This window comes from Sphingobium sp. B10D7B, from assembly GCF_025961955.1.
GTDB lineage: Bacteria > Pseudomonadota > Alphaproteobacteria > Sphingomonadales > Sphingomonadaceae > Sphingobium.
On record NZ_JAOQOQ010000001.1, the window covers coordinates 1,924,900 to 1,982,202 of the forward strand.

At 60.8% G+C, this 57,303-nt stretch carries 55 protein-coding genes, 1 tRNA gene and 1 pseudogene; 35 read left to right on the forward strand and 22 right to left on the reverse strand.

The genetic code is table 11. From position 1 onward, the window contains the following. Nucleotides 1-90: 90 nt before the first annotated feature. From M2331_RS09130 to M2331_RS09150, 5 genes are all read left to right on the forward strand, one after another. Complete coding sequence (locus tag M2331_RS09130; RefSeq protein WP_181559988.1) at nt 91-1,125, forward strand: rod shape-determining protein; 1,035 nt, start codon at nt 91-93, stop codon at nt 1,123-1,125. A gap of 99 nt (nt 1,126-1,224) precedes the next feature. After that, nucleotides 1,225-1,620: a nuclear transport factor 2 family protein gene (locus M2331_RS09135; protein WP_181559989.1), complete on the forward strand. Its 396-nt coding sequence runs from the start codon at nt 1,225-1,227 to the stop codon at nt 1,618-1,620. 387 nt (nt 1,621-2,007) lie between these two features. Further along, on the forward strand, nt 2,008-3,003 hold the full coding sequence (locus M2331_RS09140; RefSeq protein ID WP_181559990.1) for a PhoH family protein: 996 nt from the start codon (nt 2,008-2,010) through the stop codon (nt 3,001-3,003). Further along, entirely contained in the window at nt 2,996-3,538 is a 543-nt protein-coding gene (gene ybeY, locus M2331_RS09145) for an rRNA maturation RNase YbeY (RefSeq protein WP_181559991.1), read from the forward strand. The genes M2331_RS09140 and ybeY overlap by 8 nt, the downstream gene beginning before the upstream one ends. A gap of 8 nt (nt 3,539-3,546) precedes the next feature. Beyond that, on the forward strand, nt 3,547-4,482 hold the full coding sequence (locus M2331_RS09150; RefSeq protein WP_181559992.1) for a hemolysin family protein: 936 nt from the start codon (nt 3,547-3,549) through the stop codon (nt 4,480-4,482). A gap of 45 nt (nt 4,483-4,527) precedes the next feature. Here M2331_RS09150 and M2331_RS09155 read toward each other — a convergent pair whose 3' ends face one another. The 5 genes from M2331_RS09155 to yajC form a co-directional block, all read right to left on the reverse strand. Next, nucleotides 4,528-5,055 carry a hypothetical protein gene (locus M2331_RS09155; protein WP_181559993.1) on the reverse strand — a complete coding sequence of 176 codons (528 nt, stop codon included), beginning with the start codon at nt 5,053-5,055 and terminating at the stop codon, nt 4,528-4,530. Nucleotides 5,056-5,223: 168 nt separating this feature from the next. Continuing rightward, the gene (locus M2331_RS09160) at nt 5,224-5,604 is read right to left on the reverse strand and encodes an Mth938-like domain-containing protein (protein ID WP_181559994.1); all 381 of its coding nucleotides are present in this window, start codon (nt 5,602-5,604) and stop codon (nt 5,224-5,226) included. Between the two features lie 34 nt (nt 5,605-5,638). Next, nucleotides 5,639-6,613 carry a protein translocase subunit SecF gene (secF, locus tag M2331_RS09165; RefSeq protein ID WP_181559995.1) on the reverse strand — a complete coding sequence of 325 codons (975 nt, stop codon included), beginning with the start codon at nt 6,611-6,613 and terminating at the stop codon, nt 5,639-5,641. A 12-nt stretch (nt 6,614-6,625) separates the two neighbouring features. Further along, the gene (gene secD / locus M2331_RS09170) at nt 6,626-8,224 is read right to left on the reverse strand and encodes a protein translocase subunit SecD (RefSeq protein WP_181559996.1); all 1,599 of its coding nucleotides are present in this window, start codon (nt 8,222-8,224) and stop codon (nt 6,626-6,628) included. A 6-nt stretch (nt 8,225-8,230) separates the two neighbouring features. Continuing rightward, on the reverse strand, nt 8,231-8,563 hold the full coding sequence (gene yajC, locus M2331_RS09175; RefSeq protein ID WP_181559997.1) for a preprotein translocase subunit YajC: 333 nt from the start codon (nt 8,561-8,563) through the stop codon (nt 8,231-8,233). Between the two features lie 303 nt (nt 8,564-8,866). Between yajC and M2331_RS09180 the strand changes: the two genes are divergently transcribed. Next, nucleotides 8,867-8,943, forward strand: a tRNA-Pro gene (locus M2331_RS09180). Nucleotides 8,944-9,072: 129 nt separating this feature from the next. On the opposite strand, the gene M2331_RS09185 is transcribed toward M2331_RS09180, so the two are convergent. Continuing rightward, on the reverse strand, nt 9,073-9,972 hold the full coding sequence (locus M2331_RS09185) for an isopenicillin N synthase family dioxygenase (protein WP_181559998.1): 900 nt from the start codon (nt 9,970-9,972) through the stop codon (nt 9,073-9,075). A gap of 147 nt (nt 9,973-10,119) precedes the next feature. Between M2331_RS09185 and pcaD the strand changes: the two genes are divergently transcribed. Both pcaD and M2331_RS09195 read left to right on the forward strand, forming a co-directional pair. Then, nucleotides 10,120-10,929, forward strand: coding sequence for a 3-oxoadipate enol-lactonase (gene pcaD / locus M2331_RS09190; protein WP_181559999.1), 810 nt, complete (start codon nt 10,120-10,122; stop codon nt 10,927-10,929). Between the two features lie 138 nt (nt 10,930-11,067). After that, nucleotides 11,068-12,078 carry an isopenicillin N synthase family dioxygenase gene (locus M2331_RS09195; protein ID WP_181560000.1) on the forward strand — a complete coding sequence of 337 codons (1,011 nt, stop codon included), beginning with the start codon at nt 11,068-11,070 and terminating at the stop codon, nt 12,076-12,078. 142 nt (nt 12,079-12,220) lie between these two features. On the opposite strand, the gene M2331_RS09200 is transcribed toward M2331_RS09195, so the two are convergent. The 3 genes from M2331_RS09200 to M2331_RS09210 all read right to left on the reverse strand — a co-directional run bounded on the left by M2331_RS09200 (nt 12,221) and on the right by M2331_RS09210 (nt 16,291). Further along, the gene (locus tag M2331_RS09200; RefSeq protein ID WP_181560001.1) at nt 12,221-14,635 is read right to left on the reverse strand and encodes a TonB-dependent receptor; all 2,415 of its coding nucleotides are present in this window, start codon (nt 14,633-14,635) and stop codon (nt 12,221-12,223) included. 371 nt (nt 14,636-15,006) lie between these two features. Further along, a complete protein-coding gene (locus M2331_RS09205; RefSeq protein WP_181560002.1) occupies nt 15,007-15,306 on the reverse strand; it encodes a hypothetical protein in 300 nt (99 codons plus the stop codon). Between the two features lie 34 nt (nt 15,307-15,340). After that, entirely contained in the window at nt 15,341-16,291 is a 951-nt protein-coding gene (locus M2331_RS09210; RefSeq protein WP_181560003.1) for a mechanosensitive ion channel family protein, read from the reverse strand. Nucleotides 16,292-16,459: 168 nt separating this feature from the next. Here M2331_RS09210 and M2331_RS09215 point away from each other — a divergent pair, with 168 nt between their 5' ends. Further along, complete coding sequence (locus M2331_RS09215; RefSeq protein ID WP_181560004.1) at nt 16,460-16,636, forward strand: hypothetical protein; 177 nt, start codon at nt 16,460-16,462, stop codon at nt 16,634-16,636. Nucleotides 16,637-16,716: 80 nt separating this feature from the next. Continuing rightward, complete coding sequence (locus tag M2331_RS09220) at nt 16,717-19,524, forward strand: DUF3857 domain-containing protein (RefSeq protein ID WP_264592348.1); 2,808 nt, start codon at nt 16,717-16,719, stop codon at nt 19,522-19,524. 190 nt (nt 19,525-19,714) lie between these two features. Here M2331_RS09220 and purQ read toward each other — a convergent pair whose 3' ends face one another. From purQ to M2331_RS09240, 4 genes are all read right to left on the reverse strand, one after another. Beyond that, on the reverse strand, nt 19,715-20,389 hold the full coding sequence (gene purQ / locus M2331_RS09225; protein WP_181560005.1) for a phosphoribosylformylglycinamidine synthase subunit PurQ: 675 nt from the start codon (nt 20,387-20,389) through the stop codon (nt 19,715-19,717). A 25-nt stretch (nt 20,390-20,414) separates the two neighbouring features. After that, complete coding sequence (purS, locus tag M2331_RS09230) at nt 20,415-20,648, reverse strand: phosphoribosylformylglycinamidine synthase subunit PurS (RefSeq protein ID WP_181560006.1); 234 nt, start codon at nt 20,646-20,648, stop codon at nt 20,415-20,417. Between the two features lie 51 nt (nt 20,649-20,699). After that, nucleotides 20,700-21,473 carry a nucleotidyltransferase domain-containing protein gene (locus tag M2331_RS09235; protein ID WP_181560007.1) on the reverse strand — a complete coding sequence of 258 codons (774 nt, stop codon included), beginning with the start codon at nt 21,471-21,473 and terminating at the stop codon, nt 20,700-20,702. Nucleotides 21,474-21,760: 287 nt separating this feature from the next. Then, a complete protein-coding gene (locus tag M2331_RS09240; RefSeq protein ID WP_181560008.1) occupies nt 21,761-22,231 on the reverse strand; it encodes a DUF6456 domain-containing protein in 471 nt (156 codons plus the stop codon). 97 nt (nt 22,232-22,328) lie between these two features. Between M2331_RS09240 and M2331_RS09245 the strand changes: the two genes are divergently transcribed. After that, on the forward strand, nt 22,329-22,892 hold the full coding sequence (locus M2331_RS09245; RefSeq protein WP_181560009.1) for a helix-turn-helix domain-containing protein: 564 nt from the start codon (nt 22,329-22,331) through the stop codon (nt 22,890-22,892). 95 nt (nt 22,893-22,987) lie between these two features. Continuing rightward, complete coding sequence (locus M2331_RS09250; RefSeq protein WP_181560010.1) at nt 22,988-23,674, forward strand: phytanoyl-CoA dioxygenase family protein; 687 nt, start codon at nt 22,988-22,990, stop codon at nt 23,672-23,674. A gap of 45 nt (nt 23,675-23,719) precedes the next feature. Here the strand turns inward: M2331_RS09250 and M2331_RS09255 are convergent, their stop codons facing one another. Further along, a complete protein-coding gene (locus M2331_RS09255; protein WP_181560011.1) occupies nt 23,720-23,923 on the reverse strand; it encodes a hypothetical protein in 204 nt (67 codons plus the stop codon). A gap of 124 nt (nt 23,924-24,047) precedes the next feature. Here M2331_RS09255 and rpiB point away from each other — a divergent pair, with 124 nt between their 5' ends. The 14 genes from rpiB to M2331_RS09325 all read left to right on the forward strand — a co-directional run bounded on the left by rpiB (nt 24,048) and on the right by M2331_RS09325 (nt 38,638). Further along, on the forward strand, nt 24,048-24,500 hold the full coding sequence (rpiB, locus tag M2331_RS09260; protein WP_181560012.1) for a ribose 5-phosphate isomerase B: 453 nt from the start codon (nt 24,048-24,050) through the stop codon (nt 24,498-24,500). A gap of 53 nt (nt 24,501-24,553) precedes the next feature. Beyond that, nucleotides 24,554-25,873, forward strand: a complete 1,320-nt coding sequence (gene glyA, locus M2331_RS09265; RefSeq protein WP_220128540.1) for a serine hydroxymethyltransferase — start codon at nt 24,554-24,556, stop codon at nt 25,871-25,873. A 16-nt stretch (nt 25,874-25,889) separates the two neighbouring features. Beyond that, nucleotides 25,890-26,096 (forward strand): hypothetical protein, encoded by a 207-nt coding sequence (locus tag M2331_RS09270; RefSeq protein ID WP_181560013.1) that lies wholly within the window; start codon nt 25,890-25,892, stop codon nt 26,094-26,096. Further along, a complete protein-coding gene (nrdR, locus tag M2331_RS09275; protein WP_181560014.1) occupies nt 26,097-26,558 on the forward strand; it encodes a transcriptional regulator NrdR in 462 nt (153 codons plus the stop codon). Nucleotides 26,559-26,635: 77 nt separating this feature from the next. Next, entirely contained in the window at nt 26,636-27,787 is a 1,152-nt protein-coding gene (locus M2331_RS09280; RefSeq protein ID WP_181560015.1) for a TrmJ/YjtD family RNA methyltransferase, read from the forward strand. Between the two features lie 151 nt (nt 27,788-27,938). Continuing rightward, nucleotides 27,939-29,117: an acyltransferase family protein gene (locus tag M2331_RS09285; protein WP_181560016.1), complete on the forward strand. Its 1,179-nt coding sequence runs from the start codon at nt 27,939-27,941 to the stop codon at nt 29,115-29,117. Between the two features lie 164 nt (nt 29,118-29,281). Beyond that, nucleotides 29,282-29,896 carry a 30S ribosomal protein S4 gene (gene rpsD / locus M2331_RS09290; RefSeq protein ID WP_181560017.1) on the forward strand — a complete coding sequence of 205 codons (615 nt, stop codon included), beginning with the start codon at nt 29,282-29,284 and terminating at the stop codon, nt 29,894-29,896. Nucleotides 29,897-30,026: 130 nt separating this feature from the next. Further along, nucleotides 30,027-30,773: a class I SAM-dependent methyltransferase gene (locus M2331_RS09295; protein ID WP_181560018.1), complete on the forward strand. Its 747-nt coding sequence runs from the start codon at nt 30,027-30,029 to the stop codon at nt 30,771-30,773. A gap of 394 nt (nt 30,774-31,167) precedes the next feature. Next, on the forward strand, nt 31,168-32,889 hold the full coding sequence (locus M2331_RS09300) for a M28 family metallopeptidase (protein WP_181560019.1): 1,722 nt from the start codon (nt 31,168-31,170) through the stop codon (nt 32,887-32,889). Nucleotides 32,890-33,207: 318 nt separating this feature from the next. Continuing rightward, nucleotides 33,208-34,044, forward strand: coding sequence for a KpsF/GutQ family sugar-phosphate isomerase (locus M2331_RS09305; protein ID WP_319801501.1), 837 nt, complete (start codon nt 33,208-33,210; stop codon nt 34,042-34,044). A 102-nt stretch (nt 34,045-34,146) separates the two neighbouring features. Then, complete coding sequence (locus M2331_RS09310) at nt 34,147-34,971, forward strand: 3-deoxy-manno-octulosonate cytidylyltransferase (protein ID WP_181560021.1); 825 nt, start codon at nt 34,147-34,149, stop codon at nt 34,969-34,971. Nucleotides 34,972-35,022: 51 nt separating this feature from the next. Continuing rightward, nucleotides 35,023-35,871: an alpha/beta hydrolase gene (locus M2331_RS09315; RefSeq protein WP_264592349.1), complete on the forward strand. Its 849-nt coding sequence runs from the start codon at nt 35,023-35,025 to the stop codon at nt 35,869-35,871. Next, nucleotides 35,868-37,391 (forward strand): hypothetical protein, encoded by a 1,524-nt coding sequence (locus tag M2331_RS09320; protein WP_181560023.1) that lies wholly within the window; start codon nt 35,868-35,870, stop codon nt 37,389-37,391. The genes M2331_RS09315 and M2331_RS09320 overlap by 4 nt, the downstream gene beginning before the upstream one ends. Further along, entirely contained in the window at nt 37,388-38,638 is a 1,251-nt protein-coding gene (locus M2331_RS09325) for a capsule biosynthesis protein (protein ID WP_181560024.1), read from the forward strand. Before M2331_RS09320 ends, M2331_RS09325 begins: the two co-directional genes overlap by 4 nt. Here the strand turns inward: M2331_RS09325 and M2331_RS09330 are convergent. The 5 genes from M2331_RS09330 to M2331_RS09350 all read right to left on the reverse strand — a co-directional run bounded on the left by M2331_RS09330 (nt 38,629) and on the right by M2331_RS09350 (nt 43,929). Next, the gene (locus M2331_RS09330; RefSeq protein ID WP_181560025.1) at nt 38,629-39,840 is read right to left on the reverse strand and encodes a glycosyltransferase family 4 protein; all 1,212 of its coding nucleotides are present in this window, start codon (nt 39,838-39,840) and stop codon (nt 38,629-38,631) included. The two genes, M2331_RS09325 and M2331_RS09330, sit on opposite strands and share 10 nt — an antisense overlap. 16 nt (nt 39,841-39,856) lie before the next feature. Then, complete coding sequence (locus M2331_RS09335) at nt 39,857-40,924, reverse strand: polysaccharide biosynthesis/export family protein (protein ID WP_264592350.1); 1,068 nt, start codon at nt 40,922-40,924, stop codon at nt 39,857-39,859. A gap of 151 nt (nt 40,925-41,075) precedes the next feature. Further along, a complete protein-coding gene (locus tag M2331_RS09340; RefSeq protein ID WP_181560027.1) occupies nt 41,076-42,179 on the reverse strand; it encodes a glycosyltransferase family 4 protein in 1,104 nt (367 codons plus the stop codon). 47 nt (nt 42,180-42,226) lie between these two features. Beyond that, complete coding sequence (locus M2331_RS09345; RefSeq protein WP_181560028.1) at nt 42,227-42,928, reverse strand: methyltransferase; 702 nt, start codon at nt 42,926-42,928, stop codon at nt 42,227-42,229. A gap of 35 nt (nt 42,929-42,963) precedes the next feature. Then, the gene (locus M2331_RS09350) at nt 42,964-43,929 is read right to left on the reverse strand and encodes an FkbM family methyltransferase (protein WP_181560029.1); all 966 of its coding nucleotides are present in this window, start codon (nt 43,927-43,929) and stop codon (nt 42,964-42,966) included. Nucleotides 43,930-44,108: 179 nt separating this feature from the next. Here M2331_RS09350 and M2331_RS09355 point away from each other — a divergent pair, with 179 nt between their 5' ends. The 9 genes and pseudogenes from M2331_RS09355 to M2331_RS09395 all read left to right on the forward strand — a co-directional run bounded on the left by M2331_RS09355 (nt 44,109) and on the right by M2331_RS09395 (nt 53,084). Further along, nucleotides 44,109-44,507 carry a DUF4214 domain-containing protein gene (locus M2331_RS09355; RefSeq protein WP_181560030.1) on the forward strand — a complete coding sequence of 133 codons (399 nt, stop codon included), beginning with the start codon at nt 44,109-44,111 and terminating at the stop codon, nt 44,505-44,507. Between the two features lie 23 nt (nt 44,508-44,530). Continuing rightward, nucleotides 44,531-45,727: a glycosyltransferase gene (locus M2331_RS09360; protein WP_181560031.1), complete on the forward strand. Its 1,197-nt coding sequence runs from the start codon at nt 44,531-44,533 to the stop codon at nt 45,725-45,727. 35 nt (nt 45,728-45,762) lie between these two features. Next, the gene (locus M2331_RS09365) at nt 45,763-47,424 is read left to right on the forward strand and encodes a glycosyltransferase family 4 protein (RefSeq protein WP_184117254.1); all 1,662 of its coding nucleotides are present in this window, start codon (nt 45,763-45,765) and stop codon (nt 47,422-47,424) included. A 35-nt stretch (nt 47,425-47,459) separates the two neighbouring features. After that, nucleotides 47,460-49,154 (forward strand): glycosyltransferase family 4 protein, encoded by a 1,695-nt coding sequence (locus M2331_RS09370; RefSeq protein WP_181560033.1) that lies wholly within the window; start codon nt 47,460-47,462, stop codon nt 49,152-49,154. Between the two features lie 19 nt (nt 49,155-49,173). After that, nucleotides 49,174-50,205, forward strand: coding sequence for a GDP-mannose 4,6-dehydratase (gene gmd / locus M2331_RS09375; RefSeq protein ID WP_181560034.1), 1,032 nt, complete (start codon nt 49,174-49,176; stop codon nt 50,203-50,205). Between the two features lie 38 nt (nt 50,206-50,243). Next, nucleotides 50,244-51,158, forward strand: a complete 915-nt coding sequence (locus M2331_RS09380; protein WP_181560035.1) for a GDP-mannose 4,6-dehydratase — start codon at nt 50,244-50,246, stop codon at nt 51,156-51,158. A gap of 85 nt (nt 51,159-51,243) precedes the next feature. Further along, nucleotides 51,244-51,612 carry a hypothetical protein gene (locus tag M2331_RS09385; RefSeq protein ID WP_184117256.1) on the forward strand — a complete coding sequence of 123 codons (369 nt, stop codon included), beginning with the start codon at nt 51,244-51,246 and terminating at the stop codon, nt 51,610-51,612. A 15-nt stretch (nt 51,613-51,627) separates the two neighbouring features. Next, a pseudogene (locus tag M2331_RS09390) lies at nt 51,628-51,909 on the forward strand (class I SAM-dependent methyltransferase); the annotation flags it as partial. Between the two features lie 134 nt (nt 51,910-52,043). Continuing rightward, nucleotides 52,044-53,084 carry a class I SAM-dependent methyltransferase gene (locus M2331_RS09395; protein WP_181560038.1) on the forward strand — a complete coding sequence of 347 codons (1,041 nt, stop codon included), beginning with the start codon at nt 52,044-52,046 and terminating at the stop codon, nt 53,082-53,084. A 103-nt stretch (nt 53,085-53,187) separates the two neighbouring features. Here the strand turns inward: M2331_RS09395 and M2331_RS09400 are convergent, their stop codons facing one another. Genes M2331_RS09400 through M2331_RS09410 form a run of 3 tightly spaced genes read right to left on the reverse strand, consistent with a single transcriptional unit; the run spans nt 53,188 to nt 56,983 of the window. Continuing rightward, nucleotides 53,188-55,446, reverse strand: coding sequence for a glycosyltransferase (locus tag M2331_RS09400; RefSeq protein ID WP_181560039.1), 2,259 nt, complete (start codon nt 55,444-55,446; stop codon nt 53,188-53,190). Next, nucleotides 55,403-56,551, reverse strand: a complete 1,149-nt coding sequence (locus M2331_RS09405; RefSeq protein ID WP_181560040.1) for a class I SAM-dependent methyltransferase — start codon at nt 56,549-56,551, stop codon at nt 55,403-55,405. Before M2331_RS09405 ends, M2331_RS09400 begins: the two co-directional genes overlap by 44 nt. Before the next feature lie 21 nt (nt 56,552-56,572). Continuing rightward, nucleotides 56,573-56,983 (reverse strand): hypothetical protein, encoded by a 411-nt coding sequence (locus M2331_RS09410; protein ID WP_181560041.1) that lies wholly within the window; start codon nt 56,981-56,983, stop codon nt 56,573-56,575. Between the last annotated feature and the right edge of the window lie 320 nt (nt 56,984-57,303).

Consider the following 57,303-nt stretch of genomic DNA (forward strand, 5'->3'; position numbering starts at 1 on the left):
CCCTGAAAACACCGCTTCACCTCTTTGCAGAATACGCCACCGTGCCCGCGCGGCATGTGAACGGCTTCACTCAGTGACGATCTCGAGGGTATGAAGTTTTCCCGCTTTTTCAGCTTTTCCGGCCATGATCTCGCCATCGATCTGGGCACCGTCAACACCTTGGTTCACGTCGCCGGCAAGGGCGTCGTCTTGAACGAGCCGTCCGTCATCGCGATCGAGACGATCGCGGGCGTCGGCCATATCAAGGCCGTCGGCAATGAGGCCAAACTGATGCTGGGCAAGACGCCGGAAGGCGTGCGCGCCCTGCGTCCGCTGCGTGATGGCGTGATCGCCGACATCGAAATCGCCGAGCAGATGATCAAGCATTTCATCGACAAGGCGCTGGGCAGTGCCCGCATGGGCCGCAACCGCGTGGTAGTCGCGGTGCCCTCGGGCGCGACGATGGTGGAGCGCCGCGCAATCCGCGACGCCACCTCGCGCGCAGGCGCTGCCGACGTGCAGCTCATCGAGGAGCCCATGGCAGCGGCGATCGGCGCGGGCTTGCCAGTCGTGGACCCGATTGGCGCCATGGTCGTCGACATTGGCGGCGGCACCACCGAGGTGGCCGTACTGTCGCTGAGCGGCATCGCCTATAGCGGCTCGGTGCGTGTCGGCGGCGACAAGATGGACGAAGCCATCTCCTCCTACGTCCGGCGCCATCATAATCTGATGATCGGCGAGATAACGGCCGAGCGCGTCAAGCAGCAGATCGGCAACGCGATGACGCCCGACGGCGCCGGCATAACCCTGGGTGTGCGCGGGCGCGATCTGGTCAATGGCCGTCCGGTCGAGATCGAGATCAGCGAAGCCCAGATCGCCGAGGCCCTGCGCGAATCGATCAACCAGATCGTCGGCTCGGTGATGACCGCGCTGGAGGAAACCCCGCCAGAGCTGTCCGCCGACATTATCGACGAGGGCATCACTCTCACAGGCGGCGGTGCGCTGCTGCGGGGCATGGACGAGGCCATTGCGGTCGCGACGGGCTTGCCCGTCAAGATCGCCGAAAACCCGCTGATGTGCGTGGCGATGGGCGCCGGCCGGGCACTGGAAGATTCGATCTACGACGGCGTGCTGGCCCCGGCCTGAGGTTCTCCGTCCGAGCAGGTGGCCGGGCGCGCCTTCCAATCGCCATTTTACCTGTCGGTGGAACCCGCTAGTCATGCGCGACACTGCTGGGGAGAGGATATGGCGCAGTCGCCGGAAGCCGCCGCGCTCGCGGCCAACAAGCAACTTGTGCTGGCGATGTGGCACGACGTCATCGACGGCCGCAACATCGAGGCTGCGGGCAAATATATCGCGCCCGATTACATCCAGCATTCGCCCGGCATCGGCCAGGGCCTGGCAGCGCTCATCGCCTTCCTGCGCACCGAATTTCCAGACATGCAACCGCTGGAGCCGGGCACCTATCCGCTGACCCGGTTCGAATTCGTCCTCGCCGAGGGCGACCTCGTCCAGCTCATGTTCCAGCGGCATTTGCCGGACCCGCACGATCCCAAGCGGCTCACGCCGGTCTGGTGGTACGACACCTATCGCATTCGCGATGGCCTGATCGTGGAGCATTGGGATTCGGCGCAAAGTTAGCGGATCGGACGACGAATTGCGCTCCGCCATGCGCCCTTCTCCCCTTGCGGGAGAAGGATACGCAGCCTTGCCGCCGTCAGGCGGGTAGGCGCAGTTGGATGAGGGGTGGCGGATTTCCGATCAGCGCGATCCGGCGGATCGCATACCCCTCTCCCAGCTTCGGCTAGGTAGCCCGCTGCCAAGCCTGCGCGTCCCTCTCCCTCAAGGGGAGAGGGACGCGCCAACGACATCGCCACCATTTGTGCGGCGCAAATCCGCCGCCCCTCTTTTCACCTCAAGGGCGAGACTTCCCGCTTGTCGCTCCCCCCGCCCTTCTGGCATGAAGCTTGGCAATGACAGACACTCTCATCGCGCCCCGCGCCCTGAGTCGACCGCTTGGTCGCCCGCTTGCCTAAGCGCCCCGTGCCCGCCCAGGCCGGAGAACGGGCCCGCCTCGAACTGGTCTTCGACAAGCCGTTTCTGCTCGGCGCCTTGTTCGGGGAATATGACCAGAACCTCGTGGCCATCGAGAACCGCCTCGGCGTGTACATCTCCGCACGGGGGAACAAGCTGCAAATCGAAGGGAATGCGGAAGGCGCCGCTCGCGCCCGCGATGTCCTTCAGGGGCTCTACAATCGCCTCGCCGCTGGCCAGACGGTCGACAGCGGCGCGGTGGAGGCGGTGATCGCCATGTCCGCCGAGCCGACGCTCGATGGCATCATCCGGCATGATGTGTCGGAGCCGCCCAAGGTGATGATCCGCACCCGCAAGAAGACCATCGTGCCGCGTTCGGCCAATCAGGGCGTCTATATGGACGCGCTGGCCCGCCACGAGCTGATCTTCGCCCTCGGCCCGGCCGGCACCGGCAAGACCTATCTCGCCGTCGCGCAGGCAGTGAGCCAGCTCATCACCGGCTCTGTGGACCGCCTGATTCTCTCGCGCCCTGCCGTCGAGGCCGGCGAGCGCCTGGGTTTCCTCCCCGGCGACATGAAGGAGAAGGTCGATCCCTATCTCCGCCCGCTTTACGATGCCCTCTACGACACGCTCCCCGCCGAGCAGGTAGAGCGGCGCATCGCCTCAGGCGAGATCGAGGTCGCGCCGCTCGCCTTCATGCGTGGCCGCACGCTCGCCAATGCCTTCATCATCCTCGATGAAGCGCAGAACACGACCATCGCGCAGATGAAGATGTTCCTCACCCGCTTTGGCGAAGGCAGTCGCATGGTCATCTGCGGCGACCCCAAGCAGGTCGATCTACCGCAGCCCGGCGCATCTGGCCTCGCCGATGCGGTCGAGCGGCTGGAGGGCATTGAAGGCATCGCCGTCACCCGCTTCACCACCGCCGATGTGGTGCGCCACCCCATCGTCGGACGGATCGTCGCGGCTTATGAGGGCCCGAATGCTTGAAGTGCTGACCGAGGCCAGCCCCGAATGGGCCGAGAAAACCGACTGGAACGCGCTCGCTGATCGAGCCGTGCGCGCCGCACTCGCGCAAACTTCGCAATCGGTGATCATCGACAGCGATGCCTGCGTCGAACTCTCCATCCGGCTCGCTGACGATGCAGAAGTCCAGCAGCTCAACGCCTCCTTCCGGGGCAAGGACAAGCCGACCAACGTCCTCTCCTTTCCGATGATCCAGAGCGACCTCATCGAATCCATCGAAAATAGCGACGATGGTGAAGTGCTGCTCGGCGACATCATCCTCGCCTACCAAACCTGCGCCCGCGAGGCGCTGGAACGCGCGGTTTCGCTGGAAAATCACGCGACACATCTCATCGTTCACGGCACGCTCCACCTGCTCGGCCACGATCATGAAAATGATGCCGAGGCCGAGGCGATGGAGCGCCTTGAAATACGAGCCCTTGAAACGCTGGGCATTGATGATCCATATGGGGATCGCGAGCCCGGCATGAACGGGCCGATTGACGAAACAGGGAATTGATCCAGAAGATGTCGGAGACATCCGCACCGTCCCCCTCCAAAGAGGGCGACAGTAGTAGTAGCAGCGAAGGCGGACGAATATGGCAGGGCCTCAAAGCCCTGCTTTTCGGCGATAATGGATCGACCAGCCTCAGGCACGAGCTTGAGAGCGTCATCGAGCAATATGACGATCAGGAAGATGAGACGTCCCGTAAGGGCGACCTCACCCCGATCGAGCGTCAGATGCTCCGCAACATGCTGCATTTCAGCGAGCATACTGTGGACGATGTCGCCGTGCCGCGCGCGGACATCATCGCCATTTCGCAGGATGCCAGCTTTACGGAGCTGATGGCGCTTTTCGCTCAGGCCGGCCACAGCCGCATCCCCGTCTACAAGGACACGCTCGATCATGTCACCGGCATGATCCACATTCGCGATGCCTTCGCCATTCTGGCACGCGGAGAAGCGCACCCGGAGTCGCTGGAGACGTTGATCCGTCAGCCACTCTATGTGCCGCAGAGCATGGGCGTGCTGGATCTGCTCGCCGAGATGCGCGCCAAGCGCACCCATCTCGCGATCGTGCTCGATGAATATTCAGGCACGGACGGGCTGCTGACCATCGAGGATCTCGTCGAGGAAATCGTCGGCGATATCGAGGACGAGCATGACGAGGAACCCGAGGCGCTGCTGGTGCCGCTGGAAGACGGCATGTGGGATGCGGACGCGCGCGCCGAATTGGAAGACATCGCGCGGACCATCGATCCGCGCCTTGCCGAGGTCGATTCGGACGTCGACACCATCGGCGGCCTCGCGTTCGTGATTGCGGGCCGCGTGCCGGAGACCGGCGAGTTCATCGAGCATGAACCAAGCGGATGGCGCATCGAAATCGTCGAAGCCAATCCGCGCCATGTCGCGCGGGTGCGCCTGCATCCGCCCGAGGCACTGGCCGACGATCTGGAGCAGTAGGCCAAGGCCGCCGCGAGGTTCGCCGGCGGCCGGTCTAACGCGATCCTAAGCGGCGCGCGCCGCTGGCCTGGCCATGTCACTCTCTGCGATCAGCCCTGCCATGACCTGTGCCAGCCAGCGCGCATCATCCTCGGCGCGGTGGCGCCGCGCCCGCTGACGATCCGCCGCGTCGAGCAGCCGCGTCAGAACGGTGCGATCCGTATCATGAAACAGGCGAAGCTCGGCGAGGCAGCGGATCGGCAGATGCGTCGCTTCGCCCGCTGCAGCAAAGAGCGTGCGCGACCACGCATCATCGAAATAGCTGTCGGCAATCACCTCATGCCCAGCCACGGCCGCGCGCAATTGCCGTGCGACGCAGCGGGCGTCCAGCCCATCGCGCTCAAGCTGCGCGCGCGAAATGCCGTGCAGGCTCTCGGCTTCCTCGCTCCACTGCCAGTCGGCCCAGTCCGCATGAGGACGGATCAGCCAGGAGCGGCTCCAGCCTTCGGTGCTGGCAATGCCGACTTCAATGGGGAAAGACCGGCCATATTGCGGCAGGCAGGACGCTTCAAAATCAACGGCGATGACGGCCATGCGACATACTCACATAAGGAGCTGCCCCATCACGCTCCATCCTCACCCGTACAGGACGCCCGTTGCCGGATTTTGTTCCTGCCTTTTCTGACCCTGGAAACAGGTCTAGCGGACTGAGGTTAAGATTTCGCGTCATGCCCGGCGCTTCGGGCGCGGGCTGTCAGTTGCTCATCGATGCGGGAGCAGCGCGCCGACGATCTGCCGGTCTTCCTGCCGCAGCACACCCCAGGCGCGCGCCGCCGCGCGGCTGTCCATGGCCTCCACGCCGATCCCCATGGCTTCGACGGCGCGGACGAACGCTGCTGAGGGCCTGACCAGCCTGGATCCAGTGCCGAGCAGGAGAAATTCCGCCGGCGGGTCGAGATCGAGGATCGGGCGCAGCATCTCAATTGTCAGTTGGTCGATCGTCGTCGGCGCGTCCCACGGGACAACGCCAGCCGGATCGATCAGGATGCCGCTGTCGAACACATGATCGCGCACGCGAAAGCCGCGCCCGGCAAAGCCGGTGATAACCGGGCCTGCTGGCTTCTCGTCGCGGAGCAGTTCCACGCTCTTTCCTCCCCGCTCGACGGATGCCGCGAGATCAGCGCGGCATCGTCTCGTTCTTGAGGGTCCGCTCGGCGCCGGCCACCTGACCGCCCGCCTTAGCAACGAAGCTGTCCGAGCCGACCTTGGTCCACACCAGCAGCGGTGCCGACATGTACATCGACGAATAGGTGCCGACGAAAATGCCGAACAACATCGCTGCGGTGAAGCCGAAGATCACTTCCGGCCCGAGGAGCAGCAGCACGACCAGCGTGATGATGATCGTCAGCGAGGTCATCACCGTGCGCGCCAGCGTCTCGTTGATCGAGAGATCAAGCAGCGGAACCAGCTCCATCTTGCGATATTTGCGCAAATTTTCGCGGATACGGTCATAGATGACGATGGTGTCGTTCAGCGAATAACCGATGATCGTCAGCAAGGCCGCGACGATGTTCAGGTTGAACTCCATCTGGGTGAGCGCGAACAACCCGAAGGTGAGCGCCACGTCATGGAACAGCGCGAACAGCGCGCCGAGGCCAAACTGCCATTCGAAGCGGAACCAGATGTAGATGGAGATCGCCAGCATCGCGAAGAACATCGACCAGGCACCGGTCTGGAACAACTCGCCCGAGACCTTGCCCGACACGGTGTCGACGCTGCCGAACTTGGCGTCCGGGTGACTCTTGAGGATTGCCGCCTTGAGCCGCTCGGCGGCTTGGTTCGCGGCATCCTCGCCGCCCTCGGGCAGCGACGTGCGGATGGAGACATCCTGGGCCGAACCGAACTGCTGGATATTCACCTCGCCGGCCACCGCTGCGTCGACCGTGCCGCGCAGCGCATCGAGATTGACGGGTTGCGAGAAGGTAACCCGCATCATCTGACCGCCGACGAAATCGACGCCCAGATTGAGGCCGCGCGTGGCGACCAGAGCAATCGACGCGATGATCGAGATCATGCTGATCGCCATGGCGACATGGCGCCACTTGAGGAAGCCGATGTTGGTGTTGTCCGGGACAAGCTTGAGCAAGCGCATTGGTCTTGTGCCTCAGATCGTCAGTGTCGTCGGCCGCTTGCGCAGCCAGAAGGAAGCGAACAGGCGCGTCACCGTCACGGCCGTGAAGACCGAGGTGAAGATGCCGATGGTGAGCACGACCGCGAAGCCCTTGATCGGCCCGGAGCCGAAGTAGAACATCAAAGCGGCAGCGATCACGTTGGTCGTGTTGGCGTCAAAGATCGCGCGCTGCGCTTCCTTATAGCCTGTCTCGACGGTCTGCATGATGCTACGCCCCCGTCGCTGCTCCTCGCGGATGCGCTCGTTGATCAGCACGTTGGCGTCCACCGCCGCGCCGACCGTGAGCACGAACCCGGCTATGCCCGGCAGGGTTAGCGTCGCATTGAACAGCGCCATGATGCCGACGATCATCAGCACGTTGAAGATCAGTGCCAGGTTCGCGTAGATGCCGAAGCGGCCATAAGCCATGACCATGATCAGCAGCACCGCAGCCGTTGCCACGCCGCCGGCGATGATACCCTTGCGGATGGAATCAGCGCCAAGATCCGGCCCGACCGTACGTTCTTCCACCACCGTCAGTTTCACCGGAAGCTGGCCGGAGCGCAGCGCGATCGCCAGCTGGTTGGCGCTTTCCACGGTGAAGTTGCCGCTGATCTGCGCCGATCCGCCGAGGATGGGCTCGTTGATGTTGGGCGCCGAAAGCACCGTGCCATCGAGGATCATTGCGAACGGCTTGTTCACGTTCTGCTGCGTGGTGCGCGCGAACTTGTTGGCACCCGAGCTATTGAAGCGGATGCTCACCACCGGCGCATTGGTCTTGGGATCATAGGATTGCTGGGCGTCGATCAGCTCATCGCCCGCCACCATGGTCTGCCGCTTCACCGCGATGACCGGCTGGCCGAGTGGATTGTCTGGATACGGCACAAGCACGCTGCCCACCGGCGCGATGCCACGCGCCAAGTCGGCCGGATTGGCCGTCGTGTCGACCAGCTTGAACTCAAGCTGCGCGGTCTGGCCGAGCAGATCCTTGAGCTGAGCGGGGTCCTGAAGGCCCGGCACCTGCACGACGATGCGATTGCTGCCCTGGCGGATGATGGTCGGCTCGCGCGTGCCCATCTCGTCGATGCGCTTGCGGATGACTTCCGTCGCCACTTCCATGGCGCTCTCGACGGCTGCGTTGATGCCGGCCTCGGTCGGCGTCACGACGATGGTGCTGCCATCGCGCACCTGCACGTCGAAATCGCGCTGGCCGGTAAGCCCCGCACCGCGCGTCAGCGGACGGATGCGCTCGACAGCGGCGTCAACCTGCGTGACATCGCGCACCATGAAGCGCAGCGCATCGCCCTGCGTGGACATCTCGCCAATGGCGATGCGGCTGTCAGCCCGCCGCAGATCGACGCGGATCGCTTCCTCGATATTCTGGATGCGCTGGCGCGCCACGTCCTTCGTGTCCGCCTCGAGCAGAATGTGACTGCCGCCGGAGAGGTCGAGGCCCAGATTGACGCGCGCCTGCATGAAGCTCGGCAATTGCGAATAGGTCCGGTCGGGCAGGAAGCTGGGCACGGCATACAGGCTGCCGACGACCAGCGCCACAAGGACGAGCCAGATCTTCCAGCGGGGAAAGTCGAGCATGGCCCGTCAGTCGTTCGCGGGCTTGGCGGTCATCGGATCGACGACATCGCTCAGGGTCGCCTTGACCGCCTTCACCTTAATGCCCTGGCCGAGCTCGACATCCACATAGGTGTCGTCCACCCGGGTCACCTTGCCGACAAGGCCGCCGCCGGTGACGACCTGATCGCCCTTCTTGACCGCCCCGATCTTGGCGCGATGCTTCTTCATCTGCTGCTGCTGCGGGCGAATGAGCAGGAAGTAGAACACCGCAAAGATCAGGATCAGCGGAACGAAGCTCATGAAGCTGGCCATTCCGGAAGAGCCCGGTGCAGCGGCGGCGAGTGCAAAAGTTGTGAACATTGCGATCCTTGAGCAGGGCAATCAGCAGATGGATGAACAGCGCGCCCCGCAGATGCGGCCTCACACACACTGTTTCAAGGGCGCGCGGCTAGCATATCGCCCCGGTGCAGGCAACCGAGATCGCCGGGCGCCCTTCCCCCGCGCTGCCGCCGCGCCGCGCGCCGGCCGAGCAAAGCGCCCCGAGCAATCGCCCCGTCACCCCGCCCCGCCTGCCGGTCCCCAGCAAAATGAAAAATCATGCGCAAGGAGGCGCCAACGGACCTTGCAACTTCCGTGCGATACGCCTAGGAGCGCACCTCCGGTCGGGACGTAGCGCAGCCTGGTAGCGCATCACACTGGGGGTGTGGGGGTCGGAGGTTCGAATCCTCTCGTCCCGACCAAATAATCAAGAAATTGCTCAGAGCCCTCCATCGCTCGGCCCGTTGCGCCGTTGAAGGTGGGGCCAGCGCTGATGCGCAGCGCCCCTTCAGCGCAACACATCCAGAATTGCCACATCAAGCTAGTACGGGTCAGAAGCCCTGCGCGTCGAAGCTGCGCCGAATATGTTCGGCCACCGTGGTGGCAGGATGATGCGGCACCTCCCCTTCAGCTAAGCAGGAAGGCAAACAGGCGATTTCCTGCTGTGGCGCGCCTGTCAGGAAGAATGGCGCGGAATAACGGTCCACACCGGTGATGTTCACGACCCTGTGAACCGACGATTTGTACCGACCATTGGTCCAGCGCTGGAACAAATCACCCACATTGACCACCAGGCTTCCGGGCATCGGGGGCGCTTCGATCCAGCTGCCGTCATCCTGATCGAGCACCTGCAGGCCGCCCACCTCATCCTGCAAAAGCAGGGTCAAACTCCCAAAGTCGCAATGCGCTCCGGCCCCCTTGGCGCCAGCGGAATAATGGACCAGCCGCAGCGCGGCGACCGGATCGGTGCAGAAGGCGGAAAAATAGTCTTCCGGCAAATCGAGCGAAAGAGCGAAACCGGCCATCAGCCGCCGCGATATATCATGCATGTCTGCCACGTAATCGAGCATGAATGCCTTAAAGCCAGGCACCCCGTCCGGCCAGAGATTGGCCTCTTCGTCCACGGCCTCGCTCCCGAGATAATATTCTTCCTTCAGGGCATACTGCGGTAAACCTTCACTGGTACGTCCGCCCATGCGCGCATAGCCGCGTCCTCCACGGGCAGATCCATTTGTGATGGCGCGTTTTTCGCCCTCATCCAGGGCGAACAGGGCCTTTGCATAGTTCAACACCAGCGCAAGCCGCTCGCTGCTAAGGCCGTGGCCGACAAGATAGAAGAACCCATGCCGCACACTTGCGGCCTTCAACCCGAGAACAGTCTCCTGCCTCGTGTCAGGGTGATCGCTCTCCATTGCAGAAAGATCGATCACCGGAAGCGCAAAGCCACTCATTCGGGAACTCCGTCGGACGGATTTCAAAGACAACGAACTTAAGGCCTGTTTTAAGGCCCGGTTGTGCCAATTGAGCATGCTCGCCGAACGTCCTTCGAAACACCCAGTCACGCCGCGATGTGCCATGAGGAAGAGAAGGAGTTCTCGATGCCACTCATCCCTTCCTTCGATGACACCTGGCTCAACGTCCGGGTGGAGGGTCCGCGCGATGCCCCGGCTATACTCTTCGCGCATTCCATTGGCTGCGACCTGACCCTCTGGGACCGGCAAGCAGCGGCCCTCAACGACCGATACCGCATCATTCGCTATGACGTTCGCGGCCATGGTGCCAGCGATGCTCCCGAAGGGCCTTACACCGTCGAGCAACTTGCGGGGGACGCGCTTGCGATCCTCGATGCCCTCGAGGTCGAGCGCGCGCACCTTTGTGGACTGTCACTCGGCGGTACGATGGGGCAGTGGCTGGCACTCAACAGGCCGGACAGGCTTGCCAGCTTGACCCTGTGCGACACAGCGGCCCGACTGGGCACCATTGAAGGCTGGCAACAAAGGATCGAGACCGCTCTCTCGCGCGGCATGGCGGCCCTGGTGGATATGTCACTCCTGCGCTTTTTCTCGGAAGCGTTTCGCGATCAAGACCCGGCAACAATCGCCCAGTTCCGCGAGATATTCCTTGTCACGCCAGCGCAGGGCTTCGCGGGCTGCTGCGCGGTTTTGCGCGAATGCGATTTCACGGACCATCTTTCCGCCATAACGGTACCGACCCTGGTCATGACGGGTCGCAACGATGTGCCCACGCCACCCACCGACAGCGAGTTGCTGGCATCCCGCATTCCCGGCGCGAAACTCATATTGCTCGATGCAGGCCATATCTCTGCACGGGAGGATCCGCAGTCCTTTACCAGAGCCCTTCTCAACCACATCCAGCGCAATGAGCCGCGCGATCCGGCTCAGCGATAACGCGCCGCCCATCGCCTGCGCCCGCAAGGCGTTGCAATTCGCGCAAGAAAACCGGACGAGAATAGCATTACCGGTTCGCCGGGCGAGCTGCCACCTTGAGCATCGGTCAGCCAAGTTGCAACGATGAGTGAGCAGAGCATGGACGATATGATTCAGGATGAAGACCGCCTGATAGCGCAGGCTGTCGAGCTTTCCGAAATTCCACTGATCGACTTTGCCCCCTTCCTCTTCGGGGATGCCGAGGCGCGGCGCGAAGTCTCTCGACAGATCGCTGAAGCCTGCGCCACCATAGGCTTCTTCTATCTCACCGGACACGGCGTGCCGACCGAGACGCGTCAGGCCGTTTTCGACAGGGCCGCCGATTTCTTCCACTTACCGATGGAAGACAAGGAGGAAGTCCGCGTCAACGACCAACTCAATCGTGGGTGGATTTATTCAGGCGATAAAGAGAATCTGAACGCGAACAGCCGTGTCTTCGAGCAGTATCGCATTCAGCGGGATTTCGCCCCTGATGACCCGCTGCTTAAAACCGGCAATCCCTTTTACCAACCGAACCGATGGTCATCCAAGGTCGACAATTTCGACAAGGATTGCATGACCTATTACGATACGATGTCGCATCTCGCAGAGGAATTGGTCCGTGCCTTCGCCTTAGGGCTGGATCTGCCGGAAGACCGCTTCAACCGCTACTTCCAGAAGTCCACTTCGCAAATCAGCTTGATGTACTACCCTTCCCTTCCCGAAGGGGCCGGCAACGAAATAAAGAATTTGAGCGCCCATGTCGACGAAGGTCCGCTCGTGATCCTCGCCCAGGGTGAGATTGGCGGGCTTGAACTCAAGACGCTGGACGGGCGCTGGATTTCCGCCCCGCCGGTCCCCGGAGCCTTTACGGTCAATATCGGCAACATGATGATGTGGTGGTCGAACGGGCGCTATCGCTCGACGCTCCACCGCGTGCGCAACACCTCCCATGTCGAACGCTTTTCAATCCCCTTCTTCTGGAATGCAGATCACGACGTGGTCGTCGAACCGCTGGAGGAATTGGTGGCGCGTGACGGCGAAGCGAAGTTTGCGCCGGTGCATGTCGGCGCCTTGCTTGGGCGGTTCTACAAATCTTCGGTCTACATACCGTTCGATGACAAGAAATAGGCTCCGCGAGCCACGCGACGCACGGACGGTCGCGGTGTGGCTGATGCCAGAACGCAATCGCGCCCGGCAAGCCTGAGCCTGCCGGGCGCGATGTTGATCGGTTCAACCGGTCACGCGGCGGGGTTAGCCGCCGCGTGAATCCTCAGAACTTGTAACCGACCGTCACGCCGTAGGTGCGCGGCGGGAGCCAGGTCACGCCGAGAAGGCGGCCTGTCGCCAGAGCGAAGGTGCTGCTCGGGCGGAATACGTCGAACAGGTTCTTGGCCCAGAGCTGCGCGCGGATGCGGCCGTCGTTAGTCTCGTAGGCCAGCGAGGCATCGACCATGGTGTAGGCCGCGCTGCTCTCGATCTCGCGCATATACTCGCTGAAGTAGGTGCGGCTCTTATAGGAGACGTCCACGCTCGGCGTGAAGGTGCCGATGGGCGCGATCACATCATATTCGCCGTGCAGGTTCCACGACCAGCGCGGGCTGTTGCGCGTGTCGTTGCCGGCGAGCTGGATGTTGCCGCCGCTCGGGGCGCCGAAGGCCGTCGGATCGGGGTTGGTCACGGCATTGTAGGGCGTGCCGCCAGCGATATTGGCCGGGTTGAGCGGATCGAGCGTGAGATAGTCGACGAAATGCGCATCCGTGTAGGAGAGCGCACCGCTCAGGCGCAGGCCGGGCATCGGGCGCAGCATCGCGTCGAGCTCGATGCCCTTTGCGCGTGTCTTGGCCGCGTTCTGGAAGATCGTGGTGTAGCCCGTCGGTCCACCGGCGATCGTCTTGTTCAGCTGCAGGCCGTTCAACGTATAGGCATAGCCAGCGAGGTTCACGGTCAGCATGCGGCCGAAGCTCGCCTTGATGCCGGCCTCATGGTTGAACATCTTCTCGGGGTTGACGATCGTGGTGCTGCCTGCGGCATTCTCACCCGATCCGGCCTTGAAGCCTTCCGAATAGGTGTAATAGAGCAGGATGTCCTGATTGGCCTTCCAGACCAGCCCGGCTTCCGGCGTGAAGTCGCGGAAGGTCTTCTCCACATGCGTGCCCGCGGCGGTGTAGCGCAGCACCGGCCCCACCCCGTTGCGGGTGATGATGATGGAGGGGTTTTCCGACTCCACATGCTCGCTGCTCCAGCGACCGCCAAGCTTCACGCTGAGGCCCGAGAGCGCCTCGCTGAACATGCCAAGGCCGATCTCATACTGGCCGAAGATCGAGAAAGCCTCGGTCAGCAGGTTCGAGCGCGTGCAGACGCGCTTGGGAGCAATGATGTTGCTGCCGCCGGTCACGCCGTTGGGCGAGTAACCGCACAGGCCATAGGCCTCGTTCAGATCGATGCCCGCAGCCTGCAGTACGCCGATATTCTGCGCCATGCCGGTGCGATTGGCGAGACCGACATTGTCGATCGGCCGCTGGCGCTCATGGAAGAAGAACACGCCGATGGTGCCGTTCACCCATTCGGACTGCAGGCCAAGGCGCAGCTCGTTGCTCCACTGCTTGCTGTCGATCCGGCGCTCCTGCACCGTGGTCGCCTGACCGTTGGTGGGCAGGCTGTCGATCACCGCCGAAAGATCGAGATCCTGGAACAGCGAGCTCTTGAAGGAGCGATAGTTGGCGATGTTGGTGACCGTCAGCGCATCGTTGAGCGGCACATTGAGCGTGCCGGTGAAGGCATAGGTCTCGGTCTCGGTGCCCGGGCTGGATTCCGTCGCGAGATCACGCGGGTTGGTCGCATAGCCGCCCACGCCGAGCGGCGCCAGACGCGCCACGCCGGGGAAGGATGCGCGCAGATAGTGGATCGCGCCGGAGGCATCGCTCTGGCGGAAATATTCGCCAGAGACTAGCAGCGTCGCCTCACGGCCAAGGTCGAACTCGAGCGAGGCGCGGCCCATGCGGCGGTTGAGATCGTCAACATCCTTGCCGGACACCGGGTTGACGCCATAGCCGTCGCGGTTTTCGGTCTTGATCGCCAGACGGGCGCGAATGCCCTCGGTGATCCGGCCGCTGATCGCGGCTTCGGTCGTCAACGCATTGTAGCTGCCATAGCCGATGCGGCCATAGCCCGAGAAGATGTCCGTCGGGCGGGCGGTGATGACGTTGATCGACCCACCCACCGCGTTGCGGCCATAAAGCGTGCCTTGCGGGCCGCGCAGCACCTCGATGCGCTCCAGATCGAAGAGCGAGGTGAGCTGGGCCTCGGCGCGGGCCACGTAAGCACCGTCGACGTGGAAGGCCACGCCGGTGGAGCTGCCCGTGGTCGAGGTGTTGGCACCCACACCGCGAATGAAGATCTTCGCCTGATTGAAATCGCTGCCGAAGTTCACCGACGGCACGATCGTCTGCAGGTCAGAGATGCTGTTGACGCCAGCGCTGGCGATCCGGTCGGCGCCCAAGGCACTGACGGCGGCGCCCACATCTTGCAGCGATTGCTCGCGCTTCTGGGCGGTGACGATGATCTCCATGCCGTCATCGGCGGCGGTCGCTGTCTGGGCGGCCTGCGGGGTTTGGGCGAGGGCGCTCGTCGAGGCGAGGAGCAGCGCGGGGATGGACGCTTGGATGGACAGGGAAATCCGTTTCATTCTCTCTCTTCCGTTTCTGTTATGCTGGCCCTGCGGGATGGGCATGCATGTTCAATGCGCCCGCACTCACTGAATGCAAGACCCGACTGCCCCAAAGGGCAGCCATATCATTCATTCGAGACACAGGTGTAACCTTTGCGCCACGGCTCGCTTTGACCCACGTCAAACCGCCCCGCGCCTTGTCGACACGCGTTGCAAATGCGCATCTGTGCTCGCGAAGGAGGGGCGCCATGCTGGCATGAAGAGCAGCCATGCGCAGTCCGGACGCTACGGAAACGGGAAGCGCCCGAGCCGGCGGTGGCCGGCTCGGGCGCTTGATGATCGGGCGGATCGTCCGCGACGATCCTCAAGAGAGGGAAACGGTGTCGGCGCTATTCCGGGATGGAGCCGTCCTCGTCGTCCATATTCTCCTCGCCTTCATAGGCGCCCATGTCGATGAGGCCGCTGCGATCCATCTGGTTCATCGTGTCCACCAGGTCCGGCGCATCGATGGGCATCACCTGAGCGGGATTCGGCTTGCCGCCATGCTCGGTTTCGGGCTCGCCGCGATAGGGATTGGCCTGCGCATCGGCGGCGACATCCTGCGCCTGCGTGCCGCTCTCATCCTGCTCGGCATTGTCCTTGTCGGGATCGTTGAAGTCCAGCGGCGGGGTTTTCTGACTCTGCGTCATGGATAGGCCTCCTATAATGCCGGGGACCAAGCCCTCAGCCTTCGGAGGAAGAACGCGCCCCTGCCCCATCGGTTGCCGCGCCCTGCCCCGGCCGCAAGGCGTCCAGTCCAGCCTCGCCCTCCTGGCCGAATAGGCCGCGCACCCGGATTTCCTGCTGCGGCAGCGGGATTTCGATGGCATTCTGGCGCAGGGCATCGTCGATCGCCCAGCAATAGGTCGCCAGCGTGCGCCCCGGTCGTTTGACGGCGGACAGGGTGGGCCAGACGACCAGCTCGAACTTGAGCGCGTTCTCGCCATAGCCGACGAGCCAGACCTGCGTGCGCTTGCGCCCGGCATCCGGCAAGGTCAGCGGCACGGCCTTGGCCGCCTCGATCACGGCGTCGCGCACCTTCTCCTTGTCCGCGTTAAGGGCCGTGCGAAACGGGATATGGACGCGGCGGGTCATGCGGTTGCGCGTCCAGTTGGTCACCTTGCCGTCGATGAGATTGGCATTGGGCACGAGCATGTCGACATCGTCATTGGTCAGTACCGCCGTCGCGCGCGGCCCGATGGAGCGCACCTCGCCCATGGTGCCGTCTTCCAGTTCGACGAAATCGCCCACTTCGATGCTCCGGTCGAACAGTAGCACCAGCCCGCCCACGAAGTTGCGCACGATATCGCGCAGCCCCAAGCCGATGCCGACACCCAGCGCACCGGCGAACAGGGAGAGCGCGGACAGATCCACTCCCAGCGCCGACACCGCCGCTGCAAGCCCGAACGCGACGATGACATAGCGCGCAATCTGCCCGCCGATATGAATGGCGTGGGAGCGCTCCTCCCCCATGGTCTGCTGCGCGCGGCGCACGAACTTCTTGAGCAGCCACACCGCCAGCAGCGCCGTCGAGAAGACGACGATGGCCGAGATGATCGCGCCGATGGTGAGCCCGGACGCCCCGATATAAGCGATGGGTTGGGTCAGCAGTGCATCGGCGCCGTTCAAAGCCACATGGCCTCCTGTGGAGTGACCGCACCGTGAGGGCCGGCTATCGGGATGTCAAATCGGTGGCTTAGTCGAAAAGTTCCGGGCCTCCTCAACTGCCCTCCTTGTCCCGTTGCAAGACAAGCTGTCGCAAAACGGCTTCGCGCGGGGCCATGTCGTGCTATTCCGCAGGACATGGAAACCCGGCGTGATGCCATTTACTATCAGCAACTCGCCCGGGTGGCGCGCTTGAAGGCCGACAACTGTGGCGATGCAGACGTCGCCCGCCGCTTGCGCGAGGCCGCCATATTGCATGAGCGCACGGCCCGCCGCCTGCAGCGGGAAGGATCGCCGAGCCAGCCCGAAGAATAATGCGCAGCATCGACAGGGTCGATTGAGCCATTCGTCGCGATCAGCTAACGCCTCATGGCCTGCGCGATGAGGAGAGACGATTGAAACGGCGTATTTTTGCTTCGGCCCTGCTCTGTGGCCTCGCCCTCTCTGCGGTGGCGCGTGCGGGGGAGACGCCGTTATATCAGCCCTCGCCCGACTGGGTCATTCCCGCGCAGCTTCCCGCGCCGTCCGCACTCGCGGCGAGCGGCCCCGCCATCCTGATCTTCGACCGCCAGCAGCGCATCGCAGACGGCAGCCTGTGGACCTATTCGGACACCGCGCAGCGCATCACCTCGGCCGAACAGCTCAACCAGCTCGCCAACCTCACCCTGCCCTGGCTGCCGGACAAGGGCGATCTCATCATCCACGAGCTGGCAATCGTGCGCGATGGTCAGAGCATCGATCTGCTGGCCGGTGGCCGCACGTTCACGGTCATCCGGCGCGAGCAGGCGCTGGAGCGGCGCGAACTCACCGGGCTGCTGACCGCGACCATGGCCGTCGAAGGCCTGCGCGTGGGCGACATCCTGCGCCTGCGCGCCTCCACCACCGGCAAGGACGCCGCGCTTGCGGGCCACGTCCAGGCGCTGACGCCGTTGATTACCGCGCCCGTGACGCTCGGTCAGGGTCGCCTCCGCACCCTGTGGGACAATGACAGCCCGGTCAAATGGAAGGTCGGCATCACCGGCATCGAGGCCAAGCCGGTGCGCGGGGCGCGCTTCACCGAGCTGAGCTTTGCTCTGCCCGGCCCGCGCCAGACGGAGATTCCCTCCGATGCGCCCATCCGTTTTCAGCCGCTGCCTTTGCTCGAGATCTCCACGTTCAAGGACTGGGCCGACGTCTCCAAGACAATGTCCCCGCTGTTCGCGACGCAGGGCCTACTCAAGCCAGGCAGCGCCCTGCTGCAGGAGGTTCAGGCGATCATGGCTGCCGAGCGTACGCCGCTCGGCCGCGCCCAGCGCGCCCTGCGGCTCGTTCAGGACCAGATCCGCTATCTGGCGGTCTCCATGGATGGCGGCAATTATGTCCCGCAAACGCCGGAGCAGAGCTGGGCTTTGCGTTATGGCGACTGCAAGGCCAAGACACTGATGCTGCTCGCCATGCTGCGCGAAATGGGCATCACGGCAGAGCCCGTGCTCGCCCATGCCCAGCTCGGCGACGCCGTCGTAAAGCGCCTCGCCAGCCCGGCCGCCTTCAACCACATTCTCGTGCGCGCGCAGATCGATGGCGAATCCCTGTGGCTGGACGGCACCGGCATTGGCTCGCGGATCGAGGATATCCACGATACGCCTCCCTTCCGCTATGTGCTGCCGCTACGCCCGGACGGCGCCGATCTCCTGCTGATCGAGCCGCGCAATGCCGGCCGCCCCGCCTTCGACCTGACGATGACCATGGATGAGACCGCCAGCATCGATCTGCCAAGCGTGTTCGATCTCACGCTGGTGTTGCGCGGCCTCGCCGCCATGCAGCTCAACGTCGTGCGCACCCAGCTGGACAGCGAGAAGCAGCAGGAGGTGCTTGGCGAGTTCCTCTCCAGCGTGGTCGGCGAATCCCAGTTTGCGGACATCAGCCTCACCGGAGACGATCAGGCCGGGATCGTGACGATCAAGGCACGCGGCGTCACCGATTCAGAGTGGACGTGGACGGACAAGACCATGCGCCGCGCGGTCGACAAGAGCATCTCGTCGATCAGCTTCGCGCCGGATCGCGCACGTGCGGCCTGGTCCACAATCCCGGTCGCGACGCCGGCGCCCGAGGGCCGCCATGTTCGCACGACCATCCGCCTGCCCCAGCAGGGCGCGGGCTTCAGCGTTGAGGGCGAGCCTGCGCTGGCCGCCCGCATCGCCGGCTATGATTTCAAGCGCGCGCTCAGCCTTGAGAAAGACGTGCTGACCATCGATGAAAATGTCGATTCCACCGGCATCGAGATCCCGGCCAGCGAGATCGGCGCCGAGAAGGACCGTCTCGCCACCGCGCAATCGCAGGCACCGCGCCTGATCGCCCCGGCCAATGCCCTGCGCTCGTGGGACATCACCGGCAAGGACCCCGCCGGCGCGACGCAGATTGCCGCTGCGCAAGCCGTCTACGCCAAGGCCATTGCCGCCAACGCCGACAAGGCCGCGCCCTATCGCGACCGGGCGACATTCCTCCGCGCCATCAATGATCGCAAGGGCGCCCTAGCCGATCTCGGCAAGGCCATCACGATCGAGCCGGACATCGACCTCTATCTGATGCGCAGCCAGATCCACAAGGAAATGGGCGACCTGAAGGCAGCGCTGGCGGATGCCGAAGCGGGCCGCGCACTCGACCCCGCATCCGTGGGTGCGGTGTTCAGGGTCGCCAACCTGCGCGCCGAAAGCGGCGATCTGGACGGGGCCGTCGCCCTGCTGGATCAACGCATTGCGCTGGGCGGCGAATCCCGCCGGACCTTCCAGGAGGGCAAGGCCGACATCATCGGCACTTATGGCGACCCGGCCACGGCGCTCGCGCTTGTCGACACGCTGCTGGAAGACCGGCCGGGCACGCCGTCACTCCTCAACATGCGCTGCTGGATCAAGGGGACGCGGCAGGTTGAGATCGAAACCGCCGCGAAAGATTGCACATCGGCGCTGGAGCTGAGCAACAGCCCCTATGGCATTCTGGATAGCCGCGCGGTCGTCTCCTACCGTCTCGGCCGGTATGAGGATGCGCTCCGCGATCTCAATGCCGTGCTGAATTCCGTCCCCAATCTCGCCGAAAGCCGCTTCATGCGCGGCGTCGTCCTCGCCCGCTTGGATCGCGGCGCGGAGGGCCAGACCGATCTCGCCATCGCCCGCCGCATCAAGCCGCGCATCGACGCGGACTATGCACGCTTCGGTATTGCCCCGTAAGGCAGAGCGGCGAGCATCGAGCACCAGCCTATCCCACCTTCGTCACCCCGGACCTGATCCGGGGTCCAGCTTTCTCGGTGGGATGCCTGAACCTTGGGCTGCATTGAAGCAGCGGGACCCCGGATCAAGGCCAGAGTGACGAGGAAGGGAGGTAAGCCCGCCTGTCCTTCAAACCGGCGCCCGCAAACCCTCAGGCGCGCGCGAGCAGGCCTTCGGTCAATCCCTCAAACATCCGGCGCCCGTCCGTACTGCCATGGGTCTTCTCGATCGCGCGTTCGGGGTGCGGCATCATGCCCAGCACATTGCCGCCCTCGTTGAGGATCCCCGCGATGTTCCGCGCCGATCCATTGACGGCCTCAGCATAGCGGAACGCGACGCGGCCCTCGCCTTCCAGCCGATCCAGCGTCTGCGCATCGGCAAAATAATTGCCGTCATGATGCGCAACCGGGATATTGATCGTCTGGCCGGCCTCATAGCCGCTGGTGAACGCGCTCTGGCTGTTCTCCACGGTCAGCGCCACGCTGCGGCAAACGAAGTGGATGCCGGCATTGCGCATCAGCGCGCCCGGCAGCAGCCCCGCTTCGGTCAGCACCTGAAAACCGTTGCAGATGCCGAGCACATAGGTGCCACGCGATGCCGCCTGAGCGACGGCCTGCATGATCGGCGAGCGCGCCGCCATGGCGCCGGAGCGCAGATAGTCGCCATAGGAAAAGCCGCCCGGCACGCCGATGAGGTCCAGCCCCTCCGGCAATTCCGTCTCGCGATGCCAGACCATCTCGGGCTTGGCGCCGCTCACGGCCTCGAAGGCCACGGCCAGATCGCGGTCGCAATTGGAGCCCGGGAAGACGATGACAGCGCTTTTCATCGGAAACGTCCTTCCTGTCGCCGGCTCAGCCGATCGCCTCGATGCGGTAATTCTCGATCACCGTATTGGCGAGCAACTTGCGGCACATAGCGTCGATCTCGTCTTCGCTGGAGCCGTCGGCCAGATCGAGCTCGATGAGCTTGCCGGCGCGGACATCATTGACGCCGCCAAAGCCCAGCCCTTCCAGCGCGTGCTGGATCGCCTTGCCCTGCGGATCGAGCACGCCGGATTTCAAGGTGACGAACACGCGGGCTTTCATCGGGACTGTCCTTGTCATGTTGATCGGTGATGGTGATCGGATGCGCCGGCCCTAGACCCGGTCTTTCGTCGCCGCAAGAGGTGAGCGCGTGTCGATGCGTTGCGCGGGCAGCGCGTCGCGCCGAAACCCGTCGAAGCAGCGCCCGCCGACGCGCGCCAGTTCCGCCTCGCCCAGATGCAGCACGGCGTCGACGCGCCCAGCGCCGAACAGATCGGCAAAGGCGGTCTCGTAGCGGCTTGAGAGGCCGGGTTGCGCAGCCTCCAACTGGCGGGGCAGCCATTTGCCGGCGCCGTTCCAGCAGTCGCGGGTGCGCAGGCTCAATTCCGCCAGCAACGGGTGGAGTCGCGCGCCGATGGCCAGCTTCTCGGAGCGGCTGCGCTCGCCGCGCAGATCGTCCAGGGCGTCCGTGATCTGGTAACGGAGGTCTTCGAGCGCCTCGGCACTCAGCGGCCTCGGCCCCGCCGCGAGCCGCGCCGCGACCTTTGCCTGCAGCACCTTGCCTAGCGCGATCCGCCGCCCGATCACTTCGCCCTCGGCCACCATAGAGAGCAAGGAGGGGCGCCCCTTGGCAATATCCTGCTCCATGAACCAGGCGAGCGTGGAGGGATCGTGCACGAACATTTCGACCGGCACGCCGTCGACCGTCTCCGATTCCCGATGCGCCAGCGGCAGCGCGCGATAGACCACCACCAGATCGATATCCGACCAAGCGCGCCCTTCACCGCGCGTGATGGAACCGGCCACAAAGGCGTAATCGGCTCCGGGAAAGCGTTCGAGGAAAATGGACTTGGCAATGGCCAGCGCGCGCGCGGGATCGGTCATCATGATGGCGGCGCCTTATCAGCCCCACGCGCGGAAGAAAATGCGCCTGAGCCAGAGCGGATCGAGTTTGAGGTGGTGGCGGGCTGGGGCGGATCGGAAGGACCCGGGCGCGGACAAGGTGGGCACCCCACCGAAGTAACGCGTCCCTCTCCCTTCCTCCGTCATTCCCGCGAACGCGGGAATCCAGGTCAGCGGCCGCGCATCGAGGCGACCTCGAAGCTGGATTCCCGCGTTCGCGGGAATGACGAGGATGAGGGCCGCTATGCAAAAACCGTGAAGCGGCGGCTGGACTACCGAATCCGGTAAAAATCCCCCACCCGATCCAGCGCGAAGCCCAGCACCAGCTTGCCCGCCCGCGCCGGCCAGCCGAGCGCGCGTTCGGCGGCGACGAGGCTTTCGCACGCGCAGACGACCCGCCACAGGATATCCACCAGACCGGGGCCAGCCGCCGCCAGCGCGCCATTCAGCCGATCGCGCGCGCTCATTCCGGCGAGCGTCGGCGCTTGGCCGGGCGCCCCGCCCCGCCCGGCGCGAACGGGTACAGCCGCCAGATCCCAGTTCATCGTCACGCGCGCACCCATGCCGGCCTGTTCCCAATCGCGGCGCAGCGCCTCGGCGGCATCGAACTGCCGCTGGCTCAGCATCCCACGGGCATGGAGCCAGCTCGTCGGCGATTCTGCCATGTTGACCATCACGCGCTCGCGCCGCCCATCGGGTCCTTCGATCACTCGTTCCACTGTCTTACCGCGCCGTTCAGCCATGCCCTGCGTCTCCCGTTTCGAGTCGCAAAGACCATTGCCATGTGGCGACAAATGTAGGACATAGCGAACCGATGAGGTTAACAAATCAGGTGAGCCGATGATTACGAGGATCAGGGAAGTCCGCAAGGCGCGGGGCCTCACGCTGGAGGGAGTGGCGGCCCGCTGCGAACCCCCAACCACGGCCCAGACCATCGGTCGCCTCGAAACAGGCACGCGAACCGTATCGGTGAAATGGCTCAACCGTATCGCCGCCGCGCTGGATGTGCAGGCCAGCGATCTGGTCGATCTGCCCGCCAGCGAGAAAGTTCCCGTCGCCGCGCTGGTCGGCCCAGACGGCGCCGGCGCGCCCAGCCGCCCGCTCACGCTGGTGCCGCCCGCCGTGCCCAAAGGCGCGCTTGGCATCCGCATGACCGCCGCGCTTGGCGATTACCGCGCCGGAGACGAATTGTGGTGCGAACCCCTGCCGCCGGAGCGGTTCGCCGACGCGCTCAACCGCGACGTGCTGGTGCCCCGCCCCGCCGGCCGCTTCCTCTTTGGCCGCCTCATCGGCCGCGACGGCGCCATGCTCCACCTCCTCCCGCTCGGCATCGGCATGCGCCAGCAAGTGGTGAACGACCCCGCCTGGATCGGCTTGCCGGTGCGGCTGATCAGGGATTTGTGATCCTAATCGCGGCACCCCACAATGCGCTCGTCTGGGACTAAAGTTGATGCCGCATCTGCCTCGGCTGCCTGATGCTTTAGCGATGATCTGAACTTATGACGCAACCTGCGGAGCCCTTTTCCCTCACACTCGCAAGAGACGGCGCCGAGCATTTTCATGGCGCCGCTTCAAATTGCCTTGGAGAAATTTGCGAAATATTGAGCACGCTTCCCGGAGGGCAAGCCGGCTTGCGTCTTCGTAACGTAGCGGGCCTCCGGCCTCTTTTGGCATCCACAGGACCAGTAGGATCTTTGGCCGCTTCGGTTCTCGGAGAGCGCTGCCAACCGGTTCGAGCGATCCTGTTCGACAAAACCAACGAGACGAATTGGTCGCTCGCGTGGCATCAAGATCGGACAATATGCGTGCAACGCCGATTGGAGGTCGAAGGCTATGGCCCTTGGAGCAAGAAAAGCGGGATGCAACATGTTGAGCCGCCCTTCGCCCTCCTTGAACGGATGCTGACCCTACGCTGCCACATCGATGATGTTCCAGAAGACAATGCGCCACTTCTGGTTGCGCCAGGCTCACATCGCGCCGGCCGGCTTCCCATAACCCAGTATGATAACGTCGTTCAGAAATGTGGGGTGCGGGCCTGCCTAGCTCAAGCTGGCGATGTCTGGGCTTACGCCACGCCCATTCTACACGCTTCCGCCGCCAAAAAGTCCGCGGGACATCGGCGCGTGTTACAGATCGATTACTCGGCAGACGAACTCAAAGGCGGACTGGAATGGCTAGGCATATAATGCCGGCCGACCTGCAACCAGTCAGCTTTGGACTTCAGGCAACGCTTACTCCGCGGCGTTCGCTACGCCCGCCGCACCCGGCTCCGCCACCGGGATCGTCCAGATCGTCACATTCATGAACATTACCATCGCCGCGACGATCATCAGCCAGCCGCGCTTGGCATCGTGCCGCCAGCCGATCATGTAAATGCCGCCCACGCCCAGCGCGATGCCGGCGAGCATGAGGATGGAGAGAATGGTCCCGCTCATGGCTGCGCGATAGCCCGAGCGGGCAAGTCACGCAATCCACGGTGGCATTCTGGGCCGGTGGATACTAGATAGCGGCGCGAAGCCGACTCGTTCAAATTCAGAGTTGGGCCGGGGACCTTCTGCCATGCGTATCGCTATAGCTTCCGACCATGCCGCAACCGACCTCAAGGCCGCGTTGGCCAATTGGTTGCGCGAGCAGGGTCATGATGTGAATGACCTTGGCCCGGCCGCGGGCGAGAGCGTCGACTATCCCGATTATGGCTACAAGCTGGCCGCCGAGATCGCGGCCGGTCGCGCCGAGCGCGGCGTGGCGCTGTGTGGCTCGGGCATCGGCATTTCCATTGCCGTCAATCGCGATCCGGCCTGCCGCTGCGCGCTGGTGAGCGAGCCGCTCTCCGCCCAGCTCTCGCGCGAGCATAATGATGCGAATGTGATCGCGATGGGCGCCCGCCTGATTGGCCCGGAAATGGCCAAGGCCTGCCTCACCGCTTTCCTCACCACCGAATTCGGCGGCGATCGCCACGCTCGTCGCGTCGGCAAGCTCGGCAATCCGCCGGCGCTCGCCACGACGGCGTGATGCCGCGCCCGATCCGTTGAACACAGACGTCTGATAACAAGGAACATCCGCTCATGAATGCCTCGCCAGCCGCTGCCGATCTCGACAACCAGCCCGCCATCCGCGCTCAGGGCTTTTTCTCGACCGGCCTTGCGGACGCCGATCCGGAGGTGTTCGCCGCCATTCAGGGCGAGCTCAAGCGCCAGCAGGACAAGATCGAGCTGATCGCGTCCGAGAACATCGTCAGCAAGGCGGTGCTGGAAGCGACCGGCAGCGTGTTCACCAACAAATATGCCGAGGGCTATCCCGGCAAGCGCTATTATGGTGGCTGCGAGTGGGCCGACGTGGTGGAGAACCTCGCCATCGAGCGCGCCAAGAAGCTCTTCGGTTGCGACTTCGCCAATGTGCAGCCCAATAGCGGCAGCCAGATGAACCAGGCAGTGTTCCTCGCACTGCTGCAGCCGGGCGATACCTTCATGGGCCTCGACCTTTCGGCGGGTGGCCACCTCACCCACGGCTCGCCGGTCAACATGTCCGGCAAGTGGTTCAACTGCGTGTCCTACGGCGTGCGCAAGGAAGATCAGCTGCTCGACATGGACGAGGTGATCGCCAAGGCCCGCGAGCACAAGCCCAAGCTGATCATCGCGGGTGCCACCGCCTATCCGCGGGTGTGGGACTTTGCAGCCTTCCGCGCGATTGCCGATGAAGTGGGCGCCTATCTGTTGGTCGACATGTCGCACTTTTCCGGCCTCGTCGCCGGTGGCGCGCATCCCTCGCCCTTCCCGCACGCCCATGTGGTGACGACGACCACGCACAAGTCGCTGCGTGGCCCCCGCTCGGGCATCATCCTCACCAATGACGAGGCGCTGGCCAAGAAGTTCAACTCGGCCGTCTTCCCCGGCCTGCAGGGCGGTCCGCTGGTGCATGTGATCGCCGCCAAGGCCGTCGCCTTCGCCGAGGCCCTGCAGCCTGAGTTCAAGGCCTATGCCCATCAGATCGTCGCCAATGCCAAGGCGCTGGCCGCCAGTCTCGCCGACGCTGGCGTAGCGGTGGTATCGGGCGGCACAGACAATCACCTGATGCTGATCGACCTGCGCTCGCGCAACACGACCGGCAAGGCGGCCGAGAAGGCGCTGGATCGCGCCTACATCACCTGCAACAAGAACAGCGTACCGTTCGATACGGCGAGCCCGTTCGTCACCTCCGGCCTGCGCCTCGGCACCCCGGCGGGCACGACGCGCGGCTTCCGCGAGGCCGAGTTCCGCCAGATCGGCGGCTGGATCGCCGAAGTGGTCGAGGGGCTGCGTCGCAATGGCGATGAAGGCGATGGCCAGATCGAGGCGCATGTGCGTGAGAAGGTGAAGGCCCTCACCGCCGCCTTCCCGATCTACTGAGCAAGGACCGCGACCGATGAGCAAGCCCGACGATCTCGCCCAGCGCGCCAAGGCGGAAGCCACCGGCATGGCCAAGCAGGGGCTTGCCCATCCCTCCACCAAGCCAGTGCTGACCGGTGCGGCCATTGGCGCCGTGGCCGGGCTGGTCCTGCCGGTGGTCTCACTGCCGCTCGGTCTTGTGACCGGCGCCGGTATCGCCTTCTGGCAGAGGATTCGCCGCTAAATGCGCTGCCCTTATTGCGCCCATGAAGACAGCCAGGTGAAGGACAGCCGCCCCACAGAGGACGGCGCCGCGATCCGCCGCCGCCGCCAGTGCGAAGGCTGCGGCGCGCGCTTCACTACGTTCGAGCGCATCCAACTGCGCGACATCGCCGTCGCGAAATCGAACGGCACCAGCGAGCCCTTCGACCGGGACAAGCTCGCGCGCTCCATCGAAATCGCCTGCCGCAAGCGGGCGATCGACACGGTGCGCATCGAGCGGCTGGTCTCCGGCATCCAGCGCCAGCTCGAAACCAGCGGCGAGACGGAAGTCCCGGCCGCCCGCATCGGCGAACTGGCGATGGAAGGCCTCAAGGGCCTGGACAGCGTCGCGTATATCCGCTTCGCCAGCGTCTATCGCGATTTTACCGAGGCGAAGGATTTTGAGTCCTTTGCAGGGTCGATCCGTGAGGTTGGCCGGGAGTGAGGCACCACGTCTGCCTCACCCCGTTCGCCCTGAGTAGTCACTGAGCCTGTCGAAGTGGCGTATCGAAGGGCCTTGCCATGAGCTTCTACACCTATCTGCTGAAGTGCGCCGATGGCAGCTATTATGCCGGCCATACCGACAATCTGGACCTGCGCATTGCCCAGCATGAGTCTGGATCAATTCCCGGCTACACAGCAACGCGCTTGCCGGTCGCTCTTTCGTGGTCGGAATCGTTCGGAACGCGCGAGGAAGCATTGAGTGCGGCGCAACAGATCAAGGGCTGGTCACGCAATAAGAAGGAAGCGCTGATCGCGGGAGATTTTGCGGCCCTCAAGGAAGCGGCGCGGAAGTCCTTCGATACGCCGCTTCGACAGGCTCAGCAGCAACTCAGGACGAACGGGGAAGAAACAGCCGCATTTCCTTCCGTCAGCGCTCCTGCCTCGCCTGCGCTCAGCTCGGCCCTTCGACTTCGCTCAGGGCGAACGGAGGAAAGTGAGCAAGTGCAAGGGCATGACACCCCACGCCCCGTCATCGTCCTCGTCCGCCCTCAACTCGGTGAGAACATCGGCAAGGCGGCGCGGGCGATGCTCAATTTTGGGCTGACCGAGATGCGGCTGGTCACGCCGCGCGATGGTTGGCCCAATCCGGCGGCCGGCCCCGCAGCCGCGGGCGCGGACGGGGTTCTGGCCAACGCGCAGGTGTTCGAGACGCTGGCCGATGCCGTGGCGGACTGTCCGCATGTCTATGCCACCACCGTGCGCAAGCGCGGCGTGACCAAGCCTGTCGTGACGCCGGAAGAAGCCGCGCGGGATATCCACCTTGCGCAGGGGCGCAGTGCCATCGTCTTTGGCCCGGAGCGTTCCGGGCTGGAAACCGACGATGTGGCGCTTGCCCGGGCTATCCTCACGGTTCCGATCAACCCGGAGTTCGGCTCGCTCAACCTCGCGCAGGCCGTCATCCTGTGCGCTTATGAATGGTCCAAGCAGGCGGCGCTCAGCCAGCCGACCCACACCGACCTGCTGCCCCCCGCCCCGCAGGAAGAGCTGGAGGGCATGATCGCCCAGCTCGATGGCATGCTCGAGCAAGCCGGCTATTTCTACCCGCCCGATCGCGCCCCGGCGACACGGCGCACCCTGCGCGGCGTGCTCACCAAGCCCGGCTGGAACAGCCTCGAAGTGCGCACCCTGCGCGGCGTTCTCTCCGCGCTGGCCAATCCGCGTCCCCGCTGACAATCAGGGAAGCCGACACCGAGCGACCGGCCCATTGCCGCCATCTTGCGGGTCAAAACCGACGAACCTCCCTGCCATCGCGGCCAGCCGTGCCACCGCTCTGGTGCCCGAGCGCTTTCTTGTTCAAGGCTGGTGCGCGTCAGGAAGAAGAATGAGAACAGACGTTTCGGGTCGTGAACATCATTGGGACGCCATGCGCGCCCTGCTCATGCTGCTCGGCATTCCCTATCATGTCGCCATGGCCTATCGCGCCAATGACGTGTGGATCGTCAATGCGGGCGAAGGTGATCTCATCTTCACATGGATCGCCGGCATCATCCACCTGTTCAGAATGCCCGCTTTCTTCGTGATCGCTGGCTATTTCGCCGCGCTGCTGCTGATGCGCCGCGCGCCCGGCGCGTGGATGAAGAACCGCCTGATCCGCCTCGGCCTGCCCTTCGTTGCCGCTTTGCTCACCCTCAATCCGCTGCTCAATCTATTCTGCGAACTCTCCAATTTCAGCCTCTGGGGCGCCTTGGGCTCGCTGGAGAAGAACAGCCTGCAATCCGGCGGATATTGGGTGCGGCATTTGTGGTTCATCATCGTGCTGCTTTATCTGTGCGGCGCGGCCGCTCTGCTCTGCCATCTCGCGCCGCGCGCGGCGCAGGCTATGCTTCCCGCCCGTATCGATGACTGGCTTGGCCGGCATATGGCAGCGGCCGTGATCGGCCTTGGCGTGGTGATCGGTCTCTGGCAGGCCGGGGCCATCGAGCTCTTCTATGCTTGGGGTTTCGCCACCAACCTGCCCCAGCAAATCCTGCGGATCGACCAGTTGATCCAGTTCGCGCCCTGGTTCGCGCTCGGCTGGCTGGTCTGTCGCGCCCCTCAGTTTCGCGCAGCACTGCACAAGCCCTCCGCCATGCTTGCGTTCATCACCCTCGCCGCTACCTTGCTCTACCTCCAGAGCGGGCGAGACGTGCATCCGATGACCGAGCGGTTCATCGGCAACATTGCGGCGATCACCATGACGCAGGCCCTCATTGCTGCCATGAAGCGGCTGGCGGACAGGCCAAGCCCGGCGGTGCAGGCGCTGGTGAGTGGCGCCTTCGTGATCTATCTCGTCCATTTGCCGATTACGGCCGGCCTCGTCGTCCTCGGCCAGCACATCGCCATGCCGGTGGTGGTGAAGGCGGGCGTGATCACGGCGCTCACTATGGCACTCAGTTGGGGCTGCTGGCGCATCGTCCAGACCTCCCCTACCCTGCGCCTGTTGTATGACGGCGTGGGGCCGGAGCTTCCGCGCCTGTCCACAGCCCCCGCGCGAAAGACCGCCGCCGCGACGGCACCTTGACTTTCCGCCCCTCGCCCGCCATAGGCGCGCCTTCGCAATCGGCCCCGCACCCCGGTGCAGCGGCGGCCCTGCCTCTGAAAATGAGTGTCAGGCGAAAGACCGGGATCGACGCCAAACCCTTTCAGGGCGCGGCAGACGTTGTTCGCAATTGAAGGAAAGTCATCATGACGAAGCGCACAAGCGCCAAGTACAAGCTCGACCGTCGCATGGGCGAGAACATCTGGGGTCGCCCCAAGAGCCCGGTCAACAAGCGTGAATATGGCCCCGGTCAGCACGGCCAGCGCCGCAAGGGCAAGATGTCCGACTATGGCATCCAGCTCCGCGCCAAGCAGAAGCTCAAGGGCTATTATGGCGACGTGACCGAGAAGCAGTTCAAGAAGAGCTACATCGAAGCCAGCCGCATGAAGGGCGACACCAGCCAGAACCTCATCGGTCTGCTCGAGCGTCGTCTGGACGCGGTTGTCTACCGCGCCAAGTTCGCGCCGACGATCTTCTCGGCTCGCCAGATCGTCTCGCACGGCCACATCTATGTGAACGGCGTGAAGTGCAACATCGCCTCGCGTCTGGTGAAGCCGGGCGACGAGATCACGCTCGGCAAGAAGGCGCAGGAAATGGCGCTCGTTCTCGAGGCGCAGAGCCTGCCCGAGCGCGACATCCCCGACTATCTCGCCCCCGATGGCGCCACCAAGATCACCTACACCCGCGTCCCCACGCTGGACGAGGTGCCCTATCCGGTGAAGATGGAGCCGAACCTGGTCGTCGAGTTCTACTCGCGCTGATCGATCGGCCTCTCAGGCAGATTTCAAAAAAGGCGGTCCGGCAACGGGCCGCCTTTTTTTGTTTGCGGCAGCCCCATTGGCATGACCAATCAAAGGTTGCCGACGAAATCAAAGTTGTTAAGTCGCTTCCATGACTAAGCAAGGCGAGCTCGATTATCTCCGCAACATTGGCGAGGCTGGGCGCGATCATTCTCTAAACAAACCCTTCTCAAACGGCGATTGCGGCCTGACCTTAATGTCGATCGGCGCGGTGATGAGCCTCATGCCCGCGCCGCCAGCGCAGGTTTTAGATCTCGGATGCGGCGGGGGTTGGACCAGCATATTTTTTGCAAAGCGTGGTTACGATGTCGTTGGACAGGATTTGGCTCCCGACATGATTGAACTGGCAGAGGAAGCGAAAGCAAACCAACGGGTGGGTGAGCACCTGCAGTTCGTTGTTAGCGATTACGAAAGTCTCACCTTTCAGGACAAGTTTGATTGCGCGGTCTTCTTCGATTGCTTGCATCATGCTGAAGATGAAGCCGCAGCTATTGCCAAGGTCTTCCAGGCTTTGAAGCCGGGCGGAGTCATGATCACTCATGAACCTGGACTAGGGCACTCCACAACGCCACACTCGATTCAGGCGATGCAAACTTATGGCGTCAACGAACGCGATATGCCGCCAAGCCTAATCATCGCACAAGCGGAAAAGATAGGTTTCAGAAACGCTCGCATTTATCCGATGCTACACGATCTGCAATCTATATATTATGAGGGCAAACAGCCCCGCCTCTTCTCCCGGTCCGGTTGGCGAAAACTTCGTCGGCTTATCGGCATGACGTTCTCGCCGTCACTGGATCATTCGGCGATCGTGGTGTTGCATAAGCCCGAACAGTAAATCGGAATATTGATAGTGAGGTAACGTGCAGATGGTCATTCTGCGCATCTCATATTAGGCCGTGAGCCGATAGAATGTGCTGGCCGCGCCCGTCATCAAATAAAGCTCAATAATTGGCAATGGCATAGTATTGCAAAGTTGCTTAATGATCCAAGTATGTGTGAGCTCACAAGAAGACCGTTCACGTGATCGAGCTTTCGAGTACAAATTCAACCGCGCTTCTTTCCAACGCGTCGGCCACGACACCCCTGATCGCTCAAGGCGGACAGCCATATAACCACTTAAATTACGAGGCCCCGCATGAGCCTCACCTTTCCCATCTAGTCGATGACCACAGCTTGAACCCGTCAGGCAGCAATGGCATTGATGTATACGACATTCTGAAAGCTTCGTCATGCGCCAAGTCTTTGCCTTCATTCCACTGCCACTCATTTTCTTAGCGGGATGTAGCTCCAAGAGCGCTGTGGAGAGTAGCTCGGCGCCAGTGCCGATCGCGCACGCGTTCGCCTTCACCTTGCCCGCCCAGCAACCCAGCCGGCCCATCGACATCAATCTGCTCAAAAGCGTGACCCGCACGCTATCCTCGGACGCATTCGAGGGCCGTGCGCCGGGCACAGATGGCGAGGCAAAGACCGTCCCCTATATCATCTCGCAGATGCGCAAGGCCGGTCTCAAGCCCGGCAACAAAGGGAGCTGGACGCAGGATGTGCCGCTGGTCCAACTGACGCCCTCGCCAGACATAATCCTGCGAATCGCGGGAGCCAAAACCGCCATCAACCTCGCCTACAAGACGGATATGGTTGCGGGCACCTATCGGGTGGTGCCGACCAGCACGGTGGCGGCCAGCGACATGGTGTTCGTCGGCTACGGCATCAACGCGCCCGAACGGGGCTGGAACGACTATGCCGGCGTAGATGTGAGCGGCAAGACGGTGGTTATCCTCGTCAACGATCCCGATTACGAGATGGAAGGTCTCGACGGCCCCTTCGAGGGTCGCGCCATGACCTATTATGGCCGCTGGACCTACAAATATGAGGAAGCCGCGCGGCAAGGCGCCGCTGCCGCGCTGATCGTTCACGAGACATTCCCGGCCGCTTATCCATGGGACGTGGTCGTCTCCTCCTGGACCGGACCGCAGCTCAACATCGATGTGCCGGGCGATCATATGGACCAGTCCGCCGCGGCAGGCTGGCTGACGCTCGATGCTGCCAAGCGGGTCTTCGCGGCGGCCGGCAAGGATTTCGCGGCGCTCAGCGCCGAGGCCAAGCGCTCGGGCTTCCGGGCGGTGCCCCTGGGTGACCTCAAGGCCAGCATCACCATCAACAACACGGTCCGCCGCCAACGCTCCCGCAACGTGATCGGCATTCTCCCCGGCACCAGCCGGCCTGACGATTATGTGCTCTACACCGCGCACTGGGATCATCTGGGCCGGTGCGAACCGATCGATGGCGACGACATCTGCAATGGCGCGGTCGATAACGCGACGGGCACGGCCGCGCTGATTGCGCTGGCCAAGGCTCACCGTGACGCCGGACCCACTGCGCGCACCCTGGTCTTCCTCGCCGTGACGGCGGAGGAAGCCGGCCTGCTCGGCTCGGCTTATTATGCCGAGAACCCCGTCTTCCCGCTCGCGCGGACGGTAGGTGGCATCAACATGGATGCGCTGAACATGGCGGGGCCGACCCGCGATGTGGTGGTCATCGGCGGCGGCAAATCCGAGCTGGAGCTGTTCCTCGAACGCGCCGTCAAGGATGCCGGCCGCGTCATCAAGCCCGAGCCGGCGCCGGAAAAAGGCAGCTTCTACCGCTCGGACCATTTCAGCTTCGCCAAGCAGGGCGTGCCCATGCTGTATGCCGAGAGCGGCGAAGACCTGGTGGATGGTGGTGTGACGGCCGGCCAGGCGGCGGCCGAAGATTACACGGTCCACCGCTATCACAAGCCACAGGACGAATATGATCCCCGCTGGAACTGGGCCGGCGCGGCAAGCGATCTCCAGCTTCACTACCGCATCGGCCGCGAACTGGCGCAGAGCGACGTGTGGCCCAACTGGTTCTCAACCGCAGAATTCCGGACGATTCGCGACGGGAGCCGCAGGGGAGCGAATGCGCCAAAGTAGACGGAGCGGGTTATTAAGAACCTTGGTGTTAAAACTTTAAATCATCGTTTTGTTAAGGCCAGTTGTTCTGAGATAGCGATGAGTTGTTGCGGTGCAAAAATGAGTTGCGCGAAAGCGCAGCCAGAGCTAGCCCAAAGCGCAAATGAGGGAAATTCCGTCGACATGGCTACTGTTCACCCGCGTTCCTTTCACCCTTCCCGGGTAGACCATGAAAGAACGCTCGAGGCGGGCCTGTCCGTTATCACGCAAGAGGCCGCTGGCCTCGCAGCCTTGGCCGCGTCGCTCGATCAGTCTTTTTCGGATGCCGTCAACGTCATCTTGAACACGCCCGGCCGTGTCGTCGTCGCCGGCGTCGGAAAGTCCGGCCATATTGCCCGCAAGATCGCAGCAACCTTTGCTGCGACCGGCACGTCCTCCTTCTTTCTTCACGCTGGAGAAGCAGCCCATGGCGACTTGGGGATGCTGAGCCAGGGCGATGTGCTGATCATTCTCTCCAACAGCGGCTTTTCGCCCGAATTGCGCCCGCTGCTCACTTATGCCGGGCGGCGGGGCGTGCAAGTTATCGGCATCGTCTCGCGGCGTCATTCGCCGCTGGGCGTCGCAGCCGATATCGTTCTGCAACTGCCCAACGCGCCAGAGGCCTGTCCAGTGCGGATTGCGCCAACGACCTCGACCACGATGATGCTGGCGCTTGGCGACGCGCTGGCCATGGCTGCCATGGAACGTCGCGGCCTCACGCGGACCGATATTGCCCAATGGCATCCCGGCGGAGACATCGGCTCGCGCCTCGCGCCGATCGAAGAAGTGATCAACGTCAACGACCCGCTTCCCCTGGTCCGCTGGGACGCGCCGATGCGCGACGTGGTTTTCGAGATGACAAGCGGCGGCAAGGGCGTGGCGGGCGTCGTGTCCGATGATGGCTCCCTGGTCGGCATCATCACCGATGGCGATTTGCGCCGCGCCTTCGACCATGTGCTTACCGCCCGTGCGGCCGATATCATGACCAGCGCCCCCATCACTGTGCCCGTGGGCACGCTGGTGGAAGAAGTTCTCACCCTCATGAACGATGCCAAGATCACGGTGCTGTTCGTCACGGCGCAGGATGACCGCGCAAAGCCCGTGGGCATCGCGCATATTCACGATCTCGCGCCCTGAGCGGGTGCGCCATGATCGCCGGTCAACGTCACGCCCAGATTGACCGCGAAGCCGATGGAACCCGGCTTGCATTCCGCCCAACATTAGACGACGGGAAGCCGCATGAGTGAGCGCCCTGCCCTGGCTGACGCCGGGACCGTCATCATTATCCCGACACGCTATGGATCCAGCCGTTATCCCGGCAAACCGCTGGCGCCCATCATGGGCCCTGATGGCATCACGAAGACGCTCATCGGGTGGAGCCATGACGGCGCGCTTGCCGTCTCGCGAGACGCAGCTGTCGTCGTCGCTACGGACGACAGGCGGATCACCGACGAAGTCGATGGCTTTGGCGGCCAGTGGCTGATGACGCCGGAAAGCTGCGGAAATGGCACCGAGCGGGTGGCGGCCTGCCTCGACGCGCTGCCCAATGCGCAGCTGCTCGTCAATTTCCAGGGCGATGCGCTGCTCACCCCGCCCACTTTCGTCGCTGCCCTGATCGATCATATGCGCGCTAATCCGGAGGTGCAGGTCGCGACCGTGGCGGTGCGGTGTTCAGACGAAACCTATCGCCACCTTGCCGAGGATGCCGCGCAGGGCCGCGTGGGTGGCACCACCGTCGTGGTCAACGGTCGTTCAGAAGCGCTGTATTTCTCTAAGCGCATCCTCCCCTATCTCCCAGAAGGCCGCATGCCGAACGAGGACATGCCTGTGCTGCTCCATCTTGGCCTCTATGCCTATCGCCGCGCCGCGCTAGAGCGCTATGTCGCGCTGGGGCCGACGATGCTGGAGGCAGTCGAGGGCCTCGAACAGTTGCGCTTCCTCGTCGCGGGCATACCGGTCTCGGTCGTCACGCTTGAGGAACAAGGCTATCCCATCGTAGAGGTGAACAACCCCAGCGACGTTCCGCTGGTCGAAGGGATTCTCAGCGCGCGCGCCTTGCCCTAGGTGAGTATCGTGCGCCAGACAGAGGATCGTCCCGGTAAGCTGCGCCATAGCATGGGCCGGCACGCACGGCAGACCATGGTGCTGTTGGCGTTGCTGGGGATGACGCCGGGCTGTGCGTCTCTATCACGTGACGTCCTCTATTCTCCCCATAACAAAGCCGCCGTGACCCAATGGGTCGGCGCGCCACCCCAGACCATCAGCGTCACCACGAAGGATCATCTCGCACTCACCGGCTATTACTGGCCGGGCGCGCCGGGGGATCCGGACATCTTCGTCATGTTCCACGGGCGCAACTGGAATGCGGAGATGAACGCCAATGCAGCCCAGCATCTGGCCGGGGCAGGCAATGCGATTCTGGCTGCGTCTTACCGCGGCTTCGGCGCCAATTCGGGCCGACCGAGCGAAGACGGCCTGCTGAGGGATGCGAGCGCGTTCATCGCAAAGGCGAGGGATCTGGCCGGGCCCGGCGCGCGTGTCTGGTTGATCGGCCATTCGCTCGGCTCTTCGGTGGCGCTCCATGCCGCCGCCCGTGACCCGGATGTCGCTGGCGTGATCGCCATGAGCGTTTTCGTTCGCATTGCCGCCGCCGCGCCGAAGATCAGCCGCGCCTTCATCCCGGATCGATGGGATAATCGGGAGACCTTGAGGGCGATCAAGGTCCCGATCTTGTTCGTGCAGGGCGATCTCGACCGGCTCGTTCCGAAGACCAGCGCCGATACGCTGTTTGCGACCTATTCTGGCCCCTCCAGTCTGGTCACCGGTGTAGCCTCCCGTCATAATCCCGACATGACCCTCCTGTCGCCCTGGCTGAACCGCGTGATCGAAGCGATGCGTGCCGATCCCCACGCCGCCGTGCCCAAGCCGCCGACGGGCTGGCTGGAGAAAGTGCATCGCCCATGACGCTCGCCGCACAGACGATCTTCGCCGTTCCTCCTTTCCCGGGCGGCAAACCCTATCCGGTCGTCCTCAGCGCCGGGGGGGGTGGGAGCCATGTCCGCTCGGCAACCGCGGAGCAAATCCTCGCGGCCCTGCGACAACATCGCGTCGGTGGTCCGTTCTGGGCGCCGGACGATCCTTGGACAATCGCACAAGAAATCGTGACAGGGTCCGCCGACGATCCGCTGATGCTGCTCAGCGCTATCGCAGGCAAGCGCGTTTGCCTTAACGGTGAAGGCGCATTCGCTGCGCTGTCCGACCGCGCGCCCGGCGCCCCCGAGACTGAGGCTATCATCGCCGCTTTGGTCGAGGAGCATTTGGTGCAGAACGCCACCTACGCAGACCCGTTCACCGGTGAGCCAACCAGCGCGCTCGATTTGATCGAAACGCTGGCGAACTGGCGGCGCTTGATCGACGCCAACCGCCCGATCGCCGCGGCATTCGGTTTCGCGCATTGGAAGCGCGATACGGTGGACCCCTTGCTCTGGGCCGGCGGCGCCGTCCCGTTCCGTCCTGCCCATCCCGCTGCCTTGCGCGATCTCAAGCCCGGCGATGCCATTGCGGTGTGGAAGGCGCGCATTCCCCCTGCCCTGCTGGCGGAGATCGAGGCGGGTCCCTGGCCGGTGATGGAAGTGGAGGATGGCTTCATCCGCTCGGCCGGACTCGGCGCCGACTGCGTGCCACCGCTTTCCATCATCGTCGATGATCTGGGCGTCCACTACGACCCCACCCGCCCCAACCGGCTGGAGGAGATGCTGGCGCAAGGCACACCCTCCCCCGACATGCTTGCCCGCGCGCGCCGTCTGCGCGAATGGCTGGTGCGCGAAGGCGTCAGCAAATATGGCATTGGCCGCGCAGCCACTCTGCCGCGCCGGAGCGGGCAGAAGCGTCATCTTCTCGTGGTCGGCCAGGTCGAGGACGACCGGTCCGTCCAGTTCGGCGGCGGGGCTGTCCAGTCCAACCTTGAACTGCTCCGCCGCGTTCGCGCAGGCGCGCCGGATGCGTGGATCGTCTATCGACCGCATCCCGATGTTGAAGCGGGCCATCGGCGCGGCGCCATCCCGACGAATATCGCTCTGGATCTGGCAAACGAGATCGACCCCGGCAGCCCGATCAGCGCATTGATCGCCATGGCGGACGAGGTGCATGTCATCACCTCCCTCGCCGGGTTCGAAGCGCTGTTGCACGGGACACCGGTGACGACGCACGGCATGCCCTTCTTTGCGGGCTGGGGGCTCACCAATGATCTCGGCCCATCCCTGCCGCGTCGAAACAAGGCCTTAACGCTAGATGCGTTAACAGCCCATGTGCTTATTCAATATCCGCGTTATCTGGACCCCGTAACCAATTTGCCATGCACGGCAGAAATACTTGTCATGCGTCTCATTTCTGGTGTTCAGCGTCAAAATGTTGCGCTAGTGCCGATCAGAAAGTTGGTTGGTTTGGCGAGACGGGCCATCGCGCACATGTTGGGAAACAGATGAAATTCCAGCCCATAGCGCATCGGAACTTCCTGTTCCTGCAGGGGCCGCCGGGGCCCTTCTTCTGGCAATTGGCCGAACGACTTCGCACTCTCGAATGCGGTATTTTCCGCATCAATCTGAATGGCGGCGATCTCGCCGATTGGCCCGGCGAGGCCACCAATTATCGCGGAAGCCGCAAGCGGTGGACCTTGTTCATTGATCGCTTCCTGAGCGACAATGCCATCACCGACATCATTCTGTTCGGCGATTGCCGCCCTCTGCACATGGCGGCCCATCGCATGGCACAGCTTCGCAAGATCGACGTGCATGTCTTTGAAGAAGGTTACATTCGTCCGGACTGGCTGACCCTGGAGCCGAGCGGAGTGAACGGCAACAGCTCGCTGCCGCGAGACCCGGAATGGTATCTGCAAGCGGCTCGCAACCTGCCCCCATTGCCGCAGCGCCCGGTCATCACCGCCAGCTTCAACCGCCGCGCGCGCGATGCCTGGCGCTATTACTCACGCACCTGGTTCGGGCGGCCGCTCTATCCTTTCTACCAGTCGCACCGGACCGGGTCCCTGATGATGGAGGGCTTTGGCTGGCTCTATAAATTCGGGCGGGAAAAGGCAGATGCTCGCCGCGCCGAGGAGACCCTCGCGCGGCTGCCTGAGGCCCCCTACTTCCTTTTCCCGCTGCAACTCTCGACTGACTTCCAGATTCGCGAGCATTCGCCGTTCGCGGACATGAAGGAAGCGCTGGATTACGTGCTTTACAGCTTCGCTCGCCGCGCGCCTAAGCATGTCCGCTTGCTCATCAAGGAACATCCGCTCGATTGCAGCTTCATGAGCTGGCGCAATCACATCATGGGCCAGGCGCGCAAGGCCGGCATCGAAGATCGAATCCTCCACATCGCAGGCGGCGTGCTTGATGAGCTGACGGCGGACACCCTCGGCATGGTGACGATCAACAGCACCTCAGCCACGCTGGCCCTCGCCGCTGGCGTCCCCACCATGGCGCTGGGCAAGGCAATCTACAACATACCGCAAATCACCCACCAGGGTCGGCTCGACGACTTCTGGATGCGCCCGCAAGCGCCTGATGCGAACGTCTACGAGTCCTTCCGCCGCGTGTTGCACGATCGCTGCCTTGTCTATGGCGGCCTGGCGAGCGAGACGGCGACGAGTATATTGGTGGAGTCGTCCGTGGAGCGCCTCGCCCGCGAGCGCATCGCGCAATGGGAGCCGACGCTCGTCTCCGCCTATGGCTGACTGTTGAACTGCTCCAGCCAACGATCGACCTTCGCAAAATGCTCTTCCCAACTCGGCGGCTGCCAGCCGGCGAGACGCTTCAGTTGCGCGTCACGCCGTACGCTGTCTGGCTGCGCGAATTCCTCGATCAGCCGCGACCAGCCAAGGCCGTCGATCGGACTAAGATAGTCCGGAATTTCTCCCGCCAGTTCACGAAACACACCGAGATCACTGGCGATAACCGGCGTCCCGCTTGCCAGCGCCTCGATAAGTGGCAGCCCATATCCTTCGACAAACGACGGAAAGAGCAGTGCTCGCGCGCCACGCATGTAGACGCCCAATGTGATGTCGTCGCAACGCGACAGCTCGATGAAATGCCCCCGGATCGCCACACAGCGCTCCAGCATATCGACCGCCTGCTCACTTTCCCAGCCGCGCTGGCCGATGACCACGAGCTGCGGACAAGCCTTCCCCAGCCGCCGAGCCAGCTCGGCCCAGAGTGTGAGAATAAGAAGATGGTTCTTCCGCCCCTCAATCGTGCCGACCATCACGAAATAGGGGCGTGGCGGAACGACCGAGTGTACCCCCTCGAGCGACGGCGGCGGTAGAACACAATCAGCGCCCAGAGGCGCGACAACAGCTGGGGGCATTTGTAGCGATTGCTGACGACCGGCGAAGAGTGCCGCCTCGTCCAGTGTGTCGCGACTATTCCCAATAATTCCGACCCCATTGCGCAGCAATGCAGTGATGCGAAGAAAATGCTTCTCAGGCTCTTTAGGCCGGCAATATTCCGGATGTGTGATCGGGATCAGGTCATGCACGAAATAAACTGGCTTCACGCCGGATTGTCTGATCCACGCTTCATGGCCGAGTTTGTCAAGACCGGTATGACCGACGTTGAGATAAATACGGCCCGCTATATCCTGCTGCCGGATGCGCCCAACCAATGCTCGACCAACCCCGTGCCAAGCAAGCGATGTCAGTTGCTGGCGCGCATGCCCGAGTTCGCTGGAAAGCAGAATGTCAAACAGCTTCTGCGAAAAATCGTGCGGTAAGACCTGTGTCAGCCGCCCTCGCTGAACGACCGCACAGGATCGATCGCGATAATGGCCGACATAAGCCAAGCAGGTACGGTCGATGCCGGTCGGCAGCCCGCCCTCTCGCGCCCGCCATATCAGACGACTGACGTCGAGAAGAAGGGCATTGTGGGGTACTTCACCCATCTGTCGCCCCGATCGTTCAGAAAATATTCGCGTTCTGGATCACGGCGATCGGGAACACAATCTGCGAAACCGCCTGCAGGAACTTCGAGAAATCAGCCAGCGGCGCATTGGAGACGTAAATGACGTCCTTATCCCTGATCGGAAAGGACTGTGCGACGAATAATGTCTTCGGATCACGCATATCGACCCGGTAGATGACGGGCACTTTGCCATCCGATGTTACGCCCGGAAGCGGCTTGCCCGCTGCGAGAGGAAAGGCTCTCGCCTTTTCAAAGCGGAAGATAAACACGCCACGCGGATTTGCACGCTGGTCATCAAGGCCCCCCATGCGTCCTAGGGCCTGTGAAAGGCTCAATCCGGTGCCTTCGAACGGCACTTCCGAATTAGCACGCGCCGCGCCTAATACCGTGAAACTGTAAGGCTGGAACAGCAGGGTGACGATGTCATCAGACTTGAGCCGCACGTTCTGCAGAGGATCCTTGATAACTGTCTCCAGCGGCATTCCCTCGACAAGGCCACCACGCGTAATCTGAATAGTCATCTTGCCAACGGGCTGACGAACACCTCCAGCGCTAGCCAGCGCATCTAGAAGTCGCTCACCCTTGGGTGTCAGGGGCATCCTTGTGCTAGCCACAACATCGCCGACGACGGTGACATTGGCAGCAGCATTGTTTGCGATTCGAACAACGACCTGCGGATCATGAGCCTTTTTCGCCAAGCGCGAGCGAATATCGTGCGCGACGTCCTGGGGTGCGCGGTCCGCCGCCATGACGCGACCCGCAAATGGCACGTCGATCAGACCAGCGGCATCAACGACCTGCAAAGGTAACCCGTTCTGTCGCGATGTGATTGAGGCCACAGCGGCAGACGGAATTCCAGGCGTACCGAGCGTCGACGTTCCGAACAGCACGGCCGGCGGCGCTTCCCAGATCGTGATTTCAAGCGCATCACCCCGACCGATCAAGGTACCGGGGATAGGCGTATCGCCGAAAACCTGGGCGAAAGCGGGCGCGCGATACGCATTGACGAGATGCCCCGTGACCGCATCATTTACGTCCACGATCTGGACCTTGCCTTCGACCACCTGTTCTGACTCAGCACCATGAACGGCCCTGATCGAGGGCCCAGCGCTCGGCAAAACCGCGCAGCTCGACACGCCTATTGCCAAAGCACATAGCAGGCCATGTCGAAACCAACACCGCTGAACGGAACTCAGCCTCAGTCGTGCCGGTCCTTCAACCGCCGTCAGCCCAGACTTTGCGATAGACATTGACTGTATTTTCAACACATTTTTCCCAAGTATAGCCGGCCGCCACCTGTCGTCCGCGATCTATAGAAATATCGCGCCAATTGTCATCCTCCAATCCTCGCCGGATCGCCTCCGTAAAGGCATCGAGATCATCCGGATCGCACATCATGGCGGCGCCCTTTGTGACTTCGGGCAGGCATGATCGGTCGGAGACGATCGTCGGCACACCGCTGGCCATGGCTTCGATCGGGGGCAGACCAAACCCTTCATAGATCGAAGGATAGATAAAAAGGCGCGCGCCCGCATAGATGAAAGGCAAATCTTCTTCAGCGACCTGTCCTAACATGATGACGGCGCCCCGCTGCATCTGGCGCTCAACCAGTCGGTGCAATGCATCATTAGCCCATCCTCGCGCGCCGACGAGTACTAGAGGCGGCACCGGGTAGCCTTCACTAAGCTGAGCATGAGCGAGAATTGCCTGCTCGATGCGTTTGCGCGGCTCAAAAGTGGCAACACACAATATGTAGGGACTGGTCTGCCCCAACATTCGGTCGATCACGGGTTCGTAATGTGCTCGCGTCCACGGCGTGTATCTTGGCGAGACGCCAAGATGAATCGCTGTTACCTGATCCGCTGATAGTGAATGCTGATGCTGCAACAACTCTTGCCGCACCGTTTCTGAATCGGTGATTATATGTGCTGCACGTGCAAGCGAACTAGCAAAACCTTTCTCGAACGCCGCAATCCGCTCTGGAGGGTGCGTCGCTTCGTGGAGATAGATCGACATATCATGCACGGTGATCACGCCCTTTTCGACCGAATCCGGCAGAAAATAGTTGGTGCCGTGGACTAGACGATCTTCAAATCCGCGCTGCATCAGCCAACGCTTCAACCATTTCGGCCGGTACGGGCGCCTGCTCCGATGGGTATCGAGAAAGCTGGCCGGATCGGATATCCATTCGTTGAAGCGAAAGAATCCAAGGTCTTCAACTTCAGGATACGTCGACAGCCCTTGGCAAAGCTCCCACGTATATCGACCAATTCCGGTGAGCGTGGACGCGAGCGAATCAACCGTCAATCCGACGCGCATGCAAATCTCTCAAACATTTTACGCAGCCACTCGCATGCAATATTCGATCAGAACCCTAACCGCTGAGCGATACGCAAGCGCCGCTCCTCAGACCCCCAAAGCATTTTTAGAAAGCCTCTCCGATCCGCCGTATGGTCGAGCATTGCGATATTGGCTGACAAGAAAGGCTCTTCGGGCGTGCGATCGAGCGCGTCAGCGTATGCCCTGAAAACAAACTCTTCGTTTGAAAGATCAGCTTGGTCTAATAGCGCCGTCCAATCGAGAACCTTGCGCGCCTTCAAACAGTACAGCCACGTATCGCGTTGCGAAAACTCCTCGATTTCAAAACCGGCGGCCGTCACGTGAACACGAAGCGTGATGTCTGTAAAGCCGGTATGATGAAAATCTCCAGGGTGAGCCTGGTTACCGTACATGAAAGTCGTATAGGTTGAATGACGCTCATAGACGCGAACTGATTTGATCATCTCCGCAATCGCAACGACGTTAGACGTTTCAAGGTCGAGCACGCCGCCAGCCGATAATAAATCGGCCCATTCCAGAAGTGCGTTAGTCGTTTCCGCCCTCTGGATATGCTCAAGAACGTCGTAAGAAACCAAAGTGTCGAAATGCTTCCGTGGAAGCCCAGAAAAGCCATTATCGACCACAAGAAAATCAGGATCGCAAGCAGGATCCATGTCCACATTTAAATGGCCTAAGCGCTTATCGTAACCGCATCCAACGTTGATTTTCGTAAGCGATAGATCGAGCATCCATCAATCCTCCTGAAACTCAGAAATTACTTGCCTTAGCCTCTGAGCTTCGGATTGATCCAATATTGCCCCCCATCTCTGGTGGCCCAACTGACAATGCTCCGTCGGTCCGGGCAGTAGTTAAACCTGGTCGGGCGCTCACGGCGGAGAACCCATCCTCTACCATCGAACAACTCAAGTAACTGCCCCTCGATCTTGCGCGAGTGCGTACCAACAAAAATGGCGCGCACATGCGTATCGAGGATGTCTATCCCGGCCGACAGCACATCATATTCGGCGCCTTGAATATCGATATGCACCAAATCCCATATATCCGCACCAAGTACTTCAGCTAATGGATAGGCCTCGACGCAATCATGCTCGACCTGACGCCCGAGATAATCGACTTCACCATCATCACCCTTCGCCTGCCCGCCATTCTCCATCGGATTACTGACCCGCGGAAAATAGAGCGTGCCGCGTTCGGCAGCGATTGCTCCTTTGACGAAAGTAAAGTCGCCAGCCGTGGGTTCGATGCCGTTCTCTGCAAGATGGTGCGGAATGAGATTGTAAAGATAATCACTCGCCTCCACGGCCACGAAACGTCCCCTCCCCCTTCCCGTTCGCTCCGCCATCACCGCGCAGAAACAGATCCAGGGTCCATAAGACGCTCCCAATTCGGCCACTTTGAAACTATCGACGGGTGCAGCCTCGAGACTGTCCAGCGTCGCGAAATATTCGATCGCTTCTGCCCTCAAGGAGTCGTCGGGCAAAGGCACGGATCGAATGACCACACCATCAAAATGCGTCGCCCAAGGATGAAATGACGAATTGGTGCGAATGCCAAAAAAATCCGTGATCTTCCCAGGGGCAGGCGACTCGCTTCTCCCGTGCCGCAAAAACAGTTCTATGTCGGACTGCTCCCAACCACCGAAAAAATCTTCTCCAAGAATCGCGCGCGCGCTGCAGGCGGCGTGGGCACGGGACAAGTCGGAATCGGCAAGATCGGGCCCCAGATTCATGGTTTAATGTCTCTCACATCAGTTCGCTGAGACACCAACTATAGAGGCCCGCCGTCGTGGTCCACCCCCCTCTTGGCAGCACCGCGCAAGCGGCCAATTGTCGCATTGCCCTTCCAGCATTGGCGGGATAGGGACAAACTGCAGGGTATCGGAACGCCCAGAAAAAGGGAGATATTGTCTTGCTCCAGTCAGGTGCTCCGGCGGACGAGAATATCGTACACGCGTCTTATTTCTTTGCGTTTTATGACGCGGAGTTCGTGGATCAGGTCTACCACAAACTGCTCAAGCGCCCTCCTGATCCTACTGGCGGATCCCACTATGTTGCCGCGATCCGCGCCGGCGACAGCCGTTATCAGATTCTGGACAGCATCTTCCGGTCGGCGGAGGCCCGGGAACAGGGTGTGCAGCTCATCGGCATGAGTAGATTTCGTCGGCGAAGGAAGCTTTATGCCATTCCCGTCATCGGCAAACTGGCGCAGATGATCGCTTTCCTCCGGCAGGTCGATGCAGTGCGGCGAGATTTGCGTGCACTCGAAAATCATCTCTATCGCCTGTCGAACAAGATTGGCGATTTGTAAGCGAACCATGCGGGGAGTGTGATGTGAAAATCGTGTGCCTCAGCACATATCCTGTCGATGCACCGCGTCACGGCGGCCAGCACCGACTAGCGAACATTGTAGCGGCGCTGCGTGCCGCCGGCCACGACATCCGGTCAGCCGGTGTCGCGGGCAGCGCATCCTATCCGCCATCGCAATATTTCATTGATTTTCCCGGCGAAAAGACGATGGCCCCCGTCACGGATGACAATCCCTTCATGGATGATTGGGGCCTTGGCGAGTTGTTTGGTGTGGAGGGCCCCCAGTTCCAGGCGCTCGCTGACAAGATCGGTATCGTACCCGACGCGATTTTCGTCGAACAGCCCTGGATGTTTCGGTTCGCAGAACGTTTTAATAGGTCCCGTTGCAATGGCCGGGCCATCCTCCTCTACGGGTCTGAGAATGTCGAACATCGGCTCAAATTCGACATTCTCCGCCGCTATAAGAGCGAAAAGATCGCGGCCGACGGGCGTGATAAGGTTCTCGCTTGCGAACTTCATGCGCTCAAGCATGCAGCACAGACATTTTGCGTATCCCAAGGCGATATCGATTGGTCGAAGGACTACGCGCCTAGCCCTCCGATCCTCGCAGCCAATGGTGTAATCGACCGACAGACGACGTTGGACGATATCGCCGCTGCAAGTACGATCACGGAAGGCCGAAAATTCGCCCTCTATTGTGCCAGTGCGCATCCGCCTAACATCGAAGGTTTTTTCGACCTGTTTGGCGCTGGCGCAGGTTGTTTTCCTCCGCCTACGCGTCTCGTCACGGCCGGCGGTGCCGGCGTCTTCATTGGACGCGACCAGCGCCTGCACCGAGCCGGCAGTCTCGCGCGCCAATATATCGATGCTGGCGAAGTCAGTGAGGAGGTGCTTCGCGGCTTACTTGCGACGGCGCATATGATCATCCTGCCCTTGACGTCCGGGGGGGGCACGAACCTCAAGGCAGCAGAGGCGATCTGGGCAGGCCAGCACGTCGTGGGAACAACGATTGCCATGCGCGGGTTCGAACGCTTCATCGGCGCGCGTGGCATCACTGTCGCCGACGGCGGCCCCGCGTTCTGCAATGCGATCCGCGAGGTATTTATGAAACCGAATCTCGCACTGCATCCTGACGAACGGGCAGACAGGAGCAGCGTGCTCTGGCCGAATACCTTGTCAGATCTGGCCAATGCGATAACAGCAATGGGACCCGCGGCGTGAACCGTTCAACGGGCTCTCAAAAGCGCGATATCTGGATGAACGTGACCACCAGCGCGACTTGGAAAAGGCCGGCAGTCGGCATCGTCCGCGTCGAGCGCGAACTATGCCGCGAGCTGTCACGCCTTTATCCGGATTTGGAATTTCAACTGTGCATTTTGCATGAGGGATGCTTTGTCCCTTACGATGAAGCACTCATTTCTCATCCGCCCATAACGCCATCCAGTCCCGCGGCGGCACCGGCCAAGCTCTTCCCCAGCACGACTACGCTTGACCCGATCCTCGAGGACGCTCCGCGCGCCCATTCGGCACCTTCGGAGCCGCCCACCGACATCCCTCCGCCGCCGACCAAGTCACGTACGGCGCGACAGGGCATTCAGTACGGCGATATCCTGCTGACCGTCGGTCTCGACTGGAATCACAGTTATCTGGACCATCTCCAGGATCTCAAAACCTCGATGGGGGTCGAGGTCGTAACATGCTGCTACGATCTGATCCCTGTCATATTTCCCCACTATTGCGCCGGCGATGTTTCACCGCAGTTCAAGGACTATTTCACCAAGCTGTCCTGGCTCTCTTCGACTGTCCTTTGCATTTCGCGTCGTTCTAGGGACGATTATGTTGATCTTGTTCGGCGGATTGGTGCTCCAGAGGTTGAGACCGTGGTCATTCCGCTCGGCGACAATGTCCCTATGCTGGCCGACGCAGCGGGGGATGCGTCAGAGCCCCTATCACCCGAGGTGGCGCGCGTTATCGAGGAGCCCTTCATCCTCTTCGTCTCGACCATCGAGCGCCGCAAGAACCACGAGATACTCTATCGTGCTTATCATCTACTGGCCCGCGCCGGTCACGCCCACAAGCTTCCCAAGCTCGTCTTCGTCGGCATGCCCGGCTGGGGGGTCGGTGATCTGCTCAAGGATATCGAGCTCGATCCCCTGACCAATGGCCTGATCGTACAGCTTCATCACGTCACCGACCGGGAGTTGGGTCAGCTCTACGAGAAGGCTTATGTCTGCGCCTTCCCATCCCTCTATGAAGGCTGGGGCCTGCCCATCGGTGAGGCCCTCTCCTGCGGCAAGGCCGTCATCGCCTCCGATCAGGGCTCCATCCCAGAGGTCGGCGGCGATCTCGTTACCTATCTCGACCCTTGGAATCCCCATGCCTGGGCAGACGAGATCCTTGCCCTCATCGGCAATCCTGAGGGGGTCAAAGCCCGGGAAGCCGCTGTCAGGTCTCGTTATATCCCTCGCACATGGAACGACACCGCACAGGTCGTCAAAACTGCGCTCGATCGCCTGCGCGAGCGCCCTGCCCCCTTAATCACCCTTTATCCCGGCTATGACTTGCGCACGCAGGCGGGTCAGCCCTACGCCGAGCAGATGCACGCGACCGGCCAACCCGGCATCCTGACATATGGCCCTCATCATGCCCTGCCTGCCGGCGGCTATGATATCCACATCGACGTCGACAAACCCGCCGGTAGCAAGGGGACCGTCCGCTTCGCTATATGCTCCGACCTCGGCAAGATCGAACACGCAACACTCGACGCCGTCTTCGACGAGTCTGCACAGGTCAGTAGCCGCATCACCATCGCCCTCACGCTCGACAAACCCGTCTCCGACTATGAAATCCTCTCCAATATCCCCGCAAATCTCCTCATCGCTATCAAAAAAATACAGATAATTCCCGGCATATCGTGACGCAGCCGTTAGCATATCGACGCCCCAAGGTATGGATGAACGTCACAAGCAGTGCCAATTGGCACCGAGCAGCCGTGGGCATCATCCGCGTCGAGCGCGAACTTTGCGAAGGATTGGAACGTCTCTATGGCGAAGATTTCGGCCGTTGCATATTTAAGGGTGGCGCATTCATTCCATATGATCCGAATGCGCCTAGTGAGCCGGTCATACGGCCCGCTGTTGAAACCGCGATGCCGCCCGTTCAATTGAGAAGGCCTGTCTTCGATCCGGTCCTCGAACCAGTAAAATGGCTTCCGTGGCGTCGCGAAAAAAATGCCGGCGACATCATTGCCTCATCCCCCCCCTCGGTGGAACCATCGCCGCCCGTCGTACGACGAGCGAATGAGATTATGCCTGGCGACATACTTGTTTCGGTCGGTCTCGATTGGGATCATCCTTATGTCGATACGTTCGGAATTCTCAAGGAAACCATGGGGGTCCAGATCATATGCTGCTGCTATGATTTGATCCCTATTCTTTTCCCGCACTATTGCGTCGGCCATGTTGGCGAAATCTTCCTCGATTATTTCACTAAAGTTTCTTGGTCTGCTTCCCTCCTCCTTTGCATTTCGCGTCGTTCTAGGGACGATTATGTTGATCTTGTTCGGCGGATTGGTGCTCCAGAGGTTGAGACCGTGGTCATTCCGCTCGGCGACAATGTCCCTATGCTGGCCGACGCAGCGGGGGATGCGTCAGAGCCCCTATCACCCGAGGTGGCGCGCGTTATCGAGGAGCCCTTCATCCTCTTCGTCTCGACCATCGAGCGCCGCAAGAACCACGAGATACTCTATCGTGCTTATCATCTACTGGCCCGCGCCGGTCACGCCCACAAGCTTCCCAAGCTCGTCTTCGTCGGCATGCCCGGCTGGGGGGTCGGTGATCTGCTCAAGGATATCGAGCTCGATCCCCTGACCAATGGCCTGATCGTACAGCTTCATCACGTCACCGACCGGGAGTTGGGTCAGCTCTACGAGAAGGCTTATGTCTGCGCCTTCCCATCCCTCTATGAAGGCTGGGGCCTGCCCATCGGTGAGGCCCTCTCCTGCGGCAAGGCCGTCATCGCCTCCGATCAGGGCTCCATCCCAGAGGTCGGCGGCGATCTCGTTACCTATCTCGACCCTTGGAATCCCCATGCCTGGGCAGACGAGATCCTTGCCCTCATCGGCAATCCTGAGGGGGTCAAAGCCCGGGAAGCCGCTGTCAGGTCTCGTTATATCCCTCGCACATGGAACGACACCGCACAGGTCGTCAAAACTGCGCTCGATCGCCTGCGCGAGCGCCCTGCCCCCTTAATCACCCTTTATCCCGGCTATGACTTGCGCACGCAGGCGGGTCAGCCCTACGCCGAGCAGATGCACGCGACCGGCCAACCCGGCATCCTGACATATGGCCCTCATCATGCCCTGCCTGCCGGCGGCTATGATATCCACATCGACGTCGACAAACCCGCCGGTAGCAAGGGGACCGTCCGCTTCGCTATATGCTCCGATCTCGGCAAGGTCGAACATACCGCCCTCGACGTGAGTTTCGACGAGACAGAGTCGCTCAATAGTCGGCTCACCATCCCGCTCAGCCTCGACAAACCCGTCTCCGACTATGAAATCCTCTCCAATATCCCCGCAAATCTCCTCATCGCCATCAAAAAAATACAGATAATTGCTGCCGCTTCGAATATTGTCGCTCAGCCATAATTAACAGGATCAGAAAATAGTGAAAACCGCCATTGTCACCGGCATCACAGGCCAAGACGGAGCTTATCTCGCGCAGCTTCTGCTCGAGGAAAATTATATCGTCTTCGGCACTTACCGTCGCTCCAGCTCGGTCAACTTCTGGCGCATGGATGAACTAGGCATCACCACGCACCACAATCTGCGACTAGTCGAGTATGATCTCACGGATCTCTCGTCCACCGTTCGCCTGCTTGAACAGTCCCAGGCAACCGAAATCTATAATCTTGCTGCGCAAAGCTTCGTCGGCGTGTCTTTTGATCAGCCCATCACCACCTGCGAGATTACCGGCCTTGGTTGCGTAAATCTTCTGGAAGCGATTCGTATCGTCAATCCGACTATCCGGTTCTATCAGGCCAGCACTTCAGAAATGTTCGGCAAGGTGCAGGCCGTACCGCAAAAGGAGGACACGCCTTTCTATCCGCGCAGTCCCTACGGCATCGCGAAGCTTTACGCGCACTGGATGACAATCAACTATCGGGAAAGCTACGGCCTTTTCGGGTGTAGCGGTATCCTTTTCAATCATGAGAGCCCCCTGCGCGGCCGCGAGTTCGTCACGCGCAAAATCACAGACAGCGTCGCCAAGATTGCGCTCGGCCAGCTCGATTGTCTGGAGCTCGGCAACATCGACGCGCAACGCGACTGGGGATTCGCCAAGGAGTACGTGAAAGGCATGTGGCAGATGCTGCAGGCCGACATGCCGGACACTTATGTTCTGGCCACCAATCGAACGGTAACGGTGCGTGACTTCGTGAAAATGTCATTCGCGGCTGCAGACATCGACATCACCTTCAAAGGTACGGCAGAAAACGAGATCGCGATCGATGCCAGTGGCCGCACGGTCATGCGCGTCAATCCACGTTTTTATCGCCCGGCGGAAGTCGACTTACTAATCGGCGACCCCGCCAAGGCCCGCGAAGAACTGGGCTGGACCTCCGAAACAACATTGGAGCGATTGTGCGCTATGATGGTCGAAGCCGACCTGCAGCGAAACAAGCGGGGTTTCTCCTTCTGAAGTGTGGACGAGCGTAAACGAAACGACGGGTCGAGATCATGACAGCGACAAAGCAGGCCACAAAGGTCGCAATTACCGGAGCCGACGGCTTCACAGGGGCCCATCTCACCCGCCTCCTTCAAAAGCGGGGCTATGTTGTTCACGGGTTGCGCCGATCGATCGACGGCGATGAAAGCGACGACATTCATTGGCACAAATGCGACCTCGCCAACCCGTCCGCGATAGCGGAGGTCCTTGATGCTGTCCGTCCTGATCGAATCGTTCATCTGGCTGCGGTGTCATTCGTGGCGTATGGCGATGTCGAGGCTATGTACCGCACGAATGTGATCGGCACGCGCAATCTTCTCGAAGCAGTCGCGCGCACCAATTGTCCAGTAAGATCGCTCATCCTGGCGAGCAGCGCTAACATTTATGGCAACCGTGTCGGCGGTATCTTGACTGAGGAGAGCCCGCCCGAACCAGCGAATGATTATGCAGTCAGCAAACTTGCCATGGAATATGTCGGGCGACTTTATGCCGAACGCCTCCCGATCATTACCGTGCGCCCCTTCAACTATACGGGCGTCGGACAGGCCGAGCATTTCCTCATTCCCAAGATCGTCGATCACATCCGGCGGCGCGCGCCAGTGATCGAGCTGGGCAATCTCGACGTCGAGCGAGATTTCTCGGATGTCCGGTCAGTCGTGGCAGCCTATGCAGGCCTTCTGGAGGAACCCGCCGCGATAGGTAGGACGTTGAACATATGTTCCGGAAGATCCTACTCGCTGCGACAAGTGCTAGACATCACACAGGCTTTGGCGGATCACCAAATAGAAGTGCGCGTCAATCCCGCCTTTGTGCGGCAGAAAGAAGTCCGGACATTGAGCGGCAGTCGCGCTCAACTCGATGTGCTACTACCAAGCTTGCCTAACCCCCAACTCGAAGAGACTCTGCAATGGATGCTCTCAGCTTAACCAGCCGTCAGAGTTGTTATGTATTTCGCGTCCAGCCTCCATCTAATGCCAATTGAATTTTTCAACCCACTTCTCGCTAGAGAAAATGATGGAAAAATCATCAATGTCAATTGAACAAACAAACGTCAAACCACTTCAACCGATACATACGGATGGCGCAATGCTATTCGCAGATCGATATGAACTACTGAAACATATCAAGAAACTTCAAGATATTGATGAAATTTTTAATCCAAATATATTAGAAATTGGTGTTGCATTGGGAGATTTTTCTAAATTTCTAATAGACACCTTCACCCCCTCTCGATTCGCCGCAGTTGATTTGTTTGATCTGCATACCTCAGAAACAATATGGGGAATGCCAACAAAAGAGCTATTTGATAATAAAACTCAAATAGAGTATTTTAAATCGAAGATTCAATCTTATTTTTATGGCGAACTAATTATAGAATAAGGCTACAGCTCGGAAGCCACCAATAAATTGATTGATAGAGACTACGATATTGTTTATATTGACGCCGGACATGACTACGAAAATGTAAAAAATGACGCACTGGCGGGCCTCGATAAGATTAAATCTGGTGGGTATATGATTTTTAATGACTACACTATGATGGATCAACTATACGGTACGCCATATGGAGTAGTGCAGGCCGCAAACGAATTGATCGTGGACACGGGTCGAATGAAAGTAATCGGCCTCGGTCTGAACCCTCAAATGTTCTGCGATCTTGCGGTTAAGGTCATATAGCTGAGAATATAGCCCCCCCCCCCGAGTACGAGTATAAACCGAGATACGATCCTTCCAAAAATCTTGTTCAGACAATCCGCGACGGCTACCGTCGTGGTCAGTGTGTCGATCTAGAAATCGAAAAGGAACAACAAATGCCCGTAGATGTCGCCCGCGATGAGTTTGGGACACGTCAGGCAGAAATGACTGCCAGATGGTATGAGAACGTTAAGGCCACGCATGGCGATGTTGAGGCCTATATCGCAACACGGCATCATGCATATTTGGACAGATGGAAAGAGGCAGCCAGATTCATTGAAAATGGCAGTCGCGTACTTGATATCGGGGGAGGCAATTTATACCCGCTCCTCATCGAATTTTTTAAAGAACGCGCATTCCGCTATTCATATTTAGATGTAGATCCTAGCTGCGTTGACGGCTCACGAGCGGCGGCAGAAGCCCAAGGTCTGCCGAACGCCTCCTTCGGGCATGGATATAATGATCAGCTTGCATTTGCAGATTCGAGCTTCGAGGCTATATTTTCATCACATTGCTTGGAACACAGTATCAATCTAAATCGGACTTTTTCCGAGGTTAATCGCGTACTTCTCGACGGCGGCAATTTGCTCATGGCTGTCCCCTTTGGGTGGGAGTCAAATCCCGAACACCCCTATTTCTTCGGGCCGCAAGAGTGGTTGAGCATCATCGCGGATGCGGGTTTTCGGATTCGAGTCGCTCAAATAGGCTGCGAATATCCTGAATATGGGCATGACTATTTCATTGCAGCCCAAAAAGTTTCGGCCCCGAGCAAGCCCCGCTTAAATCCCGACGATTACACCAAGGATTCGTTTGAATTTTTCCCTTATACGGATGGCCGTATTCGGTATTCGGGCTCAATCATTGAGAAGTTAGATCATGTAATTTTGGATGGTGTTGATTGGACTATCGAAATTAACGTGCCGTCTAATTCGAAAGAGATTCTTCCAATCTTCAATAGGCATGACTGGTCAGCAATTATAGAAGCCACTTGGTCGAACAAGCGAATTGTGGAAGATCTCTATTCCTGGTTTTCTTACGCGCAACCAATTCGCATTGCAAATGATGATCGTGCCAACGAAATTCAAATCCGGAGTGTAGGGAAGAACCCACTCAGTCATGCGCAGCAAGCAGTTTTGTATGGCGTTCTAGTGCGCTAAATTCGCATAAGGGCGTGAAGGAAAATCCCTTTACGCCCTGAACAATGCAAATATAGCTTTATGCTTGGAGACGATCCCGCTGGGTAGGCATTTTCTGTCAAATTTAAATTGCCGGTAGGAACTCCGCCAGAAAGTTATTGACCATCGCTTCATCGGTGAAACGCTCCTCATAACGAGACCTGGCGATCTGACCCATTTTCCTTCTTAAAGCCGGATCAGCGACAAGGGTTTCCATCGCTTTTTTTAAGCCGGCGATGTCGCCCGGCTTTACCAAGTAGCCCGTGTGCTCGTGCGTAACGACTTCAGGCCCGCCCCCCGCATCACAGGCGATGACCGGCTTTCCAAACATCATCGCTTCAAGAAACACGAGACCGAAAGATTCATAGCGAGACGGGGCAACGAACACATCACAACTACGATAGAAATTCTGCAACTCCGCTTCAGCAACGCGGCCATGAAATACGATTCTTTCACGGACCGCAGATGGAATGTCAGTTTCAAGGAATTCTTCCTTATAACTACGGTTGTCTGCACGAAGAATAGTGTCGTCGCCGACAATATCCAGAATTGCATTAGGAAAGCGCTCGAGCAAGTCGGGCACTGCTGCCAGCAGAACGTCAATTCCCTTTCGAGATTCGAGGCGTCCCACAAAAAGAAGATGTACTTCCGACTTGGCCGCTCCTGTTTTCGAGTCCAGAGTATTGGATCCCGCCCAATCCTCCATCCCAAGTGGGACAAAATGAACTCGAGACGCATCCAATTGGATTTCATACTCTGTCTGAATGTCCTGGGCGATGGCATTACTAATAGCGTGTAGCGACGGAGCAGCTTTCAGGATTAAATTTTCCATCGCAATGATCGGTTTGCCAAATACATGCATCCAATCCCTGTCTCTGGCGCGAGCCTTTTGGCTTTCAAGCCAGAATTTCATCGTAGTTTGTAGGGCCACTACGAGAGGAAAGCGAGTGTCAAGTATGAAACTGAGCGGTTCGCAGTCCCAAAGGGGACAGTAGACCATATCCACCTTTCGCTTAGCGTCGATCGCTACAACTTCTTCGAACATTGTCTGGGTGTAGCTCCAAATGTGGCTGGGAACTTTCAGAGGAGCAATCGGCGATTGTTCAGGTTCAGCGAAATGTCGGATCTTGACCCGATGCACCCACACCCCGTCTTCATAATCAACACTTTCATGTTGGTGGGCCTTAGTAAGTACGTGGACATGGTGTCCTCTAGCCGCCAAGGAACGCGCCAGCTGCGATATGTAGCGAGCAATCCCCCCATTCTGCCCCGGCGGATAATCCTGCGTCACGAAACAGAAGACGCGCCTTTCCTCAGGCCGCGAGATCAGCGGATACGAACGATATGACGAGTGGAACTTGCTGATCGTTTCTTCAGTAAGATACTTTGGCGGCTCCCTTCCGCGCGTCAATCCATCCTGAACCGCAGACGTGGCTTCGGCATAGAACCGCTCAATATGCTCCGGCTGGTAGATGCCCTCGCGTTGCGCCCACAGCACGCTGCGCTCCCATGCGTCGGCGTCGGCTATGCCGGCTTCAACGACTTCCGAAACGGAATGGTGGTTCAAGCCGTTGCGCATACCGAAATAGACGCGATTCTTAATCAGCGGATACCAATTCCAGGTTACACGCCGCTCGTCACGCAAGTGGCTCGGCGCATATTTGTGATGGACAAATCCATTGGGCAACTGGACGATGCGATAGCCAGCATCATTGATCCGGCAGCAAACATCAGTCTCATCGAGGAAATATTCATATTCCTCATCGAAGCCGCCAATTTCCAGAAGTGCCGAGCGTCGGAAGGAGCAGTTCGTGCCGAGCAGATGTGGCACGTCCACCGAATACGGGAAGTTCAGATGTGGAGCCGGCGTTGCCCAGTCCGTAGCATAGCCGCGACGGTTGGTTGTGACATAGCGCGCCTGAAATTGGACGCCCGTATTGTCATAGACGAAGCCACCGACAGCGCCGACACCTTCATCTTTATATCCTACCGCCAGATCGCTGAGCCATTCCGGCTCCGGCACAGAGTCATCATCGATGAACGCGACGACGTCACCCCCTGCCATAGCAATCCCAATGTTTCGGGAAACGGACAGGTTCCGAACGGGACAATGCGCCAGCTTGATCGCGTCGCCAAGCGTGGAGAGGTACTCCTTCGTGCCGTCGGGTGTGGGACCAGATACGATGCACACTTCGAAATTTTGATATTTAAGATATTTGAGACCGGACAATGTACGCTTGAGGTAGTCAAGCCGATTGTCCGTATTGATGACGACTGAGAAAGTCAGGGGTATCTTGAGATTAGGGCTTCCGAGCAACCATTTTGAACTCGAAACATTTGCCATTCTTCTTCCCCGTGTAAATTGCTTCAATATCGACGAAGCCTGCACGCTGCAGCGTCGCGCTAAAGCTATCGGGTGTAATCAAATTATAGTGGAAGTCGCCGTCATAATCCTGGGCGCCGAACAACACCTCCCGAAAATCCTCGAACGGCATGGTACCGTCATTGACGGCCGATAGCATAGCGGCACCATCAGGTACGACCGCGGTCAACTGGCCGCCGCATTTGAGACGACTACGCCAATGCGGCAGAAGAACGCGATTGAGCACCTGCGCGGTGAAATGCTCTATGAGATGCGCCGAGGCAATCTCATCGACCTCCCCGTCGGCGAAAGGGATATTCGTTGCCTCGGCAATGACGTCGACACCGGGCAGTGCCCGCGCGTCTACCTGCAGATAGCCTTCGGGCTGAATATGCCCACAGCCCACATTGAGTCGCAAACCGGTCTTGCGCATAGCTTCGACCTTGTCGGCATTCAGGATCTTTGCGACTGTCGCGGCCTTTCCACCTTCGTGCATCTTGCCCGCCAAACGAACAATCGATGCCTGAAGTTCATACATCGTTTCCTGACGCACAAACTCGATCCGAGCCTCCACGTTACGAAGTTGCTGATCGTAAACCAGCCCCGCGTTTGCAGCGGCTTGCCTCAACAATGCCTCATCCCGCTCGCTTTGGCGCCCCTCAAGCTCGCTAAGCTGGAAATTATAATCCGAGACGATTGATGCACTGCTGCTTGCCAATTCCTGTTCCAGCTGGATGCGCAGCTCTGCTAATTCGGATTTGGATGCGCCGGCATCTCGTTCCTTCTTCAATGCTGCCGTTGCCTGGGCGACGCCCTGAAGCGCGCCGGCGAAGCCGGCAAGGCTGTTCTCGACATGGCTCATCGCCTGCAACGAGGCGATCTCGGCACGCTCCTCGAAGCCCTCCCGCGAATCTAGCAAATGGGCGCGAAGTTCGTCGCCCATCTGATCCCGCGCGAACATGGCGTAAGCGACCGCCTGCTCCATCGCGAGTTGGATGCGCTCCTCAGTCGCGTTGCGATCAGCTTCAAACCGTCTATCGACCCAATGGCGCGTCGCCTTTGGCGCGAAAAAACGCTTCAACCACATGGCGCTGTTTCTCCCATGTCTTCAGGCCGCCCAGCGCTGGAATTCGGTGGAGAAGATCACGAGCCGATGAACATCGATAAAAACATTTTCGCCGACATGAATACGCGCTTCCAGCCGGTCAACAGGCTGGTTCAAGGTGAACCGCATCGACACTTGCCCGGGAATATTAGGCAAAATATCCCTGTCAGCCACGCGCATGGCCGCAAGTTGTCCTACAATATGGTCGGTGATGTCAAAATCGGCCGAACCGCCCGTAATCTCGCCCCAGCGACGTACATAGAAGGCGGCAACATACTCTGCTGGCGGAAGAGCGGCGTAGGGGCCAAATACCAAATGGCCAGATTCTCCTAACGAGCGCCGGACCTTACGCTCGATATCCTGCCCAACGTTCTTCGATAGTTCAGCACCGGAAAACTGTTTGTAGACTGCCAATTCTAGTCCCCTATGTCAGCAGGCAAGGCAACTAGGCCCGCCGATCTCGTCCGTCATCCGCTCTACAAGGTGTTCGTATCTAGCAGGGGCAGGTGACTCCGCGCAACCCTCAGCCCACGAAGCGGTGCTGCAAATAGCGGGAATACATACTCCCTAAAATCTACTTGCCTCGTAAATCAAGATGTCCCGAAAGATTTTGTTCGGTTCATACAAGTTGCCAGCCATCGCCGGACACCGGTCGATCATGCTTGGCATTTCGATGCACCGTCGGTAGCGTCTTTGGTTCCATAAAGACTTTTCGCGTAGACACGGTGAACGAT

Bases quoted from the DNA above. Each gene is read 5' to 3' on its own strand.
- M2331_RS09245 (WP_181560009.1), top strand. From the start codon at position 22,329: ATGATTACGAGGATCAGGGAAGTCCGCAAGGCGCGGGGCCTCACGCTG.
- M2331_RS09295 (WP_181560018.1), top strand. From the start codon at position 30,027: ATGACTAAGCAAGGCGAGCTCGATTATCTCCGCAACATTGGCGAGGCT.
- glyA (WP_220128540.1), top strand. From the start codon at position 24,554: ATGAATGCCTCGCCAGCCGCTGCCGATCTCGACAACCAGCCCGCCATC.
- M2331_RS09135 (WP_181559989.1), top strand. From the start codon at position 1,225: ATGGCGCAGTCGCCGGAAGCCGCCGCGCTCGCGGCCAACAAGCAACTT.
- M2331_RS09300 (WP_181560019.1), top strand. From the start codon at position 31,168: ATGCGCCAAGTCTTTGCCTTCATTCCACTGCCACTCATTTTCTTAGCG.
- M2331_RS09365 (WP_184117254.1), top strand. From the start codon at position 45,763: ATGAACGTGACCACCAGCGCGACTTGGAAAAGGCCGGCAGTCGGCATC.
- M2331_RS09185 (WP_181559998.1), bottom strand. From the start codon at position 9,972: ATGAGTGGCTTTGCGCTTCCGGTGATCGATCTTTCTGCAATGGAGAGC.
- M2331_RS09205 (WP_181560002.1), bottom strand. From the start codon at position 15,306: ATGACGCAGAGTCAGAAAACCCCGCCGCTGGACTTCAACGATCCCGAC.
- rpiB (WP_181560012.1), top strand. From the start codon at position 24,048: ATGCGTATCGCTATAGCTTCCGACCATGCCGCAACCGACCTCAAGGCC.
- nrdR (WP_181560014.1), top strand. From the start codon at position 26,097: ATGCGCTGCCCTTATTGCGCCCATGAAGACAGCCAGGTGAAGGACAGC.
- M2331_RS09395 (WP_181560038.1), top strand. From the start codon at position 52,044: ATGCCCGTAGATGTCGCCCGCGATGAGTTTGGGACACGTCAGGCAGAA.
- M2331_RS09385 (WP_184117256.1), top strand. From the start codon at position 51,244: ATGATGGAAAAATCATCAATGTCAATTGAACAAACAAACGTCAAACCA.
- M2331_RS09320 (WP_181560023.1), top strand. From the start codon at position 35,868: ATGACGCTCGCCGCACAGACGATCTTCGCCGTTCCTCCTTTCCCGGGC.
- M2331_RS09405 (WP_181560040.1), bottom strand. From the start codon at position 56,551: ATGTGGTTGAAGCGTTTTTTCGCGCCAAAGGCGACGCGCCATTGGGTC.
- M2331_RS09250 (WP_181560010.1), top strand. From the start codon at position 22,988: ATGACGCAACCTGCGGAGCCCTTTTCCCTCACACTCGCAAGAGACGGC.
- pcaD (WP_181559999.1), top strand. From the start codon at position 10,120: ATGCCACTCATCCCTTCCTTCGATGACACCTGGCTCAACGTCCGGGTG.
- secF (WP_181559995.1), bottom strand. From the start codon at position 6,613: ATGCGCTTGCTCAAGCTTGTCCCGGACAACACCAACATCGGCTTCCTC.
- M2331_RS09310 (WP_181560021.1), top strand. From the start codon at position 34,147: ATGAGTGAGCGCCCTGCCCTGGCTGACGCCGGGACCGTCATCATTATC.
- M2331_RS09400 (WP_181560039.1), bottom strand. From the start codon at position 55,446: ATGGCAAATGTTTCGAGTTCAAAATGGTTGCTCGGAAGCCCTAATCTC.
- M2331_RS09200 (WP_181560001.1), bottom strand. From the start codon at position 14,635: ATGAAACGGATTTCCCTGTCCATCCAAGCGTCCATCCCCGCGCTGCTC.
- secD (WP_181559996.1), bottom strand. From the start codon at position 8,224: ATGCTCGACTTTCCCCGCTGGAAGATCTGGCTCGTCCTTGTGGCGCTG.
- purQ (WP_181560005.1), bottom strand. From the start codon at position 20,389: ATGAAAAGCGCTGTCATCGTCTTCCCGGGCTCCAATTGCGACCGCGAT.
- rpsD (WP_181560017.1), top strand. From the start codon at position 29,282: ATGACGAAGCGCACAAGCGCCAAGTACAAGCTCGACCGTCGCATGGGC.
- M2331_RS09340 (WP_181560027.1), bottom strand. From the start codon at position 42,179: ATGCGCGTCGGATTGACGGTTGATTCGCTCGCGTCCACGCTCACCGGA.
- M2331_RS09350 (WP_181560029.1), bottom strand. From the start codon at position 43,929: ATGAATCTGGGGCCCGATCTTGCCGATTCCGACTTGTCCCGTGCCCAC.
- M2331_RS09285 (WP_181560016.1), top strand. From the start codon at position 27,939: ATGAGAACAGACGTTTCGGGTCGTGAACATCATTGGGACGCCATGCGC.
- yajC (WP_181559997.1), bottom strand. From the start codon at position 8,563: ATGTTCACAACTTTTGCACTCGCCGCCGCTGCACCGGGCTCTTCCGGA.
- M2331_RS09315 (WP_264592349.1), top strand. From the start codon at position 35,023: ATGGGCCGGCACGCACGGCAGACCATGGTGCTGTTGGCGTTGCTGGGG.
- M2331_RS09195 (WP_181560000.1), top strand. From the start codon at position 11,068: ATGGACGATATGATTCAGGATGAAGACCGCCTGATAGCGCAGGCTGTC.
- M2331_RS09270 (WP_181560013.1), top strand. From the start codon at position 25,890: ATGAGCAAGCCCGACGATCTCGCCCAGCGCGCCAAGGCGGAAGCCACC.
- M2331_RS09380 (WP_181560035.1), top strand. From the start codon at position 50,244: ATGACAGCGACAAAGCAGGCCACAAAGGTCGCAATTACCGGAGCCGAC.
- M2331_RS09370 (WP_181560033.1), top strand. From the start codon at position 47,460: ATGAACGTCACAAGCAGTGCCAATTGGCACCGAGCAGCCGTGGGCATC.
- ybeY (WP_181559991.1), top strand. From the start codon at position 2,996: ATGCTTGAAGTGCTGACCGAGGCCAGCCCCGAATGGGCCGAGAAAACC.
- M2331_RS09215 (WP_181560004.1), top strand. From the start codon at position 16,460: ATGGAAACCCGGCGTGATGCCATTTACTATCAGCAACTCGCCCGGGTG.
- M2331_RS09330 (WP_181560025.1), bottom strand. From the start codon at position 39,840: ATGGGTGAAGTACCCCACAATGCCCTTCTTCTCGACGTCAGTCGTCTG.
- M2331_RS09325 (WP_181560024.1), top strand. From the start codon at position 37,388: ATGAAATTCCAGCCCATAGCGCATCGGAACTTCCTGTTCCTGCAGGGG.
- M2331_RS09155 (WP_181559993.1), bottom strand. From the start codon at position 5,055: ATGGCCGTCATCGCCGTTGATTTTGAAGCGTCCTGCCTGCCGCAATAT.
- M2331_RS09130 (WP_181559988.1), top strand. From the start codon at position 91: ATGAAGTTTTCCCGCTTTTTCAGCTTTTCCGGCCATGATCTCGCCATC.
- M2331_RS09240 (WP_181560008.1), bottom strand. From the start codon at position 22,231: ATGGCTGAACGGCGCGGTAAGACAGTGGAACGAGTGATCGAAGGACCC.
- M2331_RS09235 (WP_181560007.1), bottom strand. From the start codon at position 21,473: ATGATGACCGATCCCGCGCGCGCGCTGGCCATTGCCAAGTCCATTTTC.
- M2331_RS09255 (WP_181560011.1), bottom strand. From the start codon at position 23,923: ATGAGCGGGACCATTCTCTCCATCCTCATGCTCGCCGGCATCGCGCTG.
- M2331_RS09150 (WP_181559992.1), top strand. From the start codon at position 3,547: ATGTCGGAGACATCCGCACCGTCCCCCTCCAAAGAGGGCGACAGTAGT.
- M2331_RS09345 (WP_181560028.1), bottom strand. From the start codon at position 42,928: ATGCTCGATCTATCGCTTACGAAAATCAACGTTGGATGCGGTTACGAT.
- purS (WP_181560006.1), bottom strand. From the start codon at position 20,648: ATGAAAGCCCGCGTGTTCGTCACCTTGAAATCCGGCGTGCTCGATCCG.
- M2331_RS09280 (WP_181560015.1), top strand. From the start codon at position 26,636: ATGAGCTTCTACACCTATCTGCTGAAGTGCGCCGATGGCAGCTATTAT.